55 protein-coding genes, 1 tRNA gene, 1 pseudogene, 1 riboswitch and 1 other annotated feature (2 of these 59 only partly in view) are annotated in these 57,671 nt (G+C 45.4%); of the genes and pseudogenes, 47 read left to right on the top strand and 10 right to left on the bottom strand.

All coding sequences use genetic code 11. The features are described 5' to 3' along the window. The 13 genes and pseudogenes from abnA to NSU05_RS14330 form a co-directional block, all read left to right on the top strand. Positions 1 to 207, top strand: the final stretch of a protein-coding gene (abnA, locus tag NSU05_RS14390; protein WP_015251497.1) for an arabinan endo-1,5-alpha-L-arabinosidase AbnA. Its footprint begins 765 nt before the window's first position; the window shows 207 of its 972 coding nt (coding positions 766-972); its start codon lies off the left edge, out of view; the stop codon is at positions 205 to 207. Positions 208 to 384: 177 nt separating this feature from the next. Then, positions 385 to 1,875, top strand: a complete 1,491-nt coding sequence (gene araA, locus NSU05_RS14385) for an L-arabinose isomerase (RefSeq protein WP_038429440.1) — start codon at positions 385 to 387, stop codon at positions 1,873 to 1,875. 13 nt (positions 1,876 to 1,888) lie between these two features. Next, positions 1,889 to 3,571, top strand: coding sequence for a ribulokinase (gene araB, locus NSU05_RS14380; protein ID WP_015251499.1), 1,683 nt, complete (start codon positions 1,889 to 1,891; stop codon positions 3,569 to 3,571). Positions 3,572 to 3,587: 16 nt separating this feature from the next. Next, a complete protein-coding gene (gene araD / locus NSU05_RS14375) occupies positions 3,588 to 4,277 on the top strand; it encodes an L-ribulose-5-phosphate 4-epimerase (protein ID WP_003229501.1) in 690 nt (229 codons plus the stop codon). Continuing rightward, positions 4,255 to 5,073, top strand: a complete 819-nt coding sequence (araL, locus tag NSU05_RS14370) for a sugar-phosphatase AraL (RefSeq protein WP_074794671.1) — start codon at positions 4,255 to 4,257, stop codon at positions 5,071 to 5,073. Before araD ends, araL begins: the two co-directional genes overlap by 23 nt. Then, entirely contained in the window at positions 5,070 to 6,254 is a 1,185-nt protein-coding gene (gene egsA, locus NSU05_RS14365; RefSeq protein ID WP_038429437.1) for a sn-glycerol-1-phosphate dehydrogenase, read from the top strand. The genes araL and egsA overlap by 4 nt, the downstream gene beginning before the upstream one ends. Before the next feature lie 30 nt (positions 6,255 to 6,284). Then, positions 6,285 to 7,592, top strand: a complete 1,308-nt coding sequence (locus NSU05_RS14360) for an ABC transporter substrate-binding protein (protein ID WP_038429435.1) — start codon at positions 6,285 to 6,287, stop codon at positions 7,590 to 7,592. 35 nt (positions 7,593 to 7,627) lie between these two features. After that, complete coding sequence (locus NSU05_RS14355; RefSeq protein ID WP_003229507.1) at positions 7,628 to 8,569, top strand: sugar ABC transporter permease; 942 nt, start codon at positions 7,628 to 7,630, stop codon at positions 8,567 to 8,569. After that, positions 8,570 to 9,415, top strand: coding sequence for an arabinose ABC transporter permease AraQ (gene araQ / locus NSU05_RS14350; protein ID WP_017696695.1), 846 nt, complete (start codon positions 8,570 to 8,572; stop codon positions 9,413 to 9,415). A gap of 18 nt (positions 9,416 to 9,433) precedes the next feature. Next, positions 9,434 to 10,936 (top strand): alpha-L-arabinofuranosidase AbfA, encoded by a 1,503-nt coding sequence (gene abfA / locus NSU05_RS14345; protein ID WP_038429433.1) that lies wholly within the window; start codon positions 9,434 to 9,436, stop codon positions 10,934 to 10,936. 151 nt (positions 10,937 to 11,087) lie between these two features. Continuing rightward, on the top strand, positions 11,088 to 12,884 hold the full coding sequence (gene cstA / locus NSU05_RS14340; protein ID WP_017696693.1) for a carbon starvation protein CstA: 1,797 nt from the start codon (positions 11,088 to 11,090) through the stop codon (positions 12,882 to 12,884). Further along, positions 12,827 to 13,016, top strand: a pseudogene (locus NSU05_RS14335) (hypothetical protein). The gene cstA and the pseudogene NSU05_RS14335 overlap by 58 nt, the downstream one beginning before the upstream one ends. Continuing rightward, positions 12,931 to 13,299 carry a VOC family protein gene (locus NSU05_RS14330; RefSeq protein WP_225722185.1) on the top strand — a complete coding sequence of 123 codons (369 nt, stop codon included), beginning with the start codon at positions 12,931 to 12,933 and terminating at the stop codon, positions 13,297 to 13,299. Before NSU05_RS14335 ends, NSU05_RS14330 begins: the two are co-directional and overlap by 86 nt. Before the next feature lie 38 nt (positions 13,300 to 13,337). Here NSU05_RS14330 and NSU05_RS14325 read toward each other — a convergent pair whose 3' ends face one another. The 4 genes from NSU05_RS14325 to sspI form a co-directional block, all read right to left on the bottom strand. Next, the gene (locus tag NSU05_RS14325) at positions 13,338 to 14,672 is read right to left on the bottom strand and encodes a (Fe-S)-binding protein (RefSeq protein ID WP_038429429.1); all 1,335 of its coding nucleotides are present in this window, start codon (positions 14,670 to 14,672) and stop codon (positions 13,338 to 13,340) included. Further along, positions 14,669 to 16,081, bottom strand: coding sequence for a glycolate oxidase subunit GlcD (gene glcD, locus NSU05_RS14320; protein ID WP_038429428.1), 1,413 nt, complete (start codon positions 16,079 to 16,081; stop codon positions 14,669 to 14,671). Before glcD ends, NSU05_RS14325 begins: the two co-directional genes overlap by 4 nt. Before the next feature lie 103 nt (positions 16,082 to 16,184). Then, positions 16,185 to 17,291 carry a CdaR family transcriptional regulator gene (locus tag NSU05_RS14315; protein WP_087614653.1) on the bottom strand — a complete coding sequence of 369 codons (1,107 nt, stop codon included), beginning with the start codon at positions 17,289 to 17,291 and terminating at the stop codon, positions 16,185 to 16,187. A 68-nt stretch (positions 17,292 to 17,359) separates the two neighbouring features. After that, a complete protein-coding gene (gene sspI / locus NSU05_RS14310) occupies positions 17,360 to 17,575 on the bottom strand; it encodes a small acid-soluble spore protein SspI (protein ID WP_003229525.1) in 216 nt (71 codons plus the stop codon). Between the two features lie 118 nt (positions 17,576 to 17,693). Here sspI and NSU05_RS14305 point away from each other — a divergent pair, with 118 nt between their 5' ends. Next, positions 17,694 to 18,440 carry an RNA methyltransferase gene (locus NSU05_RS14305; protein ID WP_003246182.1) on the top strand — a complete coding sequence of 249 codons (747 nt, stop codon included), beginning with the start codon at positions 17,694 to 17,696 and terminating at the stop codon, positions 18,438 to 18,440. A 66-nt stretch (positions 18,441 to 18,506) separates the two neighbouring features. Here NSU05_RS14305 and NSU05_RS14300 read toward each other — a convergent pair whose 3' ends face one another. After that, positions 18,507 to 18,713, bottom strand: coding sequence for a hypothetical protein (locus NSU05_RS14300; protein WP_033881443.1), 207 nt, complete (start codon positions 18,711 to 18,713; stop codon positions 18,507 to 18,509). An 80-nt stretch (positions 18,714 to 18,793) separates the two neighbouring features. Between NSU05_RS14300 and pheS the strand changes: the two genes are divergently transcribed. Beyond that, positions 18,794 to 19,828: a phenylalanine--tRNA ligase subunit alpha gene (gene pheS / locus NSU05_RS14295; protein WP_003229529.1), complete on the top strand. Its 1,035-nt coding sequence runs from the start codon at positions 18,794 to 18,796 to the stop codon at positions 19,826 to 19,828. A 15-nt stretch (positions 19,829 to 19,843) separates the two neighbouring features. Further along, positions 19,844 to 22,258, top strand: a complete 2,415-nt coding sequence (gene pheT / locus NSU05_RS14290) for a phenylalanine--tRNA ligase subunit beta (RefSeq protein WP_038429426.1) — start codon at positions 19,844 to 19,846, stop codon at positions 22,256 to 22,258. A gap of 192 nt (positions 22,259 to 22,450) precedes the next feature. Here the strand turns inward: pheT and rnhC are convergent, their stop codons facing one another. Beyond that, entirely contained in the window at positions 22,451 to 23,389 is a 939-nt protein-coding gene (gene rnhC, locus NSU05_RS14285; protein WP_015251512.1) for a ribonuclease HIII, read from the bottom strand. Between the two features lie 133 nt (positions 23,390 to 23,522). Here rnhC and zapA point away from each other — a divergent pair, with 133 nt between their 5' ends. The 14 genes from zapA (at position 23,523) to NSU05_RS14215 (ending at position 39,897) form a co-directional block, all read left to right on the top strand. Then, positions 23,523 to 23,780, top strand: coding sequence for a cell division protein ZapA (gene zapA, locus NSU05_RS14280; protein ID WP_003229534.1), 258 nt, complete (start codon positions 23,523 to 23,525; stop codon positions 23,778 to 23,780). A gap of 6 nt (positions 23,781 to 23,786) precedes the next feature. Continuing rightward, complete coding sequence (locus NSU05_RS14275) at positions 23,787 to 24,320, top strand: CvpA family protein (RefSeq protein WP_003229537.1); 534 nt, start codon at positions 23,787 to 23,789, stop codon at positions 24,318 to 24,320. 73 nt (positions 24,321 to 24,393) lie between these two features. Further along, on the top strand, positions 24,394 to 26,106 hold the full coding sequence (gene polX / locus NSU05_RS14270; protein ID WP_038429425.1) for a DNA polymerase/3'-5' exonuclease PolX: 1,713 nt from the start codon (positions 24,394 to 24,396) through the stop codon (positions 26,104 to 26,106). 20 nt (positions 26,107 to 26,126) lie between these two features. Beyond that, positions 26,127 to 28,484, top strand: a complete 2,358-nt coding sequence (locus NSU05_RS14265) for an endonuclease MutS2 (protein WP_015714480.1) — start codon at positions 26,127 to 26,129, stop codon at positions 28,482 to 28,484. A gap of 14 nt (positions 28,485 to 28,498) precedes the next feature. Continuing rightward, positions 28,499 to 28,903, top strand: a complete 405-nt coding sequence (locus NSU05_RS14260) for a DUF350 domain-containing protein (protein ID WP_003237674.1) — start codon at positions 28,499 to 28,501, stop codon at positions 28,901 to 28,903. A gap of 188 nt (positions 28,904 to 29,091) precedes the next feature. After that, a complete protein-coding gene (lcfA, locus tag NSU05_RS14255) occupies positions 29,092 to 30,774 on the top strand; it encodes a long-chain-fatty-acid--CoA ligase LcfA (RefSeq protein WP_038429424.1) in 1,683 nt (560 codons plus the stop codon). A 104-nt stretch (positions 30,775 to 30,878) separates the two neighbouring features. Then, a complete protein-coding gene (fadR, locus tag NSU05_RS14250) occupies positions 30,879 to 31,463 on the top strand; it encodes a fatty acid metabolism transcriptional regulator FadR (protein WP_038429423.1) in 585 nt (194 codons plus the stop codon). Between the two features lie 14 nt (positions 31,464 to 31,477). Beyond that, on the top strand, positions 31,478 to 32,254 hold the full coding sequence (locus NSU05_RS14245) for an enoyl-CoA hydratase (RefSeq protein ID WP_038429422.1): 777 nt from the start codon (positions 31,478 to 31,480) through the stop codon (positions 32,252 to 32,254). A 14-nt stretch (positions 32,255 to 32,268) separates the two neighbouring features. Further along, positions 32,269 to 33,042, top strand: coding sequence for an electron transfer flavoprotein subunit beta (etfB, locus tag NSU05_RS14240; protein WP_038429421.1), 774 nt, complete (start codon positions 32,269 to 32,271; stop codon positions 33,040 to 33,042). 35 nt (positions 33,043 to 33,077) lie between these two features. Continuing rightward, a complete protein-coding gene (gene etfA, locus NSU05_RS14235; RefSeq protein ID WP_038429420.1) occupies positions 33,078 to 34,055 on the top strand; it encodes an electron transfer flavoprotein subunit alpha in 978 nt (325 codons plus the stop codon). 213 nt (positions 34,056 to 34,268) lie between these two features. After that, positions 34,269 to 35,756 carry an alpha-L-arabinofuranosidase AbfB gene (abfB, locus tag NSU05_RS14230; RefSeq protein ID WP_015483534.1) on the top strand — a complete coding sequence of 496 codons (1,488 nt, stop codon included), beginning with the start codon at positions 34,269 to 34,271 and terminating at the stop codon, positions 35,754 to 35,756. Between the two features lie 322 nt (positions 35,757 to 36,078). After that, positions 36,079 to 36,393, top strand: a complete 315-nt coding sequence (gene trxA / locus NSU05_RS14225; RefSeq protein ID WP_003222500.1) for a thioredoxin — start codon at positions 36,079 to 36,081, stop codon at positions 36,391 to 36,393. Between the two features lie 135 nt (positions 36,394 to 36,528). Next, positions 36,529 to 38,301, top strand: a complete 1,773-nt coding sequence (gene uvrC / locus NSU05_RS14220; RefSeq protein ID WP_038429419.1) for an excinuclease ABC subunit UvrC — start codon at positions 36,529 to 36,531, stop codon at positions 38,299 to 38,301. Between the two features lie 64 nt (positions 38,302 to 38,365). Continuing rightward, positions 38,366 to 38,545: riboswitch (Lysine riboswitch) on the top strand. Between the two features lie 125 nt (positions 38,546 to 38,670). After that, positions 38,671 to 39,897: an aspartate kinase gene (locus tag NSU05_RS14215; protein ID WP_003229564.1), complete on the top strand. Its 1,227-nt coding sequence runs from the start codon at positions 38,671 to 38,673 to the stop codon at positions 39,895 to 39,897. 43 nt (positions 39,898 to 39,940) lie between these two features. On the opposite strand, the gene NSU05_RS14210 is transcribed toward NSU05_RS14215, so the two are convergent. Next, positions 39,941 to 40,387 carry a YslB family protein gene (locus NSU05_RS14210; protein ID WP_003222508.1) on the bottom strand — a complete coding sequence of 149 codons (447 nt, stop codon included), beginning with the start codon at positions 40,385 to 40,387 and terminating at the stop codon, positions 39,941 to 39,943. A 292-nt stretch (positions 40,388 to 40,679) separates the two neighbouring features. On the opposite strand from NSU05_RS14210, the gene sdhC reads away from it, so the two are divergent. The 12 genes from sdhC to NSU05_RS14150 all read left to right on the top strand — a co-directional run bounded on the left by sdhC (position 40,680) and on the right by NSU05_RS14150 (position 49,593). Next, positions 40,680 to 41,288, top strand: a complete 609-nt coding sequence (gene sdhC / locus NSU05_RS14205; RefSeq protein WP_003222512.1) for a succinate dehydrogenase cytochrome B558 — start codon at positions 40,680 to 40,682, stop codon at positions 41,286 to 41,288. A gap of 33 nt (positions 41,289 to 41,321) precedes the next feature. Continuing rightward, positions 41,322 to 43,082: a succinate dehydrogenase flavoprotein subunit gene (gene sdhA, locus NSU05_RS14200; RefSeq protein WP_003229567.1), complete on the top strand. Its 1,761-nt coding sequence runs from the start codon at positions 41,322 to 41,324 to the stop codon at positions 43,080 to 43,082. A 2-nt stretch (positions 43,083 to 43,084) separates the two neighbouring features. Next, positions 43,085 to 43,846 (top strand): succinate dehydrogenase iron-sulfur subunit, encoded by a 762-nt coding sequence (gene sdhB / locus NSU05_RS14195; protein WP_003229569.1) that lies wholly within the window; start codon positions 43,085 to 43,087, stop codon positions 43,844 to 43,846. Positions 43,847 to 43,906: 60 nt separating this feature from the next. Continuing rightward, on the top strand, positions 43,907 to 44,350 hold the full coding sequence (locus NSU05_RS14190; RefSeq protein WP_038429418.1) for a thioesterase family protein: 444 nt from the start codon (positions 43,907 to 43,909) through the stop codon (positions 44,348 to 44,350). 115 nt (positions 44,351 to 44,465) lie between these two features. After that, entirely contained in the window at positions 44,466 to 44,690 is a 225-nt protein-coding gene (gene gerE, locus NSU05_RS14185; RefSeq protein WP_003184172.1) for a spore germination transcription factor GerE, read from the top strand. A gap of 243 nt (positions 44,691 to 44,933) precedes the next feature. After that, on the top strand, positions 44,934 to 45,374 hold the full coding sequence (locus NSU05_RS14180) for a MarR family transcriptional regulator (RefSeq protein WP_003229573.1): 441 nt from the start codon (positions 44,934 to 44,936) through the stop codon (positions 45,372 to 45,374). Positions 45,375 to 45,381: 7 nt separating this feature from the next. Continuing rightward, on the top strand, positions 45,382 to 46,200 hold the full coding sequence (gene racE, locus NSU05_RS14175) for a glutamate racemase (protein WP_080529637.1): 819 nt from the start codon (positions 45,382 to 45,384) through the stop codon (positions 46,198 to 46,200). Between the two features lie 114 nt (positions 46,201 to 46,314). Continuing rightward, positions 46,315 to 47,415 (top strand): spore germination protein GerM, encoded by a 1,101-nt coding sequence (gene gerM, locus NSU05_RS14170; RefSeq protein ID WP_038429416.1) that lies wholly within the window; start codon positions 46,315 to 46,317, stop codon positions 47,413 to 47,415. 110 nt (positions 47,416 to 47,525) lie between these two features. After that, the gene (gene rph, locus NSU05_RS14165) at positions 47,526 to 48,263 is read left to right on the top strand and encodes a ribonuclease PH (RefSeq protein WP_003246039.1); all 738 of its coding nucleotides are present in this window, start codon (positions 47,526 to 47,528) and stop codon (positions 48,261 to 48,263) included. A 12-nt stretch (positions 48,264 to 48,275) separates the two neighbouring features. Next, on the top strand, positions 48,276 to 48,872 hold the full coding sequence (locus tag NSU05_RS14160; RefSeq protein ID WP_015251523.1) for an XTP/dITP diphosphatase: 597 nt from the start codon (positions 48,276 to 48,278) through the stop codon (positions 48,870 to 48,872). 15 nt (positions 48,873 to 48,887) lie between these two features. Then, a complete protein-coding gene (locus tag NSU05_RS14155) occupies positions 48,888 to 49,397 on the top strand; it encodes a metallophosphoesterase (protein WP_038429415.1) in 510 nt (169 codons plus the stop codon). Between the two features lie 122 nt (positions 49,398 to 49,519). Further along, positions 49,520 to 49,593: transfer RNA gene (locus tag NSU05_RS14150), tRNA-Arg, on the top strand. Between the two features lie 62 nt (positions 49,594 to 49,655). On the opposite strand, the gene NSU05_RS14145 is transcribed toward NSU05_RS14150, so the two are convergent. Further along, entirely contained in the window at positions 49,656 to 50,477 is an 822-nt protein-coding gene (locus NSU05_RS14145; protein ID WP_038429414.1) for a YsnF/AvaK domain-containing protein, read from the bottom strand. Positions 50,478 to 50,694: 217 nt separating this feature from the next. Between NSU05_RS14145 and NSU05_RS14140 the strand changes: the two genes are divergently transcribed. Further along, positions 50,695 to 52,008, top strand: coding sequence for a DUF1668 domain-containing protein (locus tag NSU05_RS14140; protein ID WP_038429413.1), 1,314 nt, complete (start codon positions 50,695 to 50,697; stop codon positions 52,006 to 52,008). A 132-nt stretch (positions 52,009 to 52,140) separates the two neighbouring features. Here NSU05_RS14140 and NSU05_RS14135 read toward each other — a convergent pair whose 3' ends face one another. Next, positions 52,141 to 52,596 carry a GNAT family N-acetyltransferase gene (locus tag NSU05_RS14135; RefSeq protein ID WP_038429412.1) on the bottom strand — a complete coding sequence of 152 codons (456 nt, stop codon included), beginning with the start codon at positions 52,594 to 52,596 and terminating at the stop codon, positions 52,141 to 52,143. Between the two features lie 168 nt (positions 52,597 to 52,764). Continuing rightward, the gene (cotQ, locus tag NSU05_RS14130) at positions 52,765 to 53,100 is read right to left on the bottom strand and encodes an inner spore coat protein CotQ (protein WP_038429411.1); all 336 of its coding nucleotides are present in this window, start codon (positions 53,098 to 53,100) and stop codon (positions 52,765 to 52,767) included. Positions 53,101 to 53,546: 446 nt separating this feature from the next. Continuing rightward, positions 53,547 to 53,793: a binding site (T-box leader), on the top strand. A 121-nt stretch (positions 53,794 to 53,914) separates the two neighbouring features. On the opposite strand from cotQ, the gene ilvB reads away from it, so the two are divergent. The 4 genes in view from ilvB to NSU05_RS14110 are tightly spaced (at most 23 nt apart) and all read left to right on the top strand, a layout consistent with a single transcriptional unit that may run on beyond the window. Next, positions 53,915 to 55,639, top strand: coding sequence for an acetolactate synthase large subunit (ilvB, locus tag NSU05_RS14125; RefSeq protein ID WP_029726372.1), 1,725 nt, complete (start codon positions 53,915 to 53,917; stop codon positions 55,637 to 55,639). Continuing rightward, positions 55,636 to 56,154 (top strand): acetolactate synthase small subunit, encoded by a 519-nt coding sequence (ilvN, locus tag NSU05_RS14120; protein ID WP_004399096.1) that lies wholly within the window; start codon positions 55,636 to 55,638, stop codon positions 56,152 to 56,154. The genes ilvB and ilvN overlap by 4 nt, the downstream gene beginning before the upstream one ends. 23 nt (positions 56,155 to 56,177) lie before the next feature. Beyond that, complete coding sequence (gene ilvC, locus NSU05_RS14115; RefSeq protein ID WP_003222549.1) at positions 56,178 to 57,206, top strand: ketol-acid reductoisomerase; 1,029 nt, start codon at positions 56,178 to 56,180, stop codon at positions 57,204 to 57,206. Continuing rightward, positions 57,193 to 57,671: the 5' end (the start) of a 2-isopropylmalate synthase gene (locus NSU05_RS14110; protein WP_038429410.1), read on the top strand. The gene runs 1,078 nt beyond the window's last position; the window shows 479 of its 1,557 coding nt (coding positions 1-479); its start codon is at positions 57,193 to 57,195; the stop codon falls past the right edge of the window. Before ilvC ends, NSU05_RS14110 begins: the two co-directional genes overlap by 14 nt.

The raw sequence follows: 57,671 nt of genomic DNA, 5'->3' as shown, positions 1-57,671 counted from the left end.
CCTTATCTTGATAAAAGCGGAAAAAGCATGCTTGAAGGCGGAGGCACTATTTTGGATTCGGGCAATGACCAATGGAAAGGACCTGGAGGCCAGGATATTGTGAACGGAAACATTCTTGTTCGCCATGCCTATGATGCCAATGACAATGGCATTCCAAAGCTTCTCATCAATGATTTGAATTGGAGCTCGGGCTGGCCGTCCTATTGAATTAAAAAGCCGGGCTCTGCCCCCGGCTTTTTTTAAAAGAAAAGATTGACAGTATAATAGTCAATTACTATAATAAAATTGTTCGTACAAATATTTATTTATAGGTTTATTTTCTAACATTAGTACGTATCTTTTGTATTTGAAAGCGTTTTATTTTATGAGAAAGGGGCAGTTTACATGCTTCAGACAAAGGATTATGAATTCTGGTTTGTGACAGGAAGCCAGCACCTATACGGGGAAGAGACGCTGGAACTCGTAGATCAGCATGCTAAAAGCATTTGTGAGGGGCTCAGCGGGATTTCTTCCAGATATAAAATCACTCATAAGCCCGTCGTCACTTCACCGGAAACCATTAGAGAGCTGTTAAGAGAAGCGGAGTACAGTGAGACATGTGCTGGCATCATTACATGGATGCACACATTTTCCCCTGCAAAAATGTGGATAGAAGGCCTTTCCTCTTATCAAAAACCGCTTATGCATTTGCATACCCAATATAATCGCGATATCCCGTGGGGTACGATTGACATGGATTTTATGAACAGCAACCAATCCGCGCATGGCGATCGAGAGTACGGTTACATCAACTCGAGAATGGGGCTTAGCCGAAAAGTCATTGCCGGCTATTGGGATGATGAAGAAGTGAAAAAAGAAATGTCCCAGTGGATGGATACGGCGGCTGCATTAAATGAAAGCAGACATATTAAGGTTGCCAGATTTGGAGATAACATGCGTCATGTCGCGGTAACGGACGGAGACAAGGTGGGAGCGCATATTCAATTTGGCTGGCAGGTTGACGGATATGGCATCGGGGAACTCGTTGAAGTGATGGATCGCATTACGGACGACGAGGTTGACACGCTTTATGCCGAGTATGACAGACTATATGTGATCAGTGAGGAAACAAAACGTGACGAAGCAAAGGTAGCGTCCATTAAAGAACAGGCGAAAATTGAACTTGGCTTAACCGCTTTCCTTGAGCAAGGCGGATACACAGCGTTTACGACATCGTTTGAAGTGCTGCACGGAATGAAACAGCTGCCGGGACTTGCCGTTCAGCGCCTGATGGAGAAAGGCTATGGGTTTGCCGGTGAAGGAGATTGGAAGACAGCGGCCCTTGTACGGATGATGAAAATCATGGCTAAAGGAAAAAGAACTTCCTTCATGGAAGATTACACGTACCATTTTGAACCGGGAAATGAAATGATTCTGGGCTCTCACATGCTTGAAGTGTGTCCGACTGTCGCTTTGGATCAGCCGAAAATCGAGGTTCATCCGCTTTCGATTGGCGGCAAAGAGGACCCTGCGCGTTTTGTATTTAACGGCATCAGCGGTTCTGCCATTCAAGCTAGCATTGTTGATATTGGCGGGCGTTTCCGCCTTGTGCTGAATGAAGTCAACGGCCAGGAAATTGAAAAAGACATGCCGAATTTACCGGTTGCCCGTGTTCTCTGGAAGCCGGAGCCGTCATTGAAAACAGCAGCGGAGGCATGGATTTTAGCCGGCGGTGCACACCATACCTGCCTGTCTTATGAACTGACAGCGGAGCAAATGCTTGATTGGGCGGAAATGGCGGGAATCGAAAGTGTTCTCATTTCCCGTGATACGACAATTCATAAACTGAAACACGAGTTAAAATGGAACGAGGCGCTTTACCGGCTTCAAAAGTAGAGGGGGATGTCACATGGCTTACACAATAGGGGTTGATTTTGGAACTTTATCAGGAAGAGCAGTGCTCGTTCATGTCCAAACAGGGGAGGAACTTGCGGCTGCTGTAAAAGAATACAGGCATGCTGTCATTGATACCGTCCTTCCAAAAACGGGTCAAAAGCTGCCGCGTGACTGGGCGCTGCAGCACCCTGCTGATTACCTCGAAGTCTTGGAAACAACCATTCCGTCTTTACTCGAACAGACGGGCGTTGAACCGAAAGACATTATCGGGATTGGAATTGATTTCACGGCATGTACGATCCTTCCTATTGACAGCAGCGGGCAGCCGTTATGCATGCTGCCTGAATATGAAGAGGAGCCGCACAGCTATGTGAAGCTCTGGAAGCATCATGCGGCCCAAAAACATGCTGATCGGCTCAATCAAATCGCGGAAGAAGAAGGAGAGGCTTTTTTACAGCGGTACGGAGGAAAAATTTCATCAGAATGGATGATTCCAAAGGTCATGCAAATTGCCGAGGAAGCGCCTCACATTTATGAAGCGGCTGACCGGATCATCGAGGCTGCAGACTGGATCGTGTACCAGCTGTGCGGCTCGCTCAAGCGAAGCAATTGTACCGCAGGGTATAAAGCGATGTGGAGTGAAAAAGCGGGGTATCCGTCAGATGATTTCTTTGAGAAATTAAATCCTTCAATGAAAACGATTACAAAGGACAAATTGTCAGGTTCTATTCATTCAGTAGGAGAAAAAGCCGGCAGTCTGACTGAAAAAATGGCAAAGCTGACAGGGCTTCTCCCGGGAACGGCTGTTGCGGTTGCCAATGTGGACGCTCATGTTTCCGTACCGGCGGTCGGCATTACAGAGCCAGGGAAAATGCTGATGATTATGGGAACCTCGACGTGCCATGTTCTACTTGGTGAAGAGGTGCATATCGTTCCAGGAATGTGCGGCGTTGTGGACAACGGAATTCTCCCGGGCTATGCGGGATATGAAGCCGGGCAGTCCTGTGTCGGCGATCATTTTGACTGGTTTGTGAAAACATGTGTCCCGCCAGCTTATCAAGAGGAAGCAAAGGAAAAAAACATTGGCGTTCATGAGCTGCTGAGTGAGAAAGCAAACCATCAAGCGCCTGGTGAAAGCGGCTTGCTTGCTTTAGATTGGTGGAATGGAAACCGTTCAACTCTTGTTGATGCAGATTTAACAGGGATGCTGCTTGGCATGACACTGCTGACGAAGCCTGAAGAGATTTATAGAGCGTTAGTTGAAGCGACAGCTTACGGAACCCGGATGATTATCGAAACATTCAAAGAAAGCGGTGTTCCGATTGAGGAACTATACGCAGCCGGCGGAATAGCTGAGAAAAACCCGTTTGTCATGCAGATTTATGCGGATGTGACAAACATGGACATTAAAATCTCTGGTTCACCGCAAGCCCCAGCCTTAGGATCTGCCATTTTCGGCGCGCTTGCAGCAGGCAAAGAAAAAGGCGGCTACGATGATATCAAAGAGGCAGCGGCGAACATGGGAAAACTGAAAGATATAACTTATACGCCAAATGCCGAAAACGCCGCGGTTTATGAAAAATTGTACGCTGAATATAAAGAGCTGGTTCATTATTTCGGAAAAGAAAACCATGTCATGAAGCGTCTGAAAACGATCAAAAATCTTCAATTTTCATCTGCCGCCAAAAAGAATTGAAAAAGGGTGATGGAGCATGCTTGAAACATTAAAAAAAGAAGTGCTGGCTGCCAACCTGAAGCTTCAAGAGCATCAGCTGGTAACCTTTACGTGGGGAAATGTCAGCGGCATTGACCGTGAAAAAGAAAGAATTGTCATCAAACCTAGCGGAGTCGAATACAGCGATCTGACAGCAGATGACTTGGTTGTTTTGAACCTTGATGGAGAGGTCGTCGAAGGCTCGCTTAAGCCTTCTTCAGATACACCTACCCATGTTTATTTATATAAAGCCTTTCCGAATATCGGGGGAATTGTCCATACCCATTCTCAATGGGCGACAAGCTGGGCACAATCGGGCAGAGACATCCCTCCGTTAGGCACGACCCATGCTGATTATTTTGACAGTGCGATTCCATGTACTCGTGAAATGTACGATGAAGAAATCATTCATGACTACGAACTGAATACAGGAAAAGTCATAGCGGAAACCTTTCAGCATCATAACTACGAACAGGTGCCGGGTGTGCTCGTGAATAATCACGGACCGTTCTGCTGGGGCACTGACGCCTTAAATGCCATTCATAACGCAGTTGTATTAGAAACGGTTGCCGAAATGGCCTATCACTCCATTATGCTGAACAAGGATGTAACCCCAATCAATACAGTCCTGCATGAAAAGCATTTTTATCGAAAACACGGAGCAAATGCGTATTATGGCCAGTCATGATACGCCTGTGTCACCGGCTGGCATTCTGATTGACTTGGACGGTACTGTATTCAGAGGAAATGAGTTGATCGAAGGAGCAAGAGAAGCGATCAAAACGCTTAGGAGAATGGGAAAGAAAATCGTCTTTTTAAGCAACCGGGGGAATATCTCCCGTGCCATGTGCAGAAAAAAACTTCTTGGCGCGGGGATTGAAACGGACGTAAACGACATTGTTCTGTCATCAAGCGTGACAGCGGCTTTTCTGAAAAAACATTATCGTTTTTCAAAGGTATGGGTGCTTGGGGAACAAGGCTTGGTTGACGAGCTGAGGCTGGCCGGTGTGCAGAACGCGAACGAACCGAAGGAAGCGGATTGGCTCGTGATCTCCCTTCATGAAACGCTCACGTACGACGATTTAAATCAAGCCTTTCAAGCGGCTGCCGGCGGCGCTCGTATTATCGCTACAAACAAAGACCGCTCTTTTCCGAACGAAGACGGAAATGCCATTGATGTGGCTGGAATGATTGGGGCGATAGAGGCTTCCGCACAAGCGAAGACTGAACTTGTTGTCGGAAAACCGTCATGGCTGATGGCGGAGGCTGCCTGTACAGCAATGGGGCTGTCCGCACATGAATGCATGATTATAGGAGACAGCATTGAATCTGACATTGCGATGGGGAAGCTTTATGGCATGAAAAGCGCCTTAGTGCTAACTGGTTCTGCGAAACAGGGCGAACAGCGTTTGTACACGCCGGATTATGTGCTGGATTCTATTAAGGATGTAACCAAATTGGCTGAGGAGGGGATTCTGATATGAATCGTATCGCAGCTGACGTTCAGCGTGCTTTTGAACACGCCGGAGAAAAGACGTTGCCTATAAAAGTTGAAGAAATTGTTCTCGGTAAACAAGCAGCTGATTCGCTTTTGAATTACGTAAAACAAAAAAACAATAAACATATTGTCCTTGTCTGCGATGCGAATACACACCGCATTGCAGGAATTGATCTGGAAAATCAGCTGAATCAAGAAGGATTTCAGGCCGAGTGCCTGATCATTCCAGAAAATGAAGCCGGAGATGTGACAGCTGATGAACGATCGCTCATTCATGTGCTGATCCATACGAAACAACCAACGGATGTCATGATCGCAGTCGGTTCGGGCACGATTCATGATATCGTCCGCTTTGCGGCGTTTCAAAGAGATTTGCCGTTTATTTCTTATCCGACTGCTCCATCTGTAGACGGTTTTACATCAGCCGGTGCGCCGATTATTTTATATGGCACGAAAACAACCATTCAAACGAAGGCCCCATCTGCACTGTTCGCTGATCTGGATCTATTAAAAGCGGCACCGCAGTCAATGGTGGCAGCTGGCTTTGGTGACATGCTCGGTAAAATAACGTCTTTAGCAGATTGGGAAATATCCCGGCATCTTGCCGGCGAGCCTTATTCGCCAGCAGGAGCTAAGATTGTTCAGGAGGCGCTTGCTGCCTGCATTGAACACACAGAAGACATTGCGATGAAAACGGAAACTGGCATACGGGTTTTGATGGAGTCTTTACTTGTATCGGGGCTTGTCATGCTGGCATTAGATCATTCCCGACCGGCATCAGGCGGCGAGCATCATATTTCACATTGGATTGAGATGGAATTAATGGAGAAAAAACGGCCACAGATTCTTCATGGGGCAAAGGTGGGCTGTGCAGCTGTTTTATTAACTGACACATACAGAAAGCTCGCTCAGGATGACGGGCTGAACGAATTTTCACCGAGCCGGCGGCAAGCCATCCAATCGGCTTATCAAACTCTCCCGGAAGGAGAAGTGCTGGCTGATTGGCTGAGATCAGCCGGAGGCCCTGCGTATTTTGACGAAATCGGTGTCGGGCAGGATTCCGTCAAGAATGCCTTCAGACACGCGCACACCTTAAGAGACCGCTGCACCGGATTAAGAATCATCAATGAAAACAAAACGCTGATCAACCATGGTCTATATGAATAGCCCGCACCTCGAATGGAAGGGGTAACGCAGATGAAAAAAATGACTGTCTGTTTTCTTGTGCTCATGATGTTGCTGACATTGACATTAGTCATTGCTGGGTGTTCAGCAGAAAGATCATCCGGGAAGTCGGGTGAAACCGAGCTGACCTTTTGGACATTTAACGGACTTCATGAGCAGTTCTATGTAGAAATGGTGAAGGAATGGAATGAAAAATATCCTGACCGCAAAATTAAGCTGAATACGGTCGTTTATCCGTATGGACAAATGCACGATAACTTGTCTATCTCCTTAATTGCAGGAGAAGGCGTCCCTGATATTGCCGATGTCGAATTGGCCCGTTTTTCAAACTTTTTGAAGGGCTCTGACATACCGCTTGCCGACTTGACTCCGCTGATTGAAAAGGACCGCGATAAATTCGTTGAGGCGCGGCTGACCCTGTACAGCAAAAACGGCAAGCTTTACGGACTCGATACGCATGTAGGAACAACGGTCATGTTTTATAACATGGATGTGATGAAAAAAGCCGGCGTCAATCCTGACGATATTAAAACATGGGATGATTACCATAAAGCCGGACAGAAAGTGCGCAAAGTGACCGGGAAGCCGATGGGAACGGTGGAAACAAATGATTCCGCAACGTTCTTATCTATGATTTCACAGCAAAACTCAGGCTATTTTGATAAAAACGGCAAGCTGATCCTCAATAATGACACCAACGTAAAAACACTTCAATATTTAAAAGACATGATCAATGATAAAACGATGATTCCTGCGCCGGGCGGCGGGCATCACAGTGAAGAATACTACGGCTTTATGAACCAAGGAGGAGCTGCTTCAGTCCTCATGCCGATTTGGTATATGGGAAGATTTATCGATTATATGCCTGATCTGAAAGGGAAGATTGCCATCAGGCCGCTCCCGGCATGGAAAGAGGGGGGCGACCGCTCGGCAGGCTTGGGCGGTACGGCAACCGTTGTGCCGAAGCAATCCAAGCATGTTGAGTTAGCAAAAGAGTTTTTGGCCTTTGCGAAGGGCTCTGAAGAAGGAAATAAAAAACTCTGGAGCGTACTCGGCTTTGACCCGCTTCGCTGGGATGTTTGGAGCTCCAAGGAATTGAAAGAGAAAAACAAATACACGGATTACTTCCAAAACGGAACAGGCATTTTTTCTGTGCTGCTCGATATCAAGGATGAAATCAATCCGATTTATTTACATGAGGATTTTGCCAAGGCTTCAGACCTTGTCAACAGAAGCGTGTTGTTCGACGCACTTAAATCTCAGCAAAAAACGCCTAAACAAGCCTTGGACAGAGCGGCAGGTGAACTGAAACAGAAATAGAATCCCATTCAAAAAGTGAAAGCGGGGAGGTTCTCATGAAACCTGTGAAAACAGGAACGGTTCATCCCGTTCCTTCAGCTGCGAAACAATCAGGCTGGCGAGATCTGTTTTATTCAAAAAAAGCGGCGCCCTATCTGTTTACAGCGCCATTCGTTTTATCCTTTCTCGTATTTTTTCTATACCCCATCATTAGTGTCTTCATCATGAGCTTCCAAAGAATTTTGCCGGGAGAGGTGTCCTTTGTCGGATTGTCTAATTATACAGCGCTAAACAACCCGACGTTCTATACCGCCCTTTGGAATACGCTGGAATACACCTTTTGGACGCTGATCGTGCTGATTCCTGTTCCATTGCTTCTGGCCATATTCCTGAATTCAAAGCTGGTCAAATTTAGAAATATATTTAAATCAGCATTATTTATCCCGGCATTGACCTCAACCATTGTCGCGGGGATCATTTTTCGGCTGATCTTCGGAGAAATGGAAACGTCTCTGGCCAATTCCATCCTACTCAAACTCGGCTTTTCACCTCAGAACTGGATGAACAATGAACATACCGGCATGTTTTTGATGGTGCTGCTTGCTTCATGGAGATGGATGGGAATCAACATCCTTTACTTTTTAGCCGGTTTGCAAAATGTGCCGAAAGAGCTGTACGAAGCCGCTGATATAGACGGCGCGAATACAATGAAAAAATTTCTGCACATCACGCTGCCGTTTCTCAAGCCTGTAACCGTATATGTGCTGACCATCAGCATCATCGGCGGCTTCAGGATGTTTGAGGAAAGCTACGTCCTTTGGCAGAATAATTCCCCGGGTAATATTGGTCTGACGCTTGTCGGATATTTGTATCAGCAGGGGCTTGCCTACAACGAAATGGGGTACGGAGCAGCCATCGGCATCGTGCTTTTGATTGTGATCCTTGTTGTCAGCCTGATTTCATTAAAGCTGTCAGGCTCGTTTAAGGGGGAGGGATAAATGTTGCGGCACAGTCCTCAGTTCAGCGTTTACAGAATCGCACTAACCCTGTTTTTTATGATGCTGAGCCTATTGTATCTTTTTCCGATTTTCTGTTTGCTTTTAGGATCATTAAAGCCGTCATCTGAGCTTTTGCGTGTGGGGCTCAATCTCGACATTGATCCTAAAGTAATGAGTCTTGATAATTATACATTTCTGTTTAACGGCGGAAGCATTTATTTCAAATGGTTTTTTAACAGTCTTGTACTTGGGCTTTTCACAACCGTGCTCACCCTGTTTTTTTCTTCGATGATCGGGTACGGGCTTGCGGTTTATGATTTTAAGGGCAGAAATATCATCTTTGTTCTTGTGCTGATTATCATGATGGTTCCGCTGGAAGTGATGATGCTTCCTCTGTTTAAGCTTACCGTCGGACTGCACTTGATCGATTCATATACAGGTGTCATATTGCCGTTTATCGTTTCACCTGTTGCCGTTTTCTTTTTTAGGCAATATGCTCTTGGCCTTCCAAGAGATCTGCTGGACTCTGCAAGGATGGACGGCTGTACGGAATTCGGCATCTTTTTCAGGATTATGGCACCGCTGATGAAACCGGCTTTCGGTGCGATGATTATCCTTCAGTCCTTAAACAGCTGGAACAACTTCTTGTGGCCGCTGATTGTGCTTCGGTCGAAAGAAATGTTTACGCTTCCAATAGGGCTGTCCAGCTTGCTGAGCCCTTATGGAAATAATTACGACATGCTTATATCCGGCTCAGTATTTGCGATTTTGCCGGTGATTATCATTTTCTTGTTTTTCCAAAAGTACTTTATCTCCGGCCTGACGGTAGGGGGAGTCAAAGGTTAATGAAGGAGGAAACGTGTGATGAAAAAAGCGCGAATGATTGTAGACAAAGAATATAAAATCGGTGAAGTAGATAAACGGATTTATGGCTCGTTTATCGAACATATGGGTCGTGCGGTATATGAAGGCATATACGAGCCTGATCACCCTGAAGCGGATGAAGATGGGTTTAGAAAAGATGTTCAGTCGCTGATCAAAGAATTACAGGTTCCCATCATCCGCTATCCGGGCGGAAACTTTTTATCCGGATACAACTGGGAGGACGGTGTCGGACCAGTCGAAAACCGCCCGAGAAGGCTTGACTTGGCATGGCAAACGACAGAAACCAATGAAGTGGGAACAAATGAATTTTTATCTTGGGCCAAAAAGGTGAACACTGAGGTCAATATGGCCGTCAACCTCGGCACAAGAGGCATAGATGCCGCCCGTAATCTCGTTGAATACTGCAACCACCCGAAAGGCTCTTACTGGAGTGATTTAAGAAGATCGCATGGCTATGAACAGCCGTACGGCATTAAAACATGGTGCTTAGGAAACGAAATGGATGGACCGTGGCAGATCGGCCACAAAACAGCTGATGAATACGGACGGCTAGCCGCAGAGACGGCAAAGGTCATGAAATGGGTTGATCCATCAATTGAACTCGTTGCCTGCGGCAGCTCAAACAGCGGCATGCCGACCTTTATCGATTGGGAAGCGAAGGTGCTGGAGCATACGTATGAGCATGTCGACTATATCTCTCTTCACACCTACTACGGAAACCGGGATAACAATCTGCCAAACTACTTGGCCCGTTCCATGGATTTGGATCATTTTATCAAATCAGTCGCTGCGACCTGTGACTATGTAAAAGCAAAAACACGCAGCAAGAAAACTATCAATCTCTCTCTGGATGAATGGAACGTATGGTACCACTCAAATGAGGCTGATAAAAAAGTCGAGCCGTGGATCACTGCGCGTCCGATTTTGGAGGATATTTACAATTTTGAAGATGCCTTATTAGTCGGCTCTCTGCTCATTACGATGCTGCAGCACGCAGACCGTGTGAAAATTGCGTGTCTTGCACAGCTTGTCAATGTCATCGCGCCGATCATGACGGAAAAAGGCGGAGAAGCATGGAGACAGCCGATTTTCTATCCATACATGCATGCTTCTGTTTACGGAAGGGGCGAGTCACTGAAAACGCTTATTTCTTCTCCTAAGTACGATTGTTCTGATTTCACTGATGTGCCATATGTTGATGCTGCTGTTGTGTACTCTGAAGAGGAAGAAACCCTCACTATTTTTGCGGTAAACAAGGCTGAGGATCAGATGGAGACGGAGATTTCGCTCAGAGGCTTTGAATCCTACCAAATCGCAGAGCACATCGTACTTGAGCATCAGGATATCAAAGCGACAAACCAGCATAACAGAAAAAATGTCGTTCCGCATTCCAACGGAACATCGTCTGTCAGCGAAAACGGCTTAACTGCTCATTTCACGCCGCTTTCCTGGAATGTGATCCGCCTGAAAAAACAGTCATAAGAGAAGCTAAGTCGGAGATTTCTCTCCGGCTTGTCTTTCAACTGCCACGAGCCGGCCCGTTCAAGCCGGCTTTTTGTATAGGAAAAAATGACCGCTTTTCACCATGAAATTATGATATATTTATGAAAAACAGCAAAGGGGATGGGAGAAAATGAATGCGGTTACAATTGTGATAGCATCAATGTGTATTTTGGCTATTGCCTATCGTTTATACGGAACATTTATGATGGTGAAGGTTCTCAAAGTGAATGATGACAAGCCAACACCTGCTCATGCACTTGAGGATGGGAAAGACTATGTGCCTACAAATAAATGGGTTTCGTTCGGCCACCACTTTGCCGCGATCGCAGCGGCCGGGCCGCTGGTCGGACCAATTCTGGCGGCGCAGTTTGGCTATTTGCCGGGATTATTGTGGCTGTTAATCGGGGCGGTAATTGGGGGAGCCGTCCATGATATTGTAGTGTTGTTTGCATCGATGCGCAAAAACGGAAAATCGCTGTCGGAAGTGGCAAAGGATGAGCTTGGCCCTGTTGCAGGATTTTGTACAGGCCTGTCCATGCTGTTTATCATCACGATCACAATGGCGGGCCTGTCGATGGTTGTCTTGCATGCGCTTGAACGTAATCCATGGGGAACATTTGCGGTAGGGATTACGATTCCGATTGCGATGGGTGTGGGCTTATTTTATAAGAAAACGGGAAATTTAAAGCTCGCTTCAACGGTCGGCTTTCTCTTTTTAATGGCAGGAGTCTTTATCGGTCCATGGGTACAGACTACCGCGCTCGGTGACTTTTTAACGCTAGATACGAAAACGCTTGCAATCGCGCTTCCTGTTTACGCGTTTTTTGCTGCTGCGCTTCCCGTTTGGCTGCTTCTTGCTCCGCGTGATTATTTAAGCAGCTTTATGAAAATCGGTGTTTTTATCGCTTTGATTGTTGGTGTGTTTGTCGTCAATCCGTCCATTCCGTTCCCTGCGTTTACAGAATTCGTAAAAGGCGGCGGGCCGGTGCTGGCAGGGCCTGTCTGGCCGTTCATCTCAATAACCATCGCCTGCGGGGCGATCTCTGGGTTCCATGCCTTTGTCGGCTCAGGAACGACACCGAAAATGCTGAATAAATGGAGTGATATGAAGCCGGTTGCGTTTGGCGCAATGCTTGTTGAGTGTCTTGTCGGCATCATGGCGCTGATTGCAGCGACCGCTTTACAGCCTGCTGATTACTTTGCGATTAACAGCACGCCTGAGGTTTTCCGTACGCTTGGCATGAATGTCGTACATTTGCCTGAATTGAGCAGGGAAATCGGTTTGGACTTAGAAGGAAGAACAGGGGGAGCCGTTACGCTTGCGGTGGGGATGACTTATATTTTTACCGGAATGCCGTTTTTCAGCCATTTGGCCTCATACTTTTTCCAATTTGTCATTATGTTTGAAGCGGTCTTTATTTTAACAGCGATTGACGCCGGCACACGCGTTGCCCGTTATTTGATCCAGGATTTCTTCGGGGAGGTGTATAAACCGCTGAAGAAAACAGACTGGATTCCGGGCTCTATATTTGCCAGCGCGCTTGCCTGTTTGATGTGGGGGTACTTGCTGTATTCAGGAGATATCGGTTCCATTTGGGCGCTGTTCGGCGTTTCTAATCAGCTGATGGCTTCAGTGGGGCTGATTATCGGAGCGACGATCGTGCTGAAAATCGCTGATAAACGCCGGTACATTCTGACTTGCCTTATCCCGCTTGCCTATTTATATGTCACTGTCAATTATGCGGGCTATTGGATGGTGCGCAATGTGTATCTCAATCCTGAAGCAGCAGGATATAGTGTATTGAATGGCGTATTATCTATCATCATGCTGGTGTTAGGCTTCATCATTATCGTGGCGGCTGTGAAAAAATGGGCGCAGATGTGGAAAGATCCGAGCTTAAGGATGGAAGCATCTATACCGGGCTAGAAGGACTATTGAAAAATGCTGAGGGGGGTTGGCAATGAATCTATCAATGAAATATCTTATTCTATACGTATCGGACAGCCAGCGGGCTATTCATTTTTACCGGGATATTTTAGGACTGCCGATTCGTGCTGAACACGGCACGTATGTCGAATTTGAAACAGGGTCTACGATATTGGCGCTTAATACGCGGGAAAGCGCCAGAGACATCACGGCGCTGGACATTCCGGATACATCTGCTTCAAACACATTTGAAATCGGGTTTGTTACTGAAAATGTAGAAGCGGTCATCAAAAGGATGAGAGAACAAGGCGTATCGATTATCGGGGAGCCGAAAGTGAAACCATGGGGGCAGACGGTCGCCTATATCGCTGATCCGGATGGACATTATATCGAAATTTGCAGTCCGATGGAATAACGCACAAAAGCCCAAAACAATGTCTGTTTTGGGCTTTCTCATGATGTTTTGTGCCCGGCTGCTTCCAATAGCAGATCAGCCAGGTGAACGGCTCTGACTTTACCGCTTAGTCCTTCGCGTTCAATGCCGAGCTTCATCTGCAGCAGGCAGCCGGGATTTGCTGTTACAATGAGGATCGCTTCGGTTGCTTTGACGGCAGTCATTTTGCTGTCCAGTATTTTCATAGACATTTCAGCTTCGACGATGTTGTAAATTCCCGCTGACCCGCAGCAGCTGTCTGCTTTCTCCATTTCTTTGAATTCCGCCCCTTTGATGCTTTTAAGAAGCTGGCGGGGCTCGAGTGACGTATGCATCACATTTCTTAGATGACATGAATCTTGGTAGGTAACGACCTGAGGCGTCTTGAGTGCTAGATCCATTTGATGGAAATCGAGTTCAACCAAAACAGAAGAAAAATCCTTCAGCTTTTGAACAAACGCAGCAGCCCGTTCCGACCACTCAGGGTCATCCTTCAGCAAATGATCATATTCAGTGAGAAAGGCTCCGCATCCTCCTGCGTTTGTAACGACAGCATCAACGTCTAACGCTTCAAAAGCAGCGATATTTTGTTTCGCGAGCTCTTTCCCTGTGTTTTTTTCACCGCTGTGTCCATGAAGCGCCCCGCAGCAAGCCTGTTCAGGCGGAATGACAATGTCGCAGCCTGCCAGCTGTAAAAGCTTCAATGTGGCATTGTTAGTCGGTAAAAACATCGTATCCATTAAGCAGCCCGAAAAAAAGGCGACCCGTTTTTTCATGGGGCCAATGGACGGCAGGAAACGCGGCCGATGTTTCATGTCTTTGCTTTTTGGAACATCAGGAAGAACAGCTTCCATCGTCCGCAAATGCTCAGGCAGGATCCGAAGCATGCCTGATTTTCGCACAGCGGTTTGCAGTCCTGAACGCTGATACAAACCGATAAGGCTTACAGCTGAGCGCATGCGGTTTTGATGCGGAAACAGCTCGTGAAAAGCCGTCTTTCGCATGACACGTTCACCAAGAGAGTGTTTTTTATTTTGGTGGATAATATCTCTGGCTTCCTCAAGCAGCTGCCCGTATTTCACGCCAGACGGGCATACAGGCTCACAGGCGCGGCAGCCGAGGCAAAGTGACAGCGACCGTTCGACATCTTCATCCGGTTCAATCATACCGTCGGCTACGGCTTTCATTAAGGCGATGCGCCCACGCGGAGAGTGTGTTTCCTGAAATCCCGATTCGATATAGGTCGGACAGGAAGGAAGACAGAAGCCGCAGCGCATACAATTTAATAACTCTCCTTCATCCATACGCTCTTTAAATTCATTTTGGATCTGTTTCATTTCTTTTTCTGTTGTCATCTTTCCGCCACCACACGTTTTCTGGCATCTTTCGCAAACATTTTGCCGGGATTTAATATGTTCCGGGGGTCAAATGCCGCTTTCAACGCTTTCATCGCATCAATGCCTTCTTTTTTCAGCTTCATTTCCAAGTAAGGCGCTTTCATTTCCCCGACTCCGTGCTCTCCGGTTATCGTCCCGCCAAGTTCAATCGCTTTCTCAAAAATCTCGGCAAAAGCCTGTTCGACACGTTCCATTTCATCCTTATTTCTTATGTCTGTCGTGCATGTCGGGTGAAGGTTCCCGTCTCCCGCATGACCAAAGGTGCAGATGGAAATATCATATTTAGCAGCAATATCATTAATCGCTTTAACCATATTGGCGATTTCTGAGCGAGGAACGGTCGCATCCTCTAAAATCGTCGTCGGTTTGAGGCGGGCTAGGGCAGAAAGTGCAGAACGCCGGGCTTCAGTCAGGGCAAACGCTTCCTCCTCTGTTTGTGCGGTCTGAACGGAAACGGCGTCGCCTTTTTTGCAGATCGCCTCAATCTTTTCCATATCCCGTTCAACAGTTTCAAATGGCCCGTCTTGTTCAATTAACAGAACTGCTTTTGCGCTTGTCGGAAGTCCGATTTTGGCATAATCCTCAATCACCAATAGTGTAGGCTGATCGAGAAATTCAAGCGTAGCGGGTATAATTTTTGCGGCAATAATGTCCGATACCGTTTGAGCAGCGGCATCGATGTTTTCATAAAGGGCAAGCAGCGTCTTCTTTGTTTCTGGCTTTGGAACAAGTTTGACGATGGCTTCTGTCACAATGCCGAGTGTTCCTTCTGAGCCGACAAAAAGACGTGTGAGATCGTATCCGGCAACATCCTTTGCGAGTTTTCCGCCGGTGCGGATGATGTCACCATTTGCGAGCACAACCTCCAGTCCAATAACATAGTCGCGGGTGACGCCGTATTTTAATCCGCGGAGCCCGCCGGAATTTTCATTGATATTGCCGCCGATAGTTGATATTTTCATAGAACTCGGGTCAGGCGGATAAAACAAACCTTTGCTTTCAACCGCGCGGATCATATCCAGCGTAATGACGCCCGGCTGAACTGTGGCAGTTAAATTTTCTTCATCAATTTCAAGAATCCGGTTCATGTGCTTAAAGAGAAGCACAAGTCCGCCTTCAGTCGGGCACGTGCCGCCGCACAGGTTTGTCCCTGATCCTCTTGGAACGATCGGCACTCGATGTTCGCTGCAAATTGTTAAAATGCGTGATACTTCATCAGTATTCCTCGGAGCAATCACGGCATCAGGCATAGACTGATACTGAGGCGTCGCATCATATGAATAGACGAGACGGCCGGCATTCGAGTCATCAAAGTTTTCTGGTCCGGAGACCTGAATCAGCTGTTCCTTTACATCCTTGGTGATCATTTCACCCATCCCCCTGTCAAAAAACGCTTCCAATCTATTGTAAAAGAAAAAAAGCAAAGCCTTCCATGGAGAAACATACAAAAAAATGAAACTGAAACTCTCTCTATTTTGTATCTTGATCTAAAAAATAGAGGGCGACGTACATCGTGACGACGTCCTCGGTACGGTCAAAACGTAATCCCGTCAGCTGTTCAGCCTTAGCCAGACGATAACGCAATGTATTGATATGAATATGCATATACTCTGCGGTTTGTTTCAAAGACAAATCGTGATGAAAGAAGGTCCGTAACGTATTCATAAGTTCCTGGTGCTCTAGCGCCTCTCCTAATACTCTTTGCGGAAATTCGTTTCGGGTTCCCGGGCTGATCTCCGTCAGACACATATCAAGCTTCAGATCCTCTTCAAATATGGGCGTTTTTCGCTTAAGGCTGACAGCCAGCGCTTTTTCCGCTTGCTCGTATGAATCTGTCAGGCTGGAGCTTGCGACAGCCCTTCCGGCGCCAGCTGCTGTATATTGGCTGCTTGCGGTATTGGCAAACGAACAAATGTGAAGGATTTTCCGTAAAAGCCGATCCCTTTGTTCATGCTGCGGCACTTCATGATTAATCAAAATCCGTTCATTTCCCCACCTGATGAACAAATCCGCAGGGTACGAGGATTTCCAGCTGCGTGCCATTTGTTCAATATCATGAGGTGACCACTCATACCCCTGAATAAGAATCATTTGGCGCCGGGAAGAAAGGTCAACACCAAGAAGCTGAGCTTTCTCAAGAAAACTGGGAGACCACTCCTTTAATTGCAGCCAATCGATCATAAAGGACTCCAGCATTCTCTCACGCCACTGGGATTGCTCTAAGTGCCGCGATTCCTTAATGAACAGTTCTGTCATTTTTCGAAGCAGTTCTCCGAATGGCTGAATCTCTGCAGGCTCACCTGTCAGCCCGAAGACGGCAATCACATCATGGTCAAAAAATACAGGGAGGTTTATGCCTGCTTTCACTCCTTTTAACCTTGTTTCATCTTCTTTTGTAATAATCACGCTGCGTCTTTCTTTTGCGCAGATAAGCGCTCCCTCATGAAATTGTCCGACACGCTCATCGTTTGTGCCTGCCATAATAAGACCGTCCGTGTTTACAATAATGACTTCACGTTCGTACATTTTTTTAACTTCAGCAATAATTTTTTTCGCTAATAACGGCTGTAAAAACATGGCGTTCCCCCTCATCATGTTTTTATTATATAAGAAAAAAACCGGGCGCTGTCACCCGGTTTCATGTCTTATTCGGCGGGTTTTAATCCGCCTTCAAGCGTTTTCAGCATTTCGTTTTTCTCACTTTCGGATGCGTGCTGCCAAATGACTTCGAATAAAACGCCGAGCCCTGGAAGCATTTTTTCTTCACCGCTTTGAATCGCATCTACGATTGTATGCTCAAGCTGCTCCTGATTATTGCCGGTGACATTGGCAATGACGGCATGACGTAAATTAAGATCCATGTAAAACGCTCCTTTTTCTAAAATGTAATACGTATATTCTAACCCTGCACCTGGTTTATTATGTGCTGTTCTTGCGATATAATAACATCATGTTAAAAAAAGGAGCGCCACATAGACAGTGAAACAAATAGAATCGGCAAAAAACCAAAAAGTGAAGGATTGGAAAAAGCTTCACACAAAAAAAGAACGAACAAAAACAAATACATTTCTGATAGAGGGAGAACACCTCGTTGAAGAGGCGTTGAAAAGCCCGGGCATTGTGAAAGAAATCCTTGTAAAGGATGAAACGAGGATTCCTTCAGATCTTGAGACTGGTATCCAGTGCTATATGCTGAGTGAAGATGCGTTTTCAGCTGTGACTGAAACCGAAACGCCGCAGCAGATTGCCGCTGTGTGCCATATGCCTGAAGAAAAGCTGGCAACGGCACGCAAGGTGCTGCTGATTGACGCTGTTCAAGATCCGGGAAACCTTGGCACAATGATTCGAACGGCTGATGCGGCCGGTTTGGATGCGGTTGTACTCGGTGACGGCACGGCGGACGCCTTTAACGGAAAAACACTGCGATCTGCTCAAGGATCTCACTTCCATATTCCTGTTGTGAGAAGAAACCTGCCTTCATATGTGGACGAATTGAAGGCAGAGGGCGTAAAAGTATACGGCACGGCGCTGCAAAACGGAGCGCCTTACCAGGAGATTCCTCAGTCTGAATCCTTTGCGCTCATTGTAGGAAATGAAGGTGCAGGGGTGGATGCTGCATTGCTGGAAAAAACGGATTTGAACCTGTACGTGCCGCTTTACGGACAGGCTGAATCACTAAACGTTGCGGTTGCGGCTGCCATCCTCGTGTATCACTTGCGAGGATAGTGTTGCGCCAAGCGTTGGATTTCTCTATAATAGAACATAATATTTCAAAAACCGTGACAGAGGACCTCAATTTCTGATCAACTGCTTTCCAGGGAGAAAATGCCGCTGACTGAGAGCATTTTTAACGCAGCCGGAAGTTGGCTTCACCTCTTGAGTTGTCGCCGGGACCGCGTACACTGCGCGTAAAGGTGAACCGGAATCTGATTCCGTTATGTCAATGAAGCTGACGACAGCATCAGTCTGTCTGAAATAAGGGTGGTACCGCGGCCACAACTCGTCCCTTGTACAAGGGACGGGTTTTTTTATTTTCCAAAGACATATGACGGTTTGTTTACATAAAAGGAGGATGCAAAATGGAAGAAAAGCTAAAACAGCTGGAACAAGAAGCTTTAGAACAAGTAGAAGCGGCAAGCTCATTGAAGGTTGTCAATGATATTCGGGTGCAATATCTCGGAAAAAAAGGGCCGATTACAGAAGTGCTGCGCGGAATGGGCAAGCTTTCTGCTGAGGAACGTCCAAAAATGGGGGCCCTCGCGAACGAAGTAAGGGAGCGTATTGCCAATGCGATTGCTGACAAAAACGAGAAGCTTGAAGAAGAGGAAATGAAACAGAAGCTTGCAGGACAGACAATTGACGTCACGCTGCCGGGGAACCCTGTTGCAGTCGGCGGCCGCCATCCGCTCACTGTTGTCATTGAAGAAATTGAAGATTTATTTATCGGTATGGGCTACACAGTCGAGGAAGGGCCAGAGGTTGAAACGGATTACTACAACTTCGAATCGCTCAATCTTCCGAAAGAACACCCTGCGCGCGATATGCAGGACAGCTTTTACATCACAGAGGAAACTTTGATGAGAACGCAAACTTCTCCTGTCCAAACACGGACGATGGAAAAGCATAAAGGCAAAGGTCCCGTTAAAATCATTTGCCCGGGTAAAGTATATCGCCGTGATAACGATGATGCGACGCACTCTCACCAATTTATGCAAATTGAAGGGCTTGTCGTTGACAAAAACATCAGCATGAGTGATTTAAAAGGAACGCTTGAACTCGTTGCGAAAAAAATGTTCGGGCAAGACCGTGAAATCAGACTCCGCCCAAGCTTCTTCCCGTTTACTGAGCCTTCAGTAGAAGTGGATGTGACATGCTTTAAATGCGGTGGAAACGGCTGCTCAGTATGTAAAGGAACAGGCTGGATTGAAATCCTCGGTGCCGGAATGGTTCACCCGAACGTGCTTAAAATGGCTGGCTTTGATCCGAAGGAATATCAGGGCTTCGCATTCGGAATGGGTGTTGAGCGCATCGCGATGCTGAAATACGGCATTGATGATATCCGCCACTTCTATACAAACGATGTCAGATTTATTTCGCAGTTTAAACAGGCGTAAGAGGAGGATGCAAGGATGTTTGTTTCTTATAAATGGTTAGAGGATTATGTTGATTTAAAAGGCATGGACCCGGCTGTTCTTGCTGAAAAAATTACAAGAGCCGGTATTGAGGTTGAAGGAATTGAATACAAAGGAGAAGGCATCAAAGGTGTTGTCATCGGCCATGTGCTGGAGCGCGAGCAGCACCCGAATGCTGATAAGCTGAATAAGTGCCTTGTGGATATCGGAGCTGAAGCCCCTGTACAAATCATTTGCGGCGCGCCGAATGTGGATAAGGGACAAAAAGTCGCAGTTGCAACAGTCGGAGCGGTGCTGCCGGGCAATTTCAAAATCAAAAAAGCCAAGCTTCGCGGTGAAGAATCAAATGGCATGATCTGTTCCTTACAGGAGCTTGGTATCGAAAGCAAACTTGTGGCGAAGGAGTATGCAGAAGGCATTTTCGTATTCCCTAATGACGCTGAAACAGGAAGCGATGCCTTAGCGGCTTTACAGCTTGACGATGCGATTCTTGAGCTGGGTTTAACGCCAAACCGCGCGGATGCCATGAACATGCTTGGTGTTGCTTACGAGGTTGCCGCGATTTTAGACACTGAGGTAAAGCTTCCGCAAACGGATTACCCGGCTGCTTCAGAACAAGCGTCTGATTACATTTCAGTCAAAATTGAAGATCAAGAAGCGAACCCGCTGTACACTGCAAAAATCATTAAAAATGTCACGATTGCTCCGTCACCGCTTTGGATGCAGACAAAGCTGATGAATGCAGGCATTCGTCCGCACAACAACGTCGTTGACATCACAAATTTTGTCCTGTTGGAATACGGACAGCCGCTTCATGCGTTTGATTATGACAGATTTGGCTCTAAGGAAGTCGTAGTAAGAAAAGCAGCTGAGAATGAAATGATCGTAACTCTTGATGATCAAGAACGTAAGCTGTCCGCCGATCACCTTGTCATTACAAACGGAACGAAAGCGCAGGCCGTTGCGGGTGTCATGGGAGGAGCAGAGTCAGAGGTTCAGGAAGATACGAAAACGATTTTGCTTGAGGCTGCGTATTTCAATGGGCAGACGGTTCGCAAGGCTTCCAAAGACCTTGGTTTGAGAAGTGAATCAAGCGTAAGATTTGAAAAAGGAATTGATCCGGCGCGCGTACGTCTTGCAGCAGAACGGGCTGCGCAGCTGATCCATCTGTATGCCGGCGGTGAGGTGCTTGCTGGAACAGTTGAGGAAGATCACCTGACAATCGAAGCAAATAACATTCACGTATCTGCTGACAAAGTGAGCAGCGTTCTAGGCCTGACGATCAGTAAAGAAGAACTGATCAGCATTTATAAACGTCTCGGTTTTACGGTCGGTGAAGCGGATGAACTTCTCGTTGTGACCGTCCCATCACGCCGCGGCGACATTACAATAGAAGAGGATTTAATTGAAGAAGCGGCAAGACTGTACGGCTACGATAACATTCCGTCTACGCTTCCTGAGACTGCGGGAACTACAGGCGGATTAACGCCATATCAGGCAAAACGCCGTAAAGTCAGACGCTTCCTTGAAGGCGCAGGCTTATCACAGGCCATCACTTACTCACTGACAAACGAGAAGAAAGCGGCAGCGTTTGCGATTGAAAAATCACTGAATACTGTGCTTGCGCTTCCAATGAGTGAAGAAAGAAGCATTCTCAGACACAGTCTTGTTCCAAATCTGCTTGATTCTGTTTCTTACAACCTTGCGAGGCAGACTGACTCAGTTGCACTGTACGAAGTCGGTTCCGTTTTCCTGACGAAGGAAGAGGACACAAAACCTGTTGAAACAGAACGCGTGGCAGGAGCTGTTACCGGATTATGGCGCAAGCAGCTATGGCAGGGTGAGAAGAAACCAGTTGATTTCTTTGTTGTCAAAGGTATTGTCGAAGGGCTGTTAGACAAACTCAACGTCCTAGACAGCATTGAATTTGTACAGTCTGAACGCAAACAGCTGCATCCGGGCAGAACAGCGAACATTTTATTGAATGGTTCTCTGATCGGCTTCATCGGCCAAGTCCATCCTTCATTGGAAAAAGAACTGGATATAAAGGAAACATACGTATTTGAGCTCGATCTTCATGCGTTGCTCGCAGCAGAAACAGCACCGCTTGTTTACACGGCGATTCCAAAATATCCGTCTGTGACACGTGATATTGCTCTTGTAACAGATAAAACCGTCACGAGCGGCCAGCTCGAGAGCGTCATTAAAGAGGCTGGCGGCAAGCTTTTGAAAGAGGTAACCGTCTTTGACGTATACGAAGGCGAACATATGGAGGAAGGCAAGAAGTCAGTCGCTTTCTCACTCCAGTATGTCAACCCTGAACAAACACTGACTGAAGAAGAAGTGACAAAGGCGCACAGTAAAGTGCTGAAAGCGTTAGAAGACACATATCAAGCTGTTTTAAGAGGCTGATAAAAAAGCTTGCAGAGAAATCTGCAAGCTCAGCGTGCGGCAAACCCTCGCATTCGTTGTCAGGTCTGCGCGTTGGTGCTCACGAATTAGAACATTCGCTGTGCTTCAATGCTTGCCTTTCCTAGACTTCAAGGGTTTTCAATCACGCTGAAAAGATGAAAAAAGCTTGCAGAGAAATCTGCAAGCTTTTTTCTATGAACGTTTTTTATCAGCAAGGCGCTGCGCTTTTTGCGTATTGGCGAAATGGAGTTTTGTAAAGGTTCTGAGTGCAGATGCCCCTTTTTTGAGGATCAGCTTGGCGGCCGCTTCATCGACGTGCGGACCGGCTCCTTTCGGAAGTGTCATTCCTGCCTCGCGTGACAGTTTATCCATTTCCATTAAAAATGAATATCTTGCAATGATTGAAGCAGCGGCGACAGCCAGGTGAATACCTTCAGCTTTTGTGCTAAAATAGGTCCGCTCCTTCACAATGTCTCTGCCCTTTAAATGATTGAAGTAGACGCCTGGCTCAGCGAATTGGTCAATCAAAATGGCCTCAGGCTTTATTCCATCCATTTTCCTTAATAAATGGGTGATCGCCTGATTGTGCAGCAATGCTTTCATTTTCCCTTGGCTCATGCCTTTTTCCTGCATGCTGTTATACTTTTCATTTTTTAAAACCAGCAGGCTGTATGGAATAGTTTTGATCAGGTTTCGGGCAATCTCGATGATTTGCGGATCTTTTAAATCTTTAGAATCCTTAACACCGAGTTCCTTCATTAAAGGAAGCATGGTTTTGTCGACGTACGCGCATACAACCGTCATTGGGCCAAAGTAATCTCCGGTTCCGACTTCGTCAGAACCGATAACAGACATTCCGGCGATATCTGCCGGAGGGGCATAGCGGGGATCAGCCGGCTTTTTGGCCATTTTCTTCTTTTCCGGCTCTGCTGTTCCCCAGCGCGCGGATTCTGCCGCTGCGTTTTTGCCTTGAAATAAGACCTTGCCGGATTGATATGCTGTAATGGTACAGCCGGGCGGTTTCGCCTGAAAAACGGCTCCCTGCGGAACAGAGGCTGTAAGCGAACCGCTGTATGTCATTTTCATTTGGTCAATAGCAGACAACGATACTTTTATCACTGAATGGGACACGTAATAATCTCCTTTTTTTACACTTTTCGCTGTATATACCAGTGTATCATAACAGCGGGAGGCTCGTCTTTCCATTCATTTAATAAACGTGTTATGATAAGAACTAGGATTCTCGCGGAATGGAGGAGAAACGTTGTCTGACGGCAAAAAAACAAAAACAACCGTTGACATTTACGGCCAGCACTTCACGATTGTCGGTGAAGAAAGCAGAGCCCATATGAGGTATGTCGCCGGAATTGTTGATGATAAAATGAGAGAAATCAATGAAAAAAATCCATACCTTGATATAAATAAACTTGCAGTGCTGACAGCGGTAAATGTGGTGCACGATTATGTCAAATTACAAGAGAAATGTGAAAAACTGGAGCGTCAGCTTAAAGAAAAGGATTGAACAACTATGCTAGATATCATCATCTTAATCTTGCTCCTGATGGGGACTTTACTGGGGTTAAAACGCGGTTTTATCCTGCAGTTTATCCGCTTGACGAGCTTTATTTTATCAATTGCCTTTGCGGCTTTATTCTATAAAAACGTGGCACCGCATTTACATTGGATTCCCGCACCCGATTTTTCAGCGGGACAGCCGGCTCTTTCTTTTTTTACGGGGAATTTGGAAGCAGCGTACTATAATGCGATTGCGTTTATCGTTTTATTTATCATTGCTAAAATCTTACTGAGAATCATCGGCTCGTTCCTGAGTATTGTAGCCGGCATTCCGGTGATTAAACAAATCAACCAGATGCTGGGAGCCGTTCTCGGTTTTCTAGAAGTCTATTTATTTACATTTGTGCTGCTGTATGTCGCATCCGTTCTGCCGGTAGATGCGTTGCAGCAAATGATGGGGCAATCGTCTCTCGCAAATGTGATCATTAACCATACACCATACTTGTCAGGGCTTTTACAAGAGCTGTGGACACAGTACGGGGCATAAAAAAACTTCTCTTGTCCGGAGAAGTTTTTTTCAAGTATGATGGAAACATATGTGAACGTCTGGGGGTTATGATATGCATAAAAAAGATATTATCCGGCTGCTTGAAACCATTGCAGTCTATATGGAACTCAAAGGGGACAACCCGTTTAAAGTATCCGCCTTCCGAAAAGCGGCGGCAGCTCTGGAACAGGACGACCGAAGCTTATCAGAAATGGACGATATGATGTCGCTGTCCGGCATTGGAAAAGGAACGTACAGCGTCATTAAAGAGTATATAGATGAAGGAAAGTCAAGCACGCTCGAATCGCTGCAGAAAGAAGTGCCGGAAGGACTCGTGCCTTTATTGAAGCTGCCAGGGCTCGGCGGCAAAAAAATCGCAAAGCTGTATAAAGAGCTCGGCGTACACGATGCAGAATCTCTGAAGGAAGCCTGTGAGCAGCAAAAGGTCCAGGGTCTTGCGGGCTTCGGCAAAAAATCGGAAGAAAAAATATTACAGGCGCTCGGGGAAGCCGGAAAACAGCCTGAACGGTTCCCGATCGGATACGCTCTCCGGATCGCGCGGGAAATTGAGGAGCATCTTTCTCAATTTACGCATATCATCAAATTTTCTCGTGCCGGAAGTCTCCGCAGAGCGCGGGAAACGGTGAAGGATCTGGATTATATCATTGCTACAGATCGTCCGGCTGAAGTAAGAGAGCAGCTTCTTGAGCTGCCAAACATCAAAAGCGTGATCGCAAGCGGAGATACGAAGGTGTCCGTCATCCTTTCCTTTGAATATGAAACAAGCGTCGATTTCCGTCTTGTGACGGAAGAGCAGTTTCCGACAACACTCCATCATTTTACGGGATCAAAGGATCACAATATTAAGATGCGCCAAATCGCCAAAGAACGCGGCGAGCGGATCAGTGAATACGGCGTTGAGACAGTTGAAACCGGAGAGATCAAAACATTTCCGAGTGAACGTGAATTTTATGCGCACTTCGGCCTGCCGCTGATTCCGCCGGAAATTCGTGAAAGCGGACAGGAAGTGGAAACCTACAGCGACAGCATTGAACTGATAGAGCCCGGGCAAATCAAAGGTGATCTCCACATGCACTCAACGTGGAGCGATGGCGCATTTTCGATCAGAGAGATGGCTGAAGCCTGCATCAAAAAAGGCTATCAATACATGGCGATCACCGATCACTCACAATATTTAAAGGTCGCCAACGGGCTTACTGCAGAAAGACTTAAGCAGCAGGCAAAAGAAATTGACGCGCTGAATGAGGAGTTTGAAAACTTCCGTATTTTGAAAGGCGTTGAGATGGATATCCTGCCTGACGGTACGCTCGATTATGATGACGATGTGCTTGCGGAAATGGATATCGTTATTGCATCGATTCATTCCAGTTTTAATCAGCCGGAACACGTGATTATGAAACGGCTTGAGACGGCACTGACAAACAAGCATGTTGACATTATCGCACACCCGACCGGGCGCCTTATCGGCAGACGGGCCGGTTACGAAATCGATATTGATCAGCTGATTGAGCTTGCGAGGAAAACAAATACGGCGCTTGAACTCAACGCCAACCCTGCGCGCCTTGATCTGCGCACAGAGCATTTAATGAAAGCAAACGAACAAGGGGTTACATTGGTGATTAATACTGATGCCCATAATATTGAGATGTTAGACGATATGAAAACTGGCGTTACTGCCGCGCGCAAAGGATGGACGGAAACGAAAAACGTTCTGAATGCCCGGTCGCTTAAAGACGTAGAGGCATTTCTGAAGCGCAACGATTAAGTAAGGAGGCTCACACAATCGTGCAGCAAAAAGTATTATCAGCTCTTGAATTTCATAAAGTGAAAGAACAGGTTATTGGGCATGCCGCTTCATCGCTCGGAAAAGAAATGCTTCTCGAGCTTAAGCCTTCTGCTTCTATAGACGAAATCAAAAAACAGCTGGATGAAGTAGACGAAGCTTCTGACATTATCCGGCTGAGAGGCCAAGCGCCATTTGGCGGCCTTGTAGATATCAGAGGAGCGTTAAGACGGGCGGAAATCGGCAGCGTTCTCAGTCCTTCTGAATTCACTGAAATCTCAGGCCTGCTTTATGCAGTTAAACAAATGAAACATTTTATCACGCAAATGGCTGAAGACGGTGTCGACATTCCGCTGATCCATCAGCATGCTGAACAGCTTATCACGCTGTCCGATTTAGAGCGGGACATTAATTCCTGCATTGATGATCACGGAGAAGTGCTTGATCATGCATCGGAAACATTAAGAGGAATCCGCACACAGCTCAGAACACTCGAATCAAGAGTCAGAGACCGGTTAGAGTCGATGCTGCGTTCCTCTTCCGCTTCGAAAATGCTGTCTGATACGATTGTTACGATTCGGAATGACCGCTTTGTGATCCCGGTCAAACAGGAGTACAGATCCAGCTATGGAGGAATTGTGCACGACACCTCATCCTCTGGTGCGACACTATTCATTGAACCGCAGGCGATTGTAGATATGAACAATTCCCTTCAGCAGGCGAAAGTGAAAGAAAAGCAAGAAATTGAACGGATTTTGCGTGTGCTGACAGAGAAAACGGCAGAGTATACAGAGGAGCTATTTCTAGATTTGCAAGTGCTGCAGACGCTTGACTTTATTTTTGCAAAAGCTAGATATGCAAAAGCGGTTAAAGCGACAAAACCGATTATGAACGACACCGGCTTTATCCGTTTGAAAAAAGCCCGCCATCCATTGCTTCCGCCTGATCAGGTTGTTGCCAATGACATCGAGCTTGGCCGCGATTTTTCAACCATTGTCATCACAGGGCCAAACACCGGGGGGAAAACAGTCACCCTTAAAACGTTAGGCCTGCTAACCTTAATGGCGCAGTCAGGTCTTCATATCCCGGCAGATGAAGGGTCAGAAGCGGCAGTATTTGAGCACGTATTCGCTGATATCGGTGATGAACAGTCGATTGAGCAAAGTTTAAGTACGTTCTCATCCCATATGGTGAATATTGTCGGCATTTTAGAACAGGTCAATGAAAACAGCCTTGTGCTTTTCGATGAACTTGGTGCAGGGACAGATCCGCAGGAGGGGGCGGCCCTCGCCATGAGCATCTTGGATGACGTGCATCGCACCAATGCACGAGTGTTAGCTACGACGCATTATCCGGAATTGAAGGCGTACGGCTATAACAGAGAAGGCGTCATGAATGCCAGCGTTGAATTTGACATCGAAACGCTGTCACCGACCTATAAACTTTTAATTGGTGTGCCGGGTCGAAGCAATGCTTTCGAAATTTCAAAACGCCTCGGGCTCCCGGACCATATCATCGGGCAGGCGAAGTCAGAAATGACGGCCGAGCATAACGAAGTCGATACGATGATTGCGTCGCTGGAACAAAGCAAAAAACGTGCGGAAGAAGAGCTTTCTGAGACAGAATCAATCAGAAAAGAAGCGGAAAAACTGCATAAAGAGCTGCAGCAGCAAATCATCGAGCTTAACAGCAAAAAAGACAAAATGCTTGAAGAGGCAGAACAGCAGGCTGCTGAAAAAGTAAAAGCGGCAATGAAAGAAGCCGAGGACATTATTCATGAATTGCGCTCCATAAAAGAAGAACACAAATCCTTCAAGGATCACGAGCTGATTAACGCGAAGAAACGGTTAGAAGGCGCTATGCCTGCTTTTGAAAAGTCCAAGAAACCGGAAAAGCCGAAAACGCAAAAACGCGATTTTAAGCCTGGCGACGAGGTGAAAGTCCTCACTTTCGGGCAAAAAGGAACATTGCTCGAAAAAACAGGCGGCAATGAATGGAATGTTCAAATCGGTATTTTAAAGATGAAAGTAAAAGAAAAAGATCTGGAGTTTATCAAATCAGCTCCGGAGCCAAAAAAAGAAAAAATCATTACAGCGGTCAAGGGAAAGGACTATCACGTATCGCTTGAACTTGATCTCCGCGGCGAACGCTATGAAAATGCCCTAAGCCGGGTTGAAAAATACTTGGATGATGCGGTGTTAGCCGGATATCCAAGAGTGTCAATCATCCACGGAAAAGGAACCGGCGCTTTAAGAAAAGGCGTACAGGATCTTCTGAAAAACCACCGCAGCGTCAAAAGTTCCCGTTTCGGTGAAGCAGGTGAGGGAGGATCAGGCGTTACGGTTGTTGAACTAAAATAAAAGGGAGTATGGCCATGAGTGATTTTTGGGAAAACGAGCTTGTGGAAATCGCGGCATATTACAGTGTCGCGGTTCTCTGCCTCGTCCTCTTTTTGACTGTGTTTGAGCTGGTGACGGCTTATAAAAACTGGGAAGAGATTCAAAAAGGAAATCTTGCGGTGGCAATGGCGACCGGCGGAAAAATTTTGGGAATCGCAAACGTATTTCAGCATTCCATCTCCCAGCATAATTCGCTGCTGCAAATGATCGGCTGGGGCGTTTACGGGTTTGTTATGCTTCTGATCAGCTACTTTATTTTTGAGTTTTTGACTCCGCGGTTTAAAATTGATCAGGAAATCGAAAATGATAACCGGGCTGTCGGCTTTATTTCATTTGTCATTTCTGTCGGGCTTTCTTTTGTGGTGGCAGCCGGAATATAAGGGGACGGAGAATAGATGGAAAAGCTTGCGAAAATACTGCTCGCCGCAGCGGGAATCTTTTTGTTAATTGGTCTTATATATCTGTTCATATTATGAGAAAAAGAAAGATTTACCTTTCTTTTTCTTTTTTTTGCCGTCCATCTGCTATAATGATAAGGTGGATCTCTAAAATCGAAAGGGGAGGTTTTATGCAGTCTCAAAAGCCGTGGCTTGCCGAGTATCCCAACGATATCCCGCATGAGCTTCCGTTGCCGAATAAAACCCTGCAATCCATCCTGACAGACTCCGCCGCACGATTCCCTGATAAAACCGCAATATCGTTTTATGGAAAAAAACTCACCTTTCATGACATTCTGACGGATGCTCTTAAACTTGCAGCTTTTTTGCAGTGCAATGGCCTGCAAAAAGGAGACAGAGTGGCTGTTATGCTGCCCAATTGCCCGCAAACAGTGATTTCTTATTATGGCGTCTTGTTTGCCGGTGGCATCGTGGTGCAGACGAATCCGCTTTATACCGAGCATGAGCTTGAATACCAGCTTAGAGATGCTCAGGTAAGTGTAATCATCACCTTAGATTTGCTTTTTCCGAAGGCAATAAAAATGAAAACGTTATCAATAGTCGACCAGATTTTGATAACCAGCGTAAAAGACTATTTGCCTTTTCCGAAGAATATTCTTTACCCGCTGACGCAAAAACAAAAAGTGCATATCGACTTTGAAAAAACAGCTAACATTCACACGTTCGCTTCCAGTATGAAGCAGGAAAAAACTGAACTCCTGACAATCCCGAAGATTGATCCTGAGCATGATATCGCTGTCCTCCAGTATACCGGAGGAACAACCGGAGCTCCAAAAGGGGTCATGCTCACGCACCAAAATATTTTGGCAAATACTGAAATGTGCGCCGCTTGGATGTATGACGTGAAAGAAGGCGCTGAAAAAGTGCTGGGCATCGTCCCGTTTTTTCATGTCTACGGACTGACGGCAGTCATGAACTATTCGATTAAACTAGGCTTCGAAATGATTCTTCTTCCTAAGTTTGATCCGCTCGAAACACTGAAAATCATCGACAAACACAAACCGACGCTCTTTCCTGGCGCACCGACAATTTACATTGGCCTTTTGCATCACCCCGAATTGCAGCATTATGATCTGTCATCCATTAAAAGCTGTCTTAGCGGATCAGCCGCGCTCCCCGTGGAGGTAAAGCAGAAATTTGAAAAGGTGACTGGCGGAAAGCTTGTGGAAGGCTATGGTTTGTCTGAGGCATCCCCAGTGACGCACGCCAACTTTATCTGGGGAAAAAACAAGCCGGGCAGTATCGGCTGTCCTTGGCCGAGTACGGACGCCGCGATCTATTCTGAAGAGACGGGTGAGCTTGCCGCTCCGTATGAGCATGGAGAAATCATTGTAAAAGGTCCGCAAGTCATGAAAGGATACTGGAATAAACCAGAGGAAACCGCCGCAGTGCTGAGAGATGGCTGGCTGTTCACCGGGGACATGGGCTATATGGATGAAGAAGGCTTTTTCTATATTGCTGACAGGAAGAAGGATATCATCATTGCCGGCGGTTACAATATTTACCCGCGTGAGGTAGAAGAAGCGCTTTATGAACATGAAGCCATCCAGGAAATTGTTGTCGCAGGCGTTCCCGATTCCTACAGGGGAGAAACAGTAAAAGCATTTGTCGTATTAAAGAAAGGCGCAAAAGCCGATGCAGAAGAACTGGACGATTTTGCGAGATCACGTCTAGCTCCCTATAAGGTGCCTAAAGCCTATGAGTTCAGAAAAGAGCTGCCGAAAACGGCGGTGGGAAAAATTTTAAGAAGGCGTTTACTTGATGAGGAAACCGAAAATCATCATATCAAATAAAAAAAGAGAACGCCTATGAATAAACTTGACAAACTTGAAAATCCTTCTTATCATGAAATTATGAATGAATAGTCATTCATTTCTATAGGAAGGAACGATGAACATTGAAGCAAAAACGGCCAAAGTATATGCAGATTATTGATGCAGCAGTAGAAGTCATTGCAGAAAACGGCTACCACCAGTCACAGGTATCCAAAATTGCCAAACAAGCCGGGGTAGCGGACGGCACCATCTATCTCTATTTTAAAAACAAAGAAGATATTTTAATTTCTCTTTTCAAAGAAAAAATGGGTCAATTTATTGAGCGGATGGAAGAGGACATTAAAGAAAAAGCAACAGCGAAAGAGAAATTGGCGCTTGTGATTTCAAAGCATTTTTCCCTTTTAGCGGGTGACCATAATCTCGCGATTGTCACGCAGCTTGAGCTCCGCCAATCCAACTTGGAGCTGCGCCAAAAAATCAACGAAATATTAAAAGGCTACTTAAATATTTTGGATGGCATTTTGACGGAAGGTATACAATCAGGCGAATTAAAAGAAGGCCTCGACGTCCGCCTCGCCCGGCAGATGATTTTTGGAACGATTGACGAAACTGTGACAACTTGGGTGATGAATGACCAAAAGTACGATCTCGTTGCGCTTTCAAACAGCGTTTTAGAATTATTGGTATCCGGAATTCACAATAAGTAAAGGAGTTCTGTCCTATGAATGCAATTTCACTTGCGGTTGATCAATTTGTGGCAGTCTTGACGATTCACAATCCGCCGGCAAACGCGCTTTCAAGCCGGATATTAGAAGAGCTGTCTTCCTGTCTTGATCAATGTGAGACAGATGCAGGCGTACGAAGCATTATCATTCACGGCGAGGGAAGATTTTTCTCAGCCGGCGCTGATATTAAAGAATTTACATCGTTTAAAGGCAATGAGGATTCCTCATTGCTCGCTGAGCGCGGCCAGCAGTTAATGGAGAGAATCGAAAGCTTTCCAAAACCGATTATCGCAGCGATTCACGGCGCTGCTCTCGGAGGCGGGCTGGAGCTTGCGATGGCCTGTCACATCAGAATCGCGGCAGAAGATGCTAAGCTGGGGCTCCCGGAGCTTAATCTCGGTATCATTCCGGGTTTTGCGGGGACACAGCGCCTTCCGAGATATGTCGGTACAGCCAAAGCATTAGAGCTCATCGGATCAGGAGAACCAATATCCGGAAAAGAAGCGCTTGATCTCGGACTTGTCTCAATTGGAGCGAAAGATGAGGCAGAAGTGATTGAAAAAGCAAAAGCACTTGCCGCTAAGTTTGCAGAGAAAAGCCCGCAAACGCTGGCATCTTTGCTTGAGCTTCTTTATTCCAACAAGGTGTATTCCTATGAAGGCAGCTTAAAGCTTGAAGCAAAGCGATTTGGGGAAGCATTTGAGTCAGAGGACGCCAAGGAAGGCATCCAGGCATTTCTCGAAAAAAGAAAGCCTCAGTTCAAAGGCGAATAAAAGGGGATATGATCATGAATCTATTTGTACTGATGAAACGGACGTTTGACACAGAAGAAAAAATCGTCATTGAAACAGGAAAGATTCAGGATGACGGAGCGGAATGGATCATTAATCCATATGATGAGTACGCGATAGAAGAAGCCATCCAGCTGAAGGAAAAGCATAGCGGCACGATCACCGCCGTCACGGTCGGCGGTGAAGAAGCGGAGAAAGAATTGCGTACGGCGCTTGCCATGGGTTGTGACCAAGCTGTTTTAATCAACATAGAAGATGATCTTGAAGAACCCGACCAATATTCCATTTCTCAAGTTTTATACCACTATATGAAAGATCAGGAGTTTGATTTGATTCTCGGCGGAAATGTTGCCATTGACGGAGGATCAGGACAAGTGGCGCCTCGGCTTGCCGAGCTACTGGACATTCCGTGTATCACTACGATCACCAAACTCGAAATCAACGGCACTGATGCAGAAGCAGAAAGGGACGTCGAAGGGGATGTTGAAAAAATCAAAACGACGCTCCCATTGCTTGTCACAGCTCAGCAGGGCTTAAACGAGCCGCGCTATCCATCGCTTCCGGGAATTATGAAGGCTAAGAAAAAGCCGCTTGAAGAGCTTGAACTTGATGATCTTGACCTGGACGAAGAGGATGCTGAACCAAAGCTGAAAACCATTGAACGTTTTCTGCCGCCGAAAAAAGAAGCCGGGAAGCTTCTCCAAGGTGAGCCTGCCGAACAGGCAAAAGAGCTTGTCTCATTGCTCCGCAGCGAAGCTAAAGTCATTTAAAACTTGGACATTCAAAGAAACAGGGGGATGTTAGAATGGGAAAAAAAGTGATCGTGCTTGGAGAAATACGCGATGGGGAATTGCGAAATGTCACCTTTGAAGCAATAGCTGCAGGAAGAACCATTTCAGGAGATGGGGAAGTCATCGGTGTTCTCATCGGTGAAAATGTACAAAGCATTGCACAAGAGCTTATTCATTACGGAGCAGATAAAGTTCTTACCGCTGAGGACCCGAAGCTGAAAACATACACGGCAGACGGGTACAGCCAGGTCATGAGAGGTGTTATCGAGCAAGAAAATCCTGATTCAGTCATCTTCGGGCATACGGCAATGGGCAAGGATCTTTCACCGAAGCTTGCTGCCCGGCTGCAAACAGGCTTAATTTCTGATGCTATAGATGTAAGCGTTACCGGAGGAAATGTTGTGTTCACACGGCCGATTTACTCGGGGAAAGCTTTTGAACGTGTCATTTCAACCGATCCGATGATCTTTGCAACAATTCGCCCCAATAACATTCAAGCTTCAGAAAAAGACACCAGCAGGTCGGGAAGCATCGAAAGCATAAATGTCTCTCTTACTGACCTTCGCACCGTGATTCAAGAGGTCGTGAAAAAAACGGCGGACGGTGTTGATCTCTCCGAAGCGAAAATTATCGTTGCGGGCGGCCGAGGAGTCAAAAGCAAGGAGGGATTTCAGCCTCTGCAGGAGCTTGCAGAGGTGCTAGGGGCCGCAGTCGGGGCTTCTCGCGGGGCATGTGACGCTGATTATTGCGATTACGCTCTTCAAATCGGGCAGACGGGGAAAGTCGTCACTCCGGATTTGTACATTGCATGCGGCATTTCCGGTGCCATCCAGCATTTGGCCGGCATGTCAAACAGCAAAGTGATCGTCGCCATCAATAAAGACCCCGAAGCCGATATCTTTAAAATAGCGGATTACGGCATCGTCGGTGATTTATTTGAAGTTGTCCCGTTATTAACTGAGGAATTCAAACAGTTGAAAATACACTCATAAAGGAAATCCCGGACTTTAAAAGTCCGGGTTTTTATATCTGTAAATACATACGTACAAATATAAATGATATAGAAAATGTCGTTGACATGTACGAACATATATAATATGGTTACTTTAAAAGCGCTTACATTCATGCTGACTCCCAGGCAAAAGACAAATCACATATTTGACTGTGGTGCTTTTCATATCCGTATGAAAGGAATGATCAGAGGCATGTCTGAACATCAAGCAGTGATTCAAACAGATATCGTAAAAGGAACCATTAACAAAAATATATACGGTCATTTTGCCGAGCATTTAGGAAGAGGGATTTATGAGGGGATCTGGGTCGGAACGGACTCAGACATCCCCAATATCAACGGGATACGAAAGGACGTGCTGGAGGCGCTCAAACAGCTGCACATTCCTGTCCTCAGGTGGCCGGGCGGGTGTTTTGCGGACGAATACCATTGGGCAAACGGTGTCGGTGACCGTAAGACAATGCTGAACACTCACTGGGGCGGTACAATTGAATCAAATGAATTCGGAACGCATGAATTTATGATGCTTTGCGAGCTGCTTGAATGCGAGCCATATATTTGCGGCAATGTCGGAAGCGGAACCGTTCAGGAAATGGCGGAGTGGATTGAGTATATGACATTTGAAGAAGGCACGCCGATGTCAGACTGGAGAAAGCAAAATGGAAGAGAAGAGCCTTGGAAGCTGAAATATTTCGGTGTGGGCAATGAAAACTGGGGCTGCGGCGGCAACATGCATCCCGAATACTACGCAGATCTGTACCGGCGTTTTCAGACTTATGTCCGCAATTACAGCGGGAATGACATTTATAAAATTGCAGGCGGCGCAAATGTGGATGATTTTAATTGGACGGACGTGCTTATGAAAAAAGCCGCTGGCCTGATGGACGGGTTGAGTCTTCATTATTACACGATTCCGGGGGATTTCTGGAAGGGCAAAGGATCAGCCACAGAATTCACGGAAGATGAATGGTTTATTACGATGAAAAAAGCCAAATACATCGATGAATTGATTCAAAAACACGGCACGATTATGGACCGGTACGATCCGGAGCAGCGGGTCGGGCTGATTATTGATGAATGGGGCACGTGGTTTGATCCCGAGCCAGGCACGAATCCCGGTTTCTTATATCAGCAAAACACCATTCGTGATGCACTGGTGGCGGCTTCTCATTTCCACATTTTCCATCAGCATTGCCGCCGGGTGCAAATGGCCAACATCGCCCAAACAGTAAATGTTCTTCAAGCGATGATTTTGACTGAGGGAGAGCGGATGCTTTTGACACCGACGTACCATGTATTCAATATGTTTAAGGTGCACCAGGACGCTTCTCTTTTAGCCACAGAGACAATGTCTGCCGACTATGAATGGAACGGTGAAACGCTTCCGCAAATCAGCATTTCAGCGTCGAAACAAGCTGAAGGCGATATCAATATCACAATTTGCAACATCGATCACCAAAACAAAGCAGAGGCGGAAATCGAGCTGAGGGGCCTACACAAGGCAGCGGACCATTCCGGAGTCATTCTTACGGCAGAAAAAATGAATGCGCATAACACGTTTGACGATCCTCATCATGTCAAACCGGAATCCTTCAGACAATACACGCTCAGCAAAAACAAACTGAAAGTAAAACTCCCGCCAATGTCAGTCGTCTTACTTACGCTGCGTGCTGATTCTTAATCGCGCAAGAGCGCCGGAGCTTCATGCCGGCGCTCTTTTTCAGGTTTTAAAACAGCTCCGGCAGGGCATGGTAAAGTACATGACAGTGAAGAGGAGATGTGATCTTATGCTTCGTACCATTTTAATGATTATTGGGGCAATTGTAGTGATCGGGGCCATTATCAGATTTGTGTTTTAAAAAAAGAGCATATCCCATTCAACCATATAAAAATGAGTAAACCGGCTGTGATCAGGAAAAAATAATTTGTAAGCATTAAAATAGCGTGAACGAATGGGAGATGCTATACTAAAAATCATCATTTCACATTGGAGGAATTCAATAATGGCTATCGTAAAAGCAACTGATCAATCTTTCTCAGCTGAAACAAGCGAAGGCGTCGTACTGGCAGACTTCTGGGCTCCTTGGTGCGGACCTTGTAAAATGATTGCACCTGTTCTTGAAGAATTGGATCAAGAAATGGGAGACAAACTGAAAATCGTAAAAATCGATGTAGACGAAAACCAAGAAACTGCCGGAAAATACGGTGTTATGAGCATCCCGACTCTTCTTGTGTTAAAAGACGGCGAAGTAGTTGAAACTTCAGTCGGCTTCAAACCAAAAGAAGCGCTTCAAGAGCTTGTAAACAAACATCTTTAATTTTCCGCTGCTTACATGCCAGAGCGATTCCGATTGAGGGATCGCTTTTTTTATTCGCCAATTGTGAACCATAGAGAAAAACAAACGTTCGTGTTAAACTGGAAATAAAGGATTAAACATAAGGAAGGGTAACATATGAACAAACAACTGAAAGAAAAACTCGCCCTCCTTCCTGATCAACCGGGTTGTTATCTCATGAAGGACCGGCAGCAGACTGTGATCTACGTAGGGAAAGCAAAAGTGCTGAAAAACAGAGTGCGCTCCTACTTCACCGGTTCTCACGACGCGAAAACCCAAAGGCTTGTGACGGAAATCGAGGATTTTGAATATATCGTGACGTCCTCCAATCTTGAAGCGCTTATTTTAGAAATGAATCTGATCAAAAAGCATGATCCGAAATACAACGTCATGCTCAAAGACGACAAAACCTATCCTTTCATAAAACTCACCCATGAACGCCACCCAAGGCTGATTGTCACCCGCAATGTCAAAAAAGACAAAGGGCGCTATTTCGGGCCGTATCCGAATGTACAGGCAGCAAGGGAAACAAAAAAACTGCTCGACCGTCTGTATCCTCTCAGAAAATGCTCCAAGCTCCCGGACAGAGTGTGCCTTTACTATCATCTGGGCCAATGCCTCGCTCCGTGCGTAAAGGATATTTCCGAAGAGACGAACAGAGAGCTGGTTGAAAGCATTACACGTTTCTTAAGGGGCGGATATAATGAGGTCAAAAAAGATCTTGAAGAGAAAATGCATGAAGCTGCTGAGAATCTTGAGTTTGAACGAGCAAAAGAGCTTCGTGACCAAATTGCCCATATTGAATCAACGATGGAAAAACAAAAAATGACGATGAACGATCTAGTCGACCGTGATGTATTCGCGTATGCGTACGATAAGGGCTGGATGTGCGTGCAGGTCTTTTTCATCCGCCAAGGGAAGCTCATTGAACGCGATGTCAGCATGTTCCCGCTTTATCAGGAAGCAGATGAAGAGTTCCTCACGTTCATCGGGCAGTTCTATACAAAAAACAACCACTTCCTTCCGAAGGAGATTTTAGTTCCGGACAGCGTAGATCAATCCATGATCGAGCAGCTGCTGGAAACAAACGTTCACCAGCCGAAGAAAGGCCCGAAAAAAGAACTGCTCATGCTTGCCCATAAAAATGCGAAAATCGCATTGAAAGAAAAATTCTCTTTAATCGAACGGGACGAGGAGCGTTCAATCGGGGCAGTGCAGAAACTAGGTGAGGCATTAAATATTTATACGCCGCACAGAATTGAAGCGTTTGACAACTCAAACATACAGGGGACAAACCCGGTTTCCGCGATGATTGTGTTTATCGATGGCAAACCATACAAAAAGGAATACCGCAAATATAAAATCAAAACTGTTAGAGGGCCGGATGATTACGGTTCTATGAGAGAGGTTGTCAGAAGACGCTATACGAGAGTGCTTCGTGAGAATCTGCCGCTGCCCGATCTGATTATCATTGACGGAGGAAAAGGGCAGATCAACGCAGCAAGGGATGTCATTGAAAATGAACTCGGCTTGGATATCCCGATCGCCGGTTTAGCGAAAGATGAAAAACACAGAACCTCAAATTTACTGATCGGTGAGCCGCTGGAGGTAGTGTATCTGGAACGAAACAGCCAGGAATTTTACCTCCTGCAGCGCATTCAAGACGAGGTGCACCGTTTTGCAATCAGTTTTCACAGGCAAATCCGCGGAAAAAGCGCGTTTCAATCCGTTTTGGACGACATCCCGGGTATCGGAGAGAAAAGAAAGAAAATGCTGTTAAAGCATTTCGGTTCCGTTAAAAAAATGAAGGAAGCAAGCCTTGAGGACATCAAAAAAGCCGGTGTTCCCACAGCGGCGGCTCAGCTCCTTTACGACAAATTGCAAAAATAATGTTGTCCTTTTAAATAAGATCTGATAAAATGTGAACTAATTTCATAGTTAGATCGTGTTATATGGTGAAGATAGAGGTGCGAACTTCAAGAGTATGCCTTTGGAGAAAGATGGATTCTGTGAAAAAGGCTGAAAGGGGAGCGTCGCCGAAGCAAATAAAACCCCATCGGTATTATTTGCTGGCCGTGCATTGAATAAATGTAAGGCTGTCAAGAAATCATTTTCTTGGAGGGCTATCTCGTTGTTCATAATCATTTATGATGATTAATTGATAAGCAATGAGAGTATTCCTCTCATTGCTTTTTTTATTGTGGACAAAGCGCTCTTTCTCCTCACCCGCACGAACCAAAATGTAAAGGGTGGTAATACATGGGTCTTATTGTACAAAAATTCGGAGGCACTTCCGTCGGCTCAGTCGAAAAAATTCAAAATGCGGCAAACCGCGCAATTGCAGAAAAACAGAAAGGCCATCAAGTCGTTGTCGTCGTTTCAGCAATGGGAAAATCCACTGACGAATTGGTCAGCCTTGCAAAAGCTATTTCTGACCAGCCGAGCAAACGCGAAATGGATATGCTGCTGGCGACAGGCGAGCAGGTCACGATTTCACTCCTTTCAATGGCATTGCAGGAAAAAGGCTATGACGCTGTGTCTTATACTGGCTGGCAGGCGGGAATCCGTACGGAGGCCATTCACGGAAACGCCAGAATTACAGATATCGACACTTCTGTTTTAGCAGACCAGCTTGAAAAAGGAAAAATTGTCATTGTTGCAGGATTCCAAGGCATGACAGAGGATTGTGAAATTACGACATTGGGCCGGGGCGGTTCAGATACAACAGCAGTTGCTTTGGCTGCCGCTTTAAAAGCTGATAAATGTGACATATACACAGACGTGCCAGGCGTGTTTACAACCGATCCGCGCTATGTGAAATCAGCGAGAAAACTTGAGGGCATCTCATACGATGAAATGCTTGAGCTTGCCAATTTAGGCGCCGGTGTTCTTCATCCGAGAGCAGTTGAGTTCGCGAAAAATTACCAAGTGCCGTTAGAAGTGCGTTCAAGTACAGAAACCGAAGCGGGAACATTAATTGAGGAGGAATCATCCATGGAACAGAATTTAATTGTCAGAGGCATTGCATTTGAAGATCAAATCACAAGAGTAACCATTTACGGGCTGACTAGCGGCCTGACAACTTTGTCTACTATTTTTACAACACTTGCCAAAAGAAACATAAACGTGGATATCATTATCCAAACGCAGGCCGAGGACAAGACTGGAATTTCCTTCTCTGTCAAAACAGAAGATGCAGACCAAACCGTTGCGGTGCTTGAAGAGTATAAAGACGCGCTGGAATTTGAGAAAATCGAGACAGAAAGCAAATTGGCTAAAGTATCTATTGTTGGATCCGGCATGGTCTCAAATCCCGGTGTAGCGGCTGAAATGTTTGCTGTACTGGCGCAAAAAAACATTTTAATCAAAATGGTCAGCACATCTGAAATCAAAGTGTCAACAGTCGTAAGCGAAAATGACATGGTGAAAGCAGTCGAGTCGCTTCACGATGCATTTGAGCTTTCAAAACACCCTTCAGCTGTGTAATGACAATCAAAAAGGCGGGACTATGCAGTCACCGCCTTTTTGATTACACTGGGTCTTTCATATCCCATTTCACAGTCAGAACCACTTTATCGGCTCTCTTTTTCACTTGTTCATATGATTCGGCAATCTGATCATTCATCAATTGAATTTGTTCAGCGATAAAACCAGCCTCCAGCTGAAAGCAAGGTTCTTTCTGATGTTTAAGCCGGTTGGAAATGATCGGCCCTTCAAGTTCAAATTCAAGCTCCTGTTTTTTAGCGCTTACGTTGGTGAGGGTTCCCCAGCCCGCTTCTTCAAAGAAGGCCGGAAATTCCTCCCATGATTCAAGAGGAAACTTACGGGCGAGATGTTTTCCTGCCCAATACATCATGGAAGAGTAATCTTGGCCAAGCATATCTGGGAGAACGATCTCTCGTATTAGTTCGTAGGCATAGGCGTTCATTTCAATTTCTTTTAGGTTGTCAATAGATGCTTCAAATTTAGACTTCATATCTGTCTCCCCTCTCTCCTGCGTATATTATAGCTTAAACAGGGGGGAGGATTACAGAATGATCCTGTAATTCTTATGAAAAATTAAGCAAGAAATATATATTGATAAAATAAAATTTTTCAATCAACTAATCAATTCGGAAAATTATAATTTATGTACGCGTTTTCTTGACGCCCTTTTGAGGGAGGAGTAAAATGAAATTGTCAATAAATCTTAATAAAGTGCTTACAATTGAAAGAAGTGGGGGAAGAGATTTAGCACATTTCGCACTTATCAAACAGGGGGTAAAGTAATGTCTGGGAACAGAGAGTTTTATTTTCGAAGATTGCATTCCTTGCTTGGCGTCATACCGGTCGGCATCTTTCTTATTCAGCATTTAGTCGTCAACCAGTTTGCCGCAAGGGGCGCTGAAGCATTCAATAGCGCTGCTCATTTTATGGATAGCCTGCCTTTCAGGTATGCCTTGGAAATTTTTATTATCTTCTTACCATTAATTTATCATGCAGTTTATGGTGTGTACATAGCGTTTACTGCGAAAAATAACGCAGGCCAATACAGCTACATGAGAAACTGGCTATTCGTCCTGCAGCGTGTAACCGGTATCATCACCCTCATTTTTGTCAGCTGGCACGTGTGGGAAACCCGCATTGCCGCACAAATGGGCGCTGAGGTCAATTTCGACATGATGGCGAATATTTTGAGCTCTCCGGCTATGCTTGGTTTTTACATTGTCGGTGTTTTATCAACAATTTTCCACTTCTCGAACGGTTTATGGTCTTTCGCTGTTACTTGGGGCATCACGGTAACGCCTCGTTCTCAAAGAATTTCGACATACGTTACGCTGATTATTTTTGTTGCACTGTCATACGTAGGCTTAAAAGCGATTTTTGCATTTGTTTAAGAGTACTAGATTACTAGAGGGAGAGGGGCTATCATGAGTCAATCAAGCATTATCGTAGTCGGCGGGGGTCTTGCCGGCCTCATGGCGACAATTAAAGCAGCGGAATCAGGAATGGCGGTTAAGTTGTTTTCCATCGTTCCTGTCAAACGTTCTCATTCGGTTTGTGCGCAAGGCGGCATAAACGGAGCGGTCAATACAAAAGGGGAAGGTGACTCTCCGTGGGAACATTTTGATGACACGGTATACGGGGGAGACTTTCTTGCCAACCAGCCGCCGGTCAAGGCGATGTGTGAAGCGGCGCCTTCGATCATCCACTTATTAGACCGGATGGGCGTCATGTTTAACCGGACGCCTGAAGGCCTGCTTGATTTCCGACGATTCGGGGGTACACAGCACCACAGAACTGCTTATGCTGGTGCGACGACGGGACAGCAGCTGCTTTACGCACTGGACGAGCAAGTGCGCAGATACGAAGTTGCGGGTCTGGTCACAAAATACGAAGGCTGGGAATTCCTTGGCGCTGTTTTAGATGATGACAGAACCTGCCGCGGAATTGTTGCACAAAACCTGACAAACATGCAAATTGAATCCTTCCGTTCAGACGCTGTCATTATGGCGACGGGCGGACCGGGAATCATCTTTGGAAAATCAACGAACTCCATGATTAATACAGGATCTGCTGCATCAATCGTTTATCAGCAGGGAGCGTATTATGCAAACGGAGAATTCATTCAAATCCACCCGACAGCCATACCGGGCGATGACAAATTAAGACTGATGAGTGAATCAGCGCGTGGTGAAGGCGGGCGCGTGTGGACATATAAAGACGGCAAACCATGGTATTTCCTGGAGGAAAAATATCCGGCATACGGAAACCTGGTGCCGCGTGATATTGCGACACGCGAAATATTTGATGTGTGTGTGAACCAGAAGCTCGGCATTAACGGTGAAAACATGGTATATCTCGATCTGTCTCATAAAGATCCGAAAGAGCTTGATATTAAGCTTGGCGGCATCATTGAGATTTATGAGAAATTCATGGGAGACGACCCGCGTAAGCTCCCAATGAAAATCTTCCCGGCGGTCCATTATTCTATGGGCGGTTTATGGGTAGATTACGATCAAATGACAAACATCCCTGGACTGTTTGCGGCTGGGGAATGTGATTATTCTATGCACGGCGGCAACCGCTTGGGAGCGAACTCCCTGCTGTCTGCGATTTACGGAGGCATGGTGGCCGGTCCGAATGCGGTGAAATATGTAAACGGCTTAGAATCTTCAGCGGAAGACATGTCTTCATCTTTATTCGACGCTCACGTTAAGAAAGAAGAAGAAAAATGGGCTGATATTATGAGTATGGACGGAACCGAAAATGCCTATGTTCTTCACAAAGAGCTCGGTGAGTGGATGACGGCGAACGTAACGGTTGTCCGCCATAATGACAAGCTTTTGAAAACGGATGACAAAATTCAGGAGTTAATGGAGCGCTTCAAAAAGATCAACATCAATGACACGACAAAATGGAGCAACCAGGGAGCGATGTTCACACGCCAGTTCTCGAACATGCTTCAGCTTGCGAGGGTGATTACCCTTGGCGCATACAACCGTAATGAAAGCCGGGGCGCCCATTATAAACCGGATTATCCTGAACGTAATGATGACGAATGGCTCAAAACAACAATGGCTAAACATGTAAGCCCGTATGAAGCGCCGGAATTTGAGTATCAGGATGTCGATGTATCACTGATAACGCCTCGGAAACGGGATTACTCGAAGAAGAAGGTGGCGAAATAATCATGAGTGAACAAAAAACCATACGATTTATTATCACACGTCAAGATACAGCCGACAGCACGCCTTACGATGAAGAATTTGAGATTCCATACCGCCCGAATCTGAACGTCATTTCCGCTCTGATGGAAATCCGCCGGAATCCGGTTAATGTCAAAGGTGAGAAGACAACCCCTGTCACATGGGATATGAACTGTCTTGAGGAAGTATGCGGCGCATGTTCAATGGTCATAAACGGAAAGCCCCGCCAGTCTTGCACGGCGCTTATCGACCAGCTTGAACAGCCGATCCGTTTAAAACCAATGAAAACATTCCCAGTCGTTCGTGATTTGCAGGTTGATCGCAGCAGAATGTTTGATTCATTGAAAAAAGTAAAAGCGTGGATACCGATTGACGGTACGTACGATTTAGGACCGGGGCCGAGAATGCCGGAAAAACGCCGTCAATGGGCATATGAATTATCAAAATGCATGACATGCGGCGTCTGCCTCGAAGCTTGCCCGAATGTGAACAGCAAATCGAAGTTCATGGGGCCTGCACCGATGTCGCAAGTCCGCCTGTTTAACGCGCATCCGACAGGCGCCATGAATAAATCTGAACGATTAGAAGCATTAATGGATGAAGGCGGCCTTGCAGATTGCGGCAACTCGCAAAACTGTGTTCAATCCTGTCCGAAGGGGATTCCGCTTACCACTTCGATTGCAGCCTTGAATAGAGATACAAACTTACAAGCGTTCCGCAATTTCTTCGGAAGCGACAGAGTATAAGAAGAAAAAACCTCTTCCGCATGGGAGAGGTTTTTTTAAACAATAAGGAGATGAAAAAAGATGAAGCTTCCCGCTTATATTGATATGCCGTTTCAAGAATGGAAAACATCCTTTTCTTTTTTCAATGAGGTATCCGTAAGATTTTCCGAGACAGACATGTTTGGGCATATGAATAATGTAACCCCTTTTATATATTTTGAGGAGGCGCGGATTTCTTATTTTAAAAAGCTGAATATGATGAGTGAAAACAAACAGACCATGACAGTCGTGGCAAGCCAGCAATGCGATTATTTGCGCCAAGTCATGCCTTATGAAGAGTTGCGCATCTATGTGAAAACAAGCGCAGTCGGCAGTTCATCTCTTACCTTGCACTATCTCGGAGAGAACCTCGAAGGCGAACCCTGCTTCACCGGGGCAGTCGTGATGGTTCAAGTCTCAAAGGAAAGCGGCAAGGCTGTCAGCTGGACGGAGGAGGAGAAAGAAACGCTTCTTCATACACGATAAACTAATTATCTTGTAAACGTCACCTCCTGCGCCCTTCTTACATATGATATCTCGACTATATCAAAACCCATTCGTTTCTGATTCGCTCTCACCTTAGCAAGGAGGGTTACAATACTTGAAGGAGAAAGAATTTCAATCGAAGCCGCTGCTAACGAAAAGAGAAAGAGAAGTGTTCGAATTGCTCGTTCAAGATAAGACAACAAAGGAGATTGCAAGCGAGCTATTTATCAGTGAGAAAACCGTTCGAAACCATATTTCAAATGCCATGCAGAAATTGGGTGTGAAAGGGCGTTCGCAAGCCGTTGTTGAGCTTCTTAGAATGGGTGAGCTAGAGCTTTAATCCTTGCCGGTATTCCTTCTTTTGGAAGGAGCCGGTTATTGCTGTTTGTTTGGAACATTCGAAACCATATTTGGAATGCTGTGCAAAACGTAGGCAAGTCATAAATTAAATTTCATTTCTTGATGTTGTTTGACTAAAGTCCTCTATTTCTCTCCTGCGAGTCTTGCATTTTCTTCAAAAAAGAAGGAAAATAGACACGGAACGCTTTTGTGCGTAAGAGATCCTTGAGTGAGGGATGGACAAATGACATCAAAACCTTTGGAGCATGTTGCGGATATTGAAAAGTCACTCCGCCACATTGCCGCGATCATTAAGCAAAAAGGACGAGAAATCCTTAATCAATATGCGATTACGCCGCCGCAATTTGTCGGCTTGCAATGGCTTTATGAATTAGGAGATATGACAATCGGTGAATTATCGGGCAAAATGTATCTGGCATGCAGCACGACAACGGACTTAATCGACCGCATGCAAAAAAATGAGCTTGTTGAGCGGGTCAAGGACCCGGCGGACAGACGTGTTGTCCGGATACATCTGCTGCCTGAAGGAGAACGGATTATCCAAGAGGTCATTACAAAAAGACAGGAATATCTGCGTGATATGTTCGAATCGTTTACAGATGAAGAAATAGCCATCTTCGAAAAATCTTTGATGAAACTGCAGCATGAAATGAAGAGAAAATGAGGCGATTTTGTTGGAACAACCAATAGGAGTCATTGATTCCGGGGTTGGCGGTTTAACCGTTGCGAAGGAAATCATGAGACAGCTACCTAAAGAAAATATTATCTACGTCGGGGATACGAAACGGTGTCCTTATGGGCCGCGCCCTGAAGAAGAGGTGCTTCAATATACGTGGGAGCTGACGAATTATTTACTCGAAAACCACCACATCAAAATGCTCGTGATCGCCTGTAACACAGCAACAGCGATCGCATTGGATGACATCCAGCGAAGCGTCGGTATACCGGTGGTCGGAGTGATCCAGCCTGGTGCGAGAGCAGCGATAAAAGTGACGGATAATCAGCATATCGGTGTCATCGGCACAGAGAATACGATTAAGAGCAATGCGTACGAAGAAGCGCTTTTGGCATTAAATCCTGATCTGAGAGTTGAAAACCTTGCCTGCCCGCTACTTGTGCCTTTTGTGGAAAGCGGGAAGTTTCTCGACAAAACAGCAGACGAGATTGTCAAAACCTCGCTGTATCCGCTAAAAGACACATCGATTGATTCGCTGATTTTAGGCTGCACCCACTATCCCATTTTGAAAGAAGCCATTCAAAGATATATGGGAGAACACGTTAACATTATTTCGTCCGGCGATGAAACAGCCCGGGAAGTCAGCACGATTCTCTCGTATAAAGGGCTGCTGAACCAGTCTGCGAATGCCCCTGATCATCAGTTCTTGACAACAGGAGCGCGTGATCAGTTTGCGAAAATCGCAGACGATTGGTTTGGCCATGAGGTGGGCCATGTGGAATGCATCTCACTGCAAGAACCGATTAGAAGATAGTTTTCCCCGCAACGGTATGTTGCGGGTTTTTTTCTGTTTTGCCGGAATTCTTCGGTCTATTTCCTAAAGAGGCTCGTATACATAATAGTACAAACATCCTTAGGAGGGAAAAGTATGCTGAAAAAAGGACCTGCAGTCATTGGTGCCACTTGTCTCACCTCTGCCTTGCTTTTATCCGGATGCGGTTTGTTTCAATCTGATAAGGCAGCCGAGGAAATTGATCCGCCTCAAGACGTTACATTCGTGAACGATGAAGCGGGTGCCAATTCAAATACAACAGCAGCCAAAAAAACAGAAAGTGAAAAAAGCGATACCGCAAAAGCGGATCAAGCCTCATCTACTGTTATGAGGGAGCTTTATCTCATTGATAAAAACGGGTATGTTGTTGCGCAAACGCTGCCTCTCCCTAAAAGTGAGAGCACGGCTAAGCAGGCGCTTGAATACCTCGTACAGGGCGGGCCTGTGTCTGAAATTCTTCCGAATGGCTTCAGAGCTGTATTGCCGGCTGACACCACCGTTAACGTTGACATCAAAAAAGATGGAACCGCGATAGCTGATTTCTCTAATGAGTTCAAAAATTATAAGAAAGAAGACGAACAGAAAATCGTTCAGTCTGTGACGTGGACGCTGACGCAATTTAGTTCGATAGATAAAGTGAAGCTGAGAATAAACGGGCATGAACTGAAGGAGATGCCTGTAGGAGGGACGCCGATCTCAGATGATTTAAGCCGCAAAGACGGCATTAATTTGGAGACAGCCGGTGTAAATGATCTCACTGCTACCCATCCGCTGACAGTCTACTACTTGGCGGAAAACGAAGACAGTGAATACTACGTGCCGGTGACCAAACGAATCGACAATTCGGAAAAAGACGACATCACGGCAGCCATCAATGAATTGGCTAAAGGGCCAAGCAAGGTGAGCGGGCTGTTAACAGACTTCAGTGAAGATATAAAGCTTGTCAGCAAACCGAAAATCAAAGACGGGCGCGTGACGTTGGATTTCAATCAATCTATATTCGGCAGCGCCGATGAGAAGACGAAAATGATTTCTTCAGAAGTGCTGAACAGCATTGTGCTGACGTTAACGGAGCAGCCGGATGTAAAAAGCGTCTCTGTTAAAGTGAACGGAAAATCAGAGCTTGTAAATGAAAAAGGCGAAAAGCTCACAGAACCGGTCTCCAGACCATCTCAAGTGAATACGGGTAGTTTTTAAATTGGGATTTTTGATATACTAGAAAGAAAGAGGTTAGCGTTCCGGCTGCCTCTTTCTTTATTCAATTCCGGGACAAAAATGGTTTATGTACATACAATCGGAGGTAAAACATGAGACATGACGGAAGACAACACGATGAGCTGCGTCCAATCACATTCGATCTGGATTTTATCAGCCATCCGGAAGGTTCTGTTCTAATAACAGCGGGAAATACTAAGGTAATCTGCAACGCGTCTGTTGAGGACCGCGTACCGCCGTTTTTGCGGGGCGGAGGGAAAGGCTGGATTACAGCAGAGTACAGCATGCTGCCGCGGGCAACAAACCAAAGAACAATCAGAGAATCTTCTAAGGGGAAAATTTCCGGCAGAACAATGGAGATCCAACGCCTGATCGGCCGCGCGCTTCGAGCTGTTGTAGATCTGGAAAAGCTCGGTGAACGGACGATTTGGATTGACTGTGATGTCATTCAAGCTGATGGAGGAACTAGAACAGCTTCCATTACAGGCGCATTTCTTGCTATGGCGATTGCGATTGGCAAGCTGATCAAAGCAGGAACAATCAAGACAAATCCGATCACTGATTTTCTTGCTGCAATCTCTGTTGGAATTGATAAGGAACAGGGAATTTTGTTAGATTTAAATTATGAAGAAGATTCCTCCGCTGAAGTTGACATGAATGTCATCATGACAGGCAGCGGCCGTTTTGTGGAACTGCAGGGAACCGGGGAAGAGGCGACTTTTTCAAGAGAGGATCTGAACGGTCTTCTGGGTCTTGCGGAAAAAGGAATTCAAGAGCTGATTGACAAGCAAAAAGAAGTGCTGGGTGATTCTCTGCCAGAACTGAAATAAAGACAGAAAGGCTTGATCATCATGAAAGAAGCAATTATTGCAACACATAATCCGGGAAAAGTGAAGGAATTCAAAGAAATTCTTGAGCCAAGAGGCTATGATGTCAAATCTTTAGCTGAAATTGGATTCACAGAAGAAATTGAAGAAACAGGCCATACATTTGAAGAAAATGCCATTCTGAAAGCGGAAGCTGTTGCCAAAGCAGTGAACAAAATGGTGATTGCGGACGACTCCGGTCTATCCATCGATAATCTTGGCGGCAGACCCGGGGTTTATTCAGCCCGCTATGCAGGGGAACAGAAAGACGACCAGGCAAATATCGAAAAAGTGCTCAGCGAGCTGAAAGGTATCGAAAAAGAACAGCGCACCGCCCGTTTCCGCTGCGCACTGGCCGTGAGTATTCCCGGAGAGGAAACAAAAACAGTCGAAGGCCATGTTGAAGGGTATATTGCTGAAGAACCGAGAGGAGAATATGGCTTTGGCTATGACCCAATTTTTATCGTGAAAGATAAAGATAAGACAATGGCTGAACTGACAAGTGATGAAAAAAATAAAATCAGCCATAGGGCTGACGCGCTTAAAAAGCTGTCTAAGCTTTTGGAGGCATAAGGAGGAAGCTTGTACATGAACGTGCTGATTATCAGTGACAGCCATGGGCTTGAAGAAGAACTCCAAACCATTGCGAAACGGCATGAGGCAGAAGTTGATCTCATGATTCATTGCGGGGACTCTGAGCTTGAAACGAGGCATCCTGCATTGGAGCCTTATGCGGTTGTAAAAGGCAATTGCGATTTTGCCGGCGATTTTAAGGACGAGCTTCTTCTGACTGCCGGCTCAAGAAAAATACTGGTCACACACGGCCACCTTCACGGTATAAAACAGACCTTGTTAAACGTATACTATCGTGCAGAGGAGCTCGGAGCGGATGTTATCTGCTTCGGGCATTCGCACATCGCGGGCAGCGAAGTGCTGCGCGAAAAACTGATGATTAACCCAGGCAGCATCCGGCTTCCGAGGGTGCGCAGGACAGAAAGCTATGCTATACTGACATTAGAAAATGATGCTGCGACAGTCCGTTTTTACGACCAAGCAGGCAATGAAATTAAGGATCTGCAAAATCGAGTCACACTATGAAAATGTCATGAGGAAGAAAATTTTCTTCCTCATGAAAAAAATTCTAAAAAACCGTTGACTTATTGTTGCATCCCATATATAATAAATCTTGTCGCTGATAGTTAAAACAAAAAACAAAACGTGTCCCAGTAGCTCAGCTGGATAGAGCAACGGCCTTCTAAGCCGTCGGTCGGGAGTTCGAATCTCTCCTGGGACGTACCAAAAGAAAAACCTCAAATCCTAAATGGATTTGAGGTTTTTGTTGTCGTCTTATGATTTTCATTTGTTATTTAACGGATCATCATCCAAGCCGTCAACTTTTCCTTCTTTATTCAGACGAGGTTCTTCTTTTTTCACAGTTTCAGAAATATGTTCATTTTCTTCAACAGTGCGTTTGCCGACAACCACTTCATCAGTGACAACCGGTTTTTTAGTCACTTCCAGCTTTTCCTCAACGATTGGAACTCTGATCTCTTCCGAATCGTTGACGGGAGCAGCGTCCGTTTTATTTTCATCCACTGGACGGCGTTCGACATAAATTTCATCATGTCTCACCGGAATGTCCATATCTCTTTTTTCTGTTTTCACTTCTTTTCCTATTTCTACTTCGCCGGTTTGAACGTCTTCCTTATCGACCTTCAGCTGTTCTTCCCGGAGCGGCATCGTTTTTTCTTCTTTCGTTGTATAATCCAATTCATTTGTGCTTGAAAAGCCGCCTGAAAGGGCATTGCCGTTATCAATAGGAGCATTTACATCAGCATCTGTATCGACGGCTACCAGAAGTTTTCCGTCATCCAAATCTTCTTGATACTTGTCTATTTCATCAGTTTTAATATCCAAGTCGGATAATGCTTTGCTGTGTGTAGAAGTATCATCCATTGTGAAATAATCTTTCAGTTTATCGAAAAAAGATTCAGATTCGTCCTGATGTGCATCGATGGCTTGATTGACTTCTGTTCCTGTACGTGACTCCAAATAATCTGTATCTCGCCGGCTTGTCACAACAGAAATGTCATCAGAATCATAGCCTTTTGTGAGTAAGCCTTCAATCGCTGCGATGGTTTCCTGCGGAGTTTCATATACACCAACTATGCTTTTCATATCAATCTCCTCCTTTATGAATTTGCATGATATCGTTCATGTCGTTTGTAATTCCCGCTGTTCTTTGAATTAAACAAAATTGAAAACATTCGAGTTTTTTAGAGAAAATTTTAATTGGAATTTCCTGAAAAATGAATATACAGGAAAAGATATGAAAAAATTCATAGTCATGCCGATATTTGTTATGTGAAACAATTAAATAAAGGAGTGTTTTCTTTTGAAAAAATGGTTCGTTGTTTTTTTCTTATTTGTTATTGCGCTGTTTCAATCGCTCCAAACAGTTAGCGCGGAAACAGTTGAATGGAAAGAAAGAGCAGATTTGCCTGAGCCGCGTGTCGGCGCAAGCAGCGGTGTAGTAGATGGAAAGATATATGTGATAGGTGGCGGGACTGTAAAACCAGGTACTTATGGGAATCAAACGTTTGTCTATGATCCTAAAACAAATGAATGGACAAGAAAAGCCGACATGCCCACAGAGAGGGGAGGTGCTGCAACTGTTACAGTTGACGGTAAAATTTATGTCATGGGTGGAAGGTCAAACGATGGAGTTGTCAAGACAGTAGAAGTTTATGATCCAAAAAAAGATACATGGGAAAAATTAGATGATCTTCCCTTTGGAAATAATAAAGTTCCAGCTTATAAGATTTATGCAGAAGCTATAGGAAAGAAAATATATGTTGTGGCCTATGAAAATTCTAGATATGCAACGACTTACAGTTACGATCTCGAAACGAAAAAATGGGAGAAAAAACAGAATTTAAATTATGAAGTAACAGGAGCTTCTACTGCAGTAATTGATAATAAACTATATATTCTTGGCGGAACGCATTATATTCCCCAAATCGTTTATGTTTATGATCCAGAAAAAGACACATGGGCAGAAAATGGTAAAGGATTCACAGCAGGATATTATTCTGCGCTTGCTTATAAAGGGAAAATTTTGATGACTGGAGGTGTAAACCGAATTAAGGTGTACGATCCTAAAAGTCAATCAGTTACAGCAGTGACAAATCCGAAAGCGCTATACAGAATGGCGCATTCTTCTGCCATTATTGATGATACACTTTACGTAATTGGTGGAAGAGAAGAAAACTCCAGTTTTGGTGGAAGTTTTGGTGATAATGCAAATGCTAAAATTAAATCAGTTATATCTATTTCGCTAAAGGATTTAAACATACCATCCGATTCAGAGGAAACTCCGGGAGATAAGGATAAAGGATCAACAACACCTTCTGAAGGCAATTCAGGAGATAAGGACAAAGGATCAACAACACCTTCTGAGGATAACTCAGCAGAAGACGGAGACGCCCTTCTTGTTGTCACCATGGTAAACGGTTTGCAAAAAGAATATCAGCTGTCTATGAAAGAAGTGAATGGATTCCTCAAATGGTACAAGCAGCGTGATGCCGGAGAGGGACCAGGCTTTTATGAAATAGATGAGCATGACAACAACAAAGGGCCTTTTGAGAGTAAAAAGGATTATGTTGTGTTTAAAAATATTTTGATGTACGAAGTAAATAAATATAAATAAACCATCCATCCAAAAACCATCCAATGCAATGTTGGATGGTTTTTGTTGACTTACTCTATTAAACTTTAGAAGGGAAAACGGTAAGAGATAGACAGACCTTCCCCTGCACTTATCTATCCTTATAAAATCGTCTCACAATTCCTTCGTCATAAACACACTGGTTGGATCTTCACTGTAGTCTGCAAACGGTTCACAGTACTGAAAATCGAAGCTTTCATACAACTTTCTTGCCGGATCAAATGAAGCCATTGAACCCGTTTCTAAGCTTAACCGCTCATAGCCTCGCTTCTCGGCTTCTTCAATGATGTGCTGGAGAACTTGTTTGGCAACGCCTTTTCTTAAATGTGATGCAGATGTTCGCATTGATTTGATTTCTCCATGCCGGGTGTCCAGTTCTTTTAGCGCTCCGCAGCCAGCTAGTTCATCACCTTCCCATGCGCTCCAAAATGTTATTTCAGGCCCTCTTAGTTTTTCTAAACCTAAGGCATGAATGCTTTCTGGCGGGGACATAAGCGTCATGCTATGTAAATGCTCATTCACAAGTGAGGCCACCTGACGTCCAGTTAAATCGTCTATTTTTATATGCAATTTTATTCCTCCTCGAAAACTTACGGGTTGTGCAGAATATCGTTCAATTCATCTTAATCATATTCCATCCTGTTTCCAAATATAAAGACAGAAAATGTGACTGTATTTGTGAAGTCGTTTTAAAACAATAAAAGGACCGCAATATATGTTCGGCCCTTGTGGTCTTCTTTAATATCTAAAGCCTCCGTGTACGCCTGGCGCCCCGCTGAATCCGCCGGCATGTATCGCTGGAGCACTTAAGCTGCCGCCATGGCCGCTAAAGCCTGCACCTGAAAATTGCTGTCCGTAAAATCCTGAAGCGTATGGGAATGAGGAGTACATTCCAGAGGGAGTGGTTAACGGGCTGTATGCCTGACTGAACGGCTGTCCGTATCCGTAGCCTCCAAATGGCTGCTGGCTTTGCTGGTAAAAGGGAGGGACAGCAGGATAGTACTGCTGCGGAAAGCTCGGGAAGCTTGGGAAGCCTGCAGGGAATCCTTGCATGTCTGCTAATGATTTATTCATCGTATCACCTTTTCTTTGCAAGATACCATTAATGTATGCCGGGGAATAATAGGGGTGCCTATCCGAAATTGAAATGGATTGCAAGATGATCTGTCAGACTCAATCCATATACGAACCATAGCGTGTTATAAAATCTTACATGTTTATATAAAATTAAATAATTCTGGTGTACTCTTGATAGATTAATAAAAAAATTATAAAAACTTTTAACATTTGCAATTCCTTTTGTATCAATAATGAAAGCGTATACAATATAGTTTGATTAATCGAAATTGTCTAATAATTTTAAAAAATGCTGTTGACACTGCGTCCAAAGCGGCGTAATATGAGTTCAACAAAAGATAAACGCAAGCTTCACAAGCGAAAATCATCGCAGTATGATTCTAAAAAAATGAAAAACAAACGACCTTCTTGAACAGCTGGAAAGCCGTTCCGAAGGCTGAATATGAAAAGCGCAGATGAGGATAAGTAGCCTTGAAAAAGCTTTCCACAGAGAACCGGGTTAGCTGAGAACCGGCGAAGCTTTACAAGGTGAACTCGCCTCAGAGTGCCAGTCTGAAATGACAGTAGGACTTGGCCGGGTGAACTTGATTCACTCGTTACTAAAGCGGATAGAAATATCCATGAGACGGCCGATTAACAGGCCGTAAACAAGGGTGGTACCGCGGAAAGAAAAGCCTTTTCGCCCCTTTTAGCTATCGCAGTTACTGCGCGGCTGATTGTGGGCGGAAGGGCTTTTTTTATTGAATAATCAGCTATCTAGCTAATGAAAAGATGATCTTTAAAGGATGAAAATCCAAAAGGAGGAACTAAAATGGGGACTAATGTACAGGTGGATTCAGCATCTGCCGAATGTACACAGACGATGAGCGGAGCATTAATGCTGATTGAATCATTAAAAAAAGAGAAAGTAGAAATGATCTTCGGTTATCCGGGCGGGGCTGTGCTTCCGATTTACGATAAGCTATACAATTCAGGGTTGGTACATATCCTTCCCCGTCACGAACAAGGCGCAATTCATGCAGCGGAGGGATACGCAAGAGTCTCCGGAAAACCGGGTGTCGTCATTGCCACGTCAGGGCCGGGAGCGACAAACCTTGTTACAGGCCTTGCTGATGCCATGATTGATTCATTGCCGTTAGTTGTCTTTACAGGGCAGGTAGCAACCTCTGTAATCGGGAGCGATGCATTTCAGGAAGCGGACATTTTAGGGATTACGATGCCAGTGACAAAACACAGCTACCAGGTTCGCCAGCCGGAAGATCTGCCGCGCATCATTAAAGAAGCGTTCCATATTGCAACAACTGGAAGACCCGGACCTGTATTGATTGATATTCCGAAAGATGTAGCAACGATTGAAGGAGAATTCAGCTACGATCATGAGATGAATCTCCCGGGATACCAGCCGACAACAGAGCCGAATTATTTGCAGATCCGCAAGCTTGTGGAAGCCGTGAGCAGTGCGAAAAAACCGGTGATCCTGGCGGGTGCGGGCGTACTGCACGGAAAAGCGTCAGAAGAATTAAAAAATTATGCTGAACAGCAGCAAATCCCTGTGGTACACACCCTTTTGGGGCTCGGAGGCTTCCCGGCTGACCATCCGCTTTTCCTAGGGATGGCGGGAATGCACGGTACTTATACAGCCAATATGGCCCTTCATGAATGTGATCTATTAATCAGTATCGGCGCCCGTTTTGATGACCGTGTCACAGGAAACCTGAAACACTTTGCCAGAAACGCAAAGATAGCCCACATCGATATTGATCCAGCTGAAATCGGAAAAATCATGAAAACACAGATTCCTGTAGTCGGAGACAGCAAAATTGTCCTGCAGGAGCTGATCAAACAAGACGGCAAACAAAGCGATTCAAGCGAATGGAAAAAACAGCTCGCAGAATGGAAAGAAGAGTATCCGCTCTGGTATGTAGATAATGAAGAAGAAGGTTTTAAACCTCAGAAATTGATTGAATATATTCATCAATTTACAAAAGGAGAGGCCATTGTCGCAACGGATGTAGGCCAGCATCAAATGTGGTCAGCGCAATTTTATCCGTTCCAAAAAGCAGATAAATGGGTCACGTCAGGCGGACTTGGAACGATGGGATTCGGTCTTCCGGCGGCGATCGGCGCACAGCTGGCCGAAAAAGATGCTACTGTTGTCGCGGTTGTCGGAGACGGCGGGTTCCAAATGACGCTTCAAGAACTCGATGTTATTCGCGAATTAAATCTTCCGGTCAAGGTAGTGATTTTAAATAACGCTTGTCTCGGAATGGTCAGACAGTGGCAGGAAATTTTCTATGAAGAACGTTATTCAGAATCTAAATTCGCTTCTCAGCCTGACTTCGTCAAATTGTCCGAAGCATACGGCATTAAAGGCATCAGAATTTCATCAGAAGCGGAAGCAAAGGAAAAGCTGGAAGAGGCATTAACATCAAGAGAACCTGTTGTCATTGACGTGCGGGTTGCCAGCGAAGAAAAAGTATTCCCGATGGTGGCTCCGGGGAAAGGGCTGCATGAAATGGTGGGGGTGAAACCTTGAAAAGAATTATCACATTGACTGTGGTGAACCGCTCCGGGGTGTTAAACCGGATCACCGGTCTATTCACAAAAAGGCATTACAACATTGAAAGCATTACAGTTGGACACACAGAAACAGCCGGCGTTTCCAGAATCACCTTCGTCGTTCACGTTGAAGGAGAAAATGATGTTGAACAGTTAACGAAACAGCTCAACAAACAGATTGATGTGCTGAAAGTCACGGACATCACAAATCAATCGATTGTCCAGAGGGAGCTGGCCTTAATCAAGGTTGTCTCCGCACCTTCAACGAGAACAGAGATTAATGGAATCATAGAACCGTTTAGAGCCTCTGTCGTTGATGTCAGCAGAGACAGCATCGTTGTTCAGGTGACGGGTGAATCTAACAAAATTGAAGCGCTTATTGAATTATTAAAACCTTATGGCATTAAAGAAATCGCGAGAACAGGTACAACGGCTTTTGCGAGGGGAACCCAGCAAAAGGCGTCATCCAATAAAACAATATCTATTGTATAAAACATAACAAGGGAGAGATTAAAATGGTAAAAGTATATTATAACGGTGATATCAAAGAGAACGTATTGGCTGGAAAAACAGTAGCGGTTATCGGGTACGGTTCGCAAGGCCACGCACATGCCCTGAACCTTAAAGAAAGCGGAGTAGACGTGATCGTCGGTGTTAGACAAGGAAAATCTTTCACTCAAGCCCAAGAAGACGGACATAAAGTATTTTCAGTAAAAGAAGCGGCAGCCCAAGCCGAAATCATCATGGTTCTGCTTCCGGATGAGCAGCAGCAAAAAGTATACGAAGCTGAAATCAAAGATGAATTGACAGCAGGAAAATCATTAGTATTCGCTCATGGATTTAACGTGCATTTCCATCAAATTGTTCCTCCGGCGGATGTAGATGTATTCTTAGTGGCCCCTAAAGGCCCGGGACACTTGGTAAGAAGAACATATGAGCAAGGAGCTGGCGTACCGGCATTGTTCGCAATCTATCAAGATGTGACTGGAGAAGCAAGAGACAAAGCCCTCGCTTATGCTAAAGGAATCGGCGGCGCAAGAGCGGGCGTATTAGAAACGACATTTAAAGAAGAAACAGAAACAGATTTGTTCGGTGAGCAAGCAGTTCTTTGCGGCGGATTAAGCGCGCTTGTCAAAGCCGGATTTGAAACATTAACTGAAGCAGGTTATCAGCCTGAACTTGCATACTTCGAGTGTCTTCATGAGCTGAAATTAATCGTAGACCTTATGTACGAAGAAGGACTTGCAGGAATGAGATATTCAATCTCTGACACAGCACAGTGGGGAGATTTCGTATCAGGTCCTCGCGTTGTGGACGCTAAAGTAAAAGAATCTATGAAAGAAGTATTAAAAGATATCCAAAACGGTACATTCGCAAAAGAGTGGATCGTCGAAAACCAAGTAAACCGTCCTCGTTTCAACGCTATCAATGCAAGCGAGAACGAACATCAAATCGAAGTAGTGGGAAGAAAGCTTCGTGAAATGATGCCGTTTGTGAAACAAGGCAAGAAGAAGGAAGCGGTGGTCTCCGTTGCGCAAAATTAATTTTTTCGATACGACGCTTCGTGATGGTGAACAGTCCCCTGGAGTGAACTTGAATACACAGGAGAAACTTGCCATAGCTAAGCAGCTCGAAAGACTCGGGGCAGATATCATTGAAGCGGGATTTCCCGCTTCGTCCCGAGGTGACTTTTTAGCTGTTCAGGAAATCGCAAGAACCATTAAAAATTGTTCAGTAACTGGTCTGGCCCGTTGTGTAAAAGGTGATATTGATGCTGCTTGGGAAGCGTTAAAAGAAGGTGCTCATCCGAGAATACATGTTTTTATCGCCACATCGGACATTCATTTGAAGCACAAGCTGAAAATGACACGTGAGCAAGTCATTGAAAGAGCGGTTGAAATGGTGAAATACGCAAAAGAACGTTTTCCGATTGTGCAATGGTCAGCTGAAGATGCCTGCCGCACTGAACTGCCGTTTCTAGCAGAAATCGTCGAGAAAGTGATTGACGC

It is taken from the genome of Bacillus sp. EU52 (genome assembly GCF_037964975.1).
GTDB classification, from domain to species: domain Bacteria; phylum Bacillota; class Bacilli; order Bacillales; family Bacillaceae; genus Bacillus; species Bacillus subtilis.
The sequence above is the reverse complement of the archived record's forward strand: the minus strand, read 5'-3'. Positions and strand labels throughout refer to the sequence as shown.

Bases quoted from the DNA above. Each gene is read 5' to 3' on its own strand.
- araA (WP_038429440.1), top strand. From the start codon at position 385: ATGCTTCAGACAAAGGATTATGAATTCTGGTTTGTGACAGGAAGCCAG.
- araB (WP_015251499.1), top strand. From the start codon at position 1,889: ATGGCTTACACAATAGGGGTTGATTTTGGAACTTTATCAGGAAGAGCA.
- araD (WP_003229501.1), top strand. From the start codon at position 3,588: ATGCTTGAAACATTAAAAAAAGAAGTGCTGGCTGCCAACCTGAAGCTT.
- araL (WP_074794671.1), top strand. From the start codon at position 4,255: ATGCGTATTATGGCCAGTCATGATACGCCTGTGTCACCGGCTGGCATT.
- egsA (WP_038429437.1), top strand. From the start codon at position 5,070: ATGAATCGTATCGCAGCTGACGTTCAGCGTGCTTTTGAACACGCCGGA.
- NSU05_RS14360 (WP_038429435.1), top strand. From the start codon at position 6,285: ATGAAAAAAATGACTGTCTGTTTTCTTGTGCTCATGATGTTGCTGACA.
- NSU05_RS14355 (WP_003229507.1), top strand. From the start codon at position 7,628: ATGAAACCTGTGAAAACAGGAACGGTTCATCCCGTTCCTTCAGCTGCG.
- araQ (WP_017696695.1), top strand. From the start codon at position 8,570: ATGTTGCGGCACAGTCCTCAGTTCAGCGTTTACAGAATCGCACTAACC.
- abfA (WP_038429433.1), top strand. From the start codon at position 9,434: ATGAAAAAAGCGCGAATGATTGTAGACAAAGAATATAAAATCGGTGAA.
- cstA (WP_017696693.1), top strand. From the start codon at position 11,088: ATGAATGCGGTTACAATTGTGATAGCATCAATGTGTATTTTGGCTATT.
- NSU05_RS14330 (WP_225722185.1), top strand. From the start codon at position 12,931: ATGAAATATCTTATTCTATACGTATCGGACAGCCAGCGGGCTATTCAT.
- NSU05_RS14325 (WP_038429429.1), bottom strand. From the start codon at position 14,672: ATGACAACAGAAAAAGAAATGAAACAGATCCAAAATGAATTTAAAGAG.
- glcD (WP_038429428.1), bottom strand. From the start codon at position 16,081: ATGATCACCAAGGATGTAAAGGAACAGCTGATTCAGGTCTCCGGACCA.
- NSU05_RS14315 (WP_087614653.1), bottom strand. From the start codon at position 17,291: ATGTTTTTACAGCCGTTATTAGCGAAAAAAATTATTGCTGAAGTTAAA.
- sspI (WP_003229525.1), bottom strand. From the start codon at position 17,575: ATGGATCTTAATTTACGTCATGCCGTCATTGCCAATGTCACCGGCAAT.
- pheS (WP_003229529.1), top strand. From the start codon at position 18,794: ATGGAAGAAAAGCTAAAACAGCTGGAACAAGAAGCTTTAGAACAAGTA.
- pheT (WP_038429426.1), top strand. From the start codon at position 19,844: ATGTTTGTTTCTTATAAATGGTTAGAGGATTATGTTGATTTAAAAGGC.
- NSU05_RS14275 (WP_003229537.1), top strand. From the start codon at position 23,787: ATGCTAGATATCATCATCTTAATCTTGCTCCTGATGGGGACTTTACTG.
- polX (WP_038429425.1), top strand. From the start codon at position 24,394: ATGCATAAAAAAGATATTATCCGGCTGCTTGAAACCATTGCAGTCTAT.
- NSU05_RS14260 (WP_003237674.1), top strand. From the start codon at position 28,499: ATGAGTGATTTTTGGGAAAACGAGCTTGTGGAAATCGCGGCATATTAC.
- lcfA (WP_038429424.1), top strand. From the start codon at position 29,092: ATGCAGTCTCAAAAGCCGTGGCTTGCCGAGTATCCCAACGATATCCCG.
- NSU05_RS14245 (WP_038429422.1), top strand. From the start codon at position 31,478: ATGAATGCAATTTCACTTGCGGTTGATCAATTTGTGGCAGTCTTGACG.
- etfB (WP_038429421.1), top strand. From the start codon at position 32,269: ATGAATCTATTTGTACTGATGAAACGGACGTTTGACACAGAAGAAAAA.
- etfA (WP_038429420.1), top strand. From the start codon at position 33,078: ATGGGAAAAAAAGTGATCGTGCTTGGAGAAATACGCGATGGGGAATTG.
- abfB (WP_015483534.1), top strand. From the start codon at position 34,269: ATGTCTGAACATCAAGCAGTGATTCAAACAGATATCGTAAAAGGAACC.
- trxA (WP_003222500.1), top strand. From the start codon at position 36,079: ATGGCTATCGTAAAAGCAACTGATCAATCTTTCTCAGCTGAAACAAGC.
- uvrC (WP_038429419.1), top strand. From the start codon at position 36,529: ATGAACAAACAACTGAAAGAAAAACTCGCCCTCCTTCCTGATCAACCG.
- NSU05_RS14215 (WP_003229564.1), top strand. From the start codon at position 38,671: ATGGGTCTTATTGTACAAAAATTCGGAGGCACTTCCGTCGGCTCAGTC.
- NSU05_RS14210 (WP_003222508.1), bottom strand. From the start codon at position 40,387: ATGAAGTCTAAATTTGAAGCATCTATTGACAACCTAAAAGAAATTGAA.
- sdhC (WP_003222512.1), top strand. From the start codon at position 40,680: ATGTCTGGGAACAGAGAGTTTTATTTTCGAAGATTGCATTCCTTGCTT.
- sdhA (WP_003229567.1), top strand. From the start codon at position 41,322: ATGAGTCAATCAAGCATTATCGTAGTCGGCGGGGGTCTTGCCGGCCTC.
- sdhB (WP_003229569.1), top strand. From the start codon at position 43,085: ATGAGTGAACAAAAAACCATACGATTTATTATCACACGTCAAGATACA.
- NSU05_RS14190 (WP_038429418.1), top strand. From the start codon at position 43,907: ATGAAGCTTCCCGCTTATATTGATATGCCGTTTCAAGAATGGAAAACA.
- NSU05_RS14180 (WP_003229573.1), top strand. From the start codon at position 44,934: ATGACATCAAAACCTTTGGAGCATGTTGCGGATATTGAAAAGTCACTC.
- gerM (WP_038429416.1), top strand. From the start codon at position 46,315: ATGCTGAAAAAAGGACCTGCAGTCATTGGTGCCACTTGTCTCACCTCT.
- rph (WP_003246039.1), top strand. From the start codon at position 47,526: ATGAGACATGACGGAAGACAACACGATGAGCTGCGTCCAATCACATTC.
- NSU05_RS14155 (WP_038429415.1), top strand. From the start codon at position 48,888: ATGAACGTGCTGATTATCAGTGACAGCCATGGGCTTGAAGAAGAACTC.
- NSU05_RS14145 (WP_038429414.1), bottom strand. From the start codon at position 50,477: ATGAAAAGCATAGTTGGTGTATATGAAACTCCGCAGGAAACCATCGCA.
- cotQ (WP_038429411.1), bottom strand. From the start codon at position 53,100: ATGAATAAATCATTAGCAGACATGCAAGGATTCCCTGCAGGCTTCCCA.
- ilvB (WP_029726372.1), top strand. From the start codon at position 53,915: ATGGGGACTAATGTACAGGTGGATTCAGCATCTGCCGAATGTACACAG.
- ilvC (WP_003222549.1), top strand. From the start codon at position 56,178: ATGGTAAAAGTATATTATAACGGTGATATCAAAGAGAACGTATTGGCT.